Below are 57,356 nucleotides of genomic sequence, written 5' to 3' on the forward strand. Positions count from 1 at the left end.
TCCAGCGTCTCGGCGGCCGCTACTCCAAGGTCGCTGACTGGCAGGTTCACGTGGTGACCGATGGTCAACTGGTGACGGGTCAAAACCCGGCCAGCTCGGCAGCCGTCGCCGAAAAACTGCTGAAGCTGTTGGCCTGAGCCCTCCAGCGTCCAGACACCGTGCGCATCCCGCACGGTGTTTTTTTACCGCATTACTAGTCGACTGGTCTAATAAGGCCAAAACAGGAATCACATGAACAACAGCCCTTACTTCACCCCCGTCAAACTGGGCCTGCACACCCTGAAGAACCGCATCGTCCTGCCGCCCCTCACCCGCCAGCGCAGCACACAACCGGGCAATGTCGCCAACGCATTGATGGCCGAGTATTACCAGCAACGCGCCGGCGCCGGTCTGCTGGTCACCGAAGGCACGCAGATCGAGCCTCGCGGTCAGGGCTACGCCTGGACTCCCGGCATTCACACCCCTGAGCAAATTGCCGGATGGCGCACAGTCACCGAAGCGGTGCATGCACAGGACGGCGTGATATTCGCCCAGCTTTGGCACGTCGGCCGTGTGTCCCACACCGCGCTGCAGCCTGATGGGGCGGCACCGGTTTCAGCGTCCGCCATCGCCACCGAGCGAGTCAGCGTGTTCATCGAAACTGCGCCGGGCGCCGGCGAACTGGTTACGCCATCCGCGCCGCGAGCACTGAGCACCGATGAAGTCCAGGAACTGGTTCAGCTCTATATACAGGCGGCGCGCAATGCGATGGACGCCGGCTTCGACGGGATCGAACTGCACTGCGCCAATGGCTATCTGGTGAACCAGTTCATTTCTGCCCACAGCAATGTGCGCACCGATCAATACGGTGGCTCGCTGCACAATCGCCTGCGCTTTCTGCGCGAAGTGGTGTCGGGTGTCGCCGAGTGCATCGGTAAAGATAAAGTCGGCGTGCGTTTCGCGCCGCTGTTCACCACCACCGATGAAGCGCGCACCTATCTGGGCATGGTCGAAGAGGACCCGCACACCACTTACATCGAAGCGATCAAAGTGCTTGAGGATGTGGGCATCGCCTACCTGTCCATCGCCGAAGCGGACTGGGACGACGCGCCCGCGATGCCGCAAACCTTCCGCCGTGCAGTGCGCGATACCTTCAATGGCGCGATCATCTACGCCGGGCGTTACAACGCTGAATCCGGTGTGCAATTGCTTGAATCGGGACTGGCGGATCTGGTGGCTTTCGGCCGGCCATTCATGGCCAACCCGGACCTGCCGGCGCGCATCGCCAATGACTGGCCGCTCAATCCACTGAATCCCGCGACGGTCTACGGCGGCAATGCCGAAGGCTATGTGGATTACCCGACCTACAGCGAATAATTCCGCGAATTCGCACAGCGCTCCCACTCACCGGGAGCGCTTCCTCTTCTCCCCCGCTATACCCGCAACCTCGCGCGCTGCGCTGCGAGGTTTTCGCATCTGCACAAAAAAGATTGCCGATTGATTGTCAGGTGGATTTTTTCCGCCTATCTTGAATAAAACCTATACAAAGCACTTCTTTACGTACAACTCTTCCGCTACGGATTGGCCCCCACGCACAGCACTGCCGCGAGCACCCTGAATGAACCCACTACTAGCCAGCCATTACCGCGAAATCCTCGTCGGTGTCGGTGAAAATCCCGAACGCGAAGGTCTGCTCGACACACCCAAACGTGCGGCCAAAGCGATGCAGTATCTGTGCAACGGCTACTCGATGAGCCTGGAAGACGTCACCAACGGTGCCCTGTTCGAATCGCAAAGCGATGAGATGGTCATCGTCAGTGACATCGAGCTCTATTCCTTGTGCGAGCACCATATGCTGCCTTTCATCGGCAAGGCACACGTGGCGTACATCCCCACCGGCAGGGTGCTGGGACTGTCGAAAGTAGCGCGCGTGGTGGACATGTTCGCCCGCCGTCTGCAGATCCAGGAAAACCTCACCCGGCAAATCGCCGAGGCGATTCAGCAGATCACCGATGCCTCTGGCGTGGCCGTGGTCATTGAAGCCAGGCACATGTGCATGATGATGCGCGGCGTCGAAAAGCAGAATTCGATCATGACCTCTTCGGTGATGCTCGGTGCTTTTCGCGACAGCTCCACGACGCGTCAGGAGTTCCTGCAATTGATCGGGCGGCGAAGTTGATTTCCGACCTTCGACAGGCGCGATAAACCTGTACACGATAAATCTACTGTACAAGCACGATATTCCCAACTTCACCCCCATACCTGTGCACTCAGGGAGAACGGCAATGGCCCGACTTGTGCTCTTACTGGCTCTGGTACTCGGCGTTGCAAGCTGCGGCAGCGTGGATGTCAGCCACTATGCCGATCAGCAACCGGCGCTGGATCTGCAACGCTTTTTCAGCAAACCCGTGAAAGCCTGGGGGATGTTTCAGAAGCGCTCCGGGGAAGTGGTCAAGCGCTTTGAGGTCAACATCGTCAGCCATCGTGAAGGCGACAACCTGATTCTCGATGAGCGCTTCCTGTACAGCGACGGCACGCGCCAACGCCGCGTCTGGACCCTGACGCCCGAGGGCCAGGGGCGCTGGAGCGGGCGTGCGGGTGATGTGGTGGGCGTCGCCACAGGTCAGGTCGCCGGTAATGCGCTGCACTGGCGTTATCGCCTGAATCTGCCAGTTGATGGCTCGACCTATGAAATGAGCATGGACGACTGGATGTACCAGATGGACGAGGACACGCTGATCAACCGCACCAGCATGTCCAAGCTCGGTGTTGAAGTCGGCCAGGTGACCTTGTTCTTCCGTCGCCAGGGCTCGGGAGAAAATCAATGAACAGCCCGTTCAGCATGGCCTCCCTGGGCGATGGTTATCGCGCACTGGTGATTGGCGCCAGTGGCGCTATCGGTAGCGCATTTTGCCAGCAGCTCAGTCAGGATCCGCGCTGTGCCGGCGTTCGTGAGCTGGGGCGCAACACCGTTCCGGCGCTGGATCTGGAGCAACCGGAAACCATCGCCAGCGCAGCCACCGAATTGGCCGCAGAAGCGCCCTATCAGTTGATCGTGCACGCTGCGGGTCTGCTGCATCGTGAGCGGATCAAGCCAGAAAAGAGCTACAGCGCGATCGAGGCGGATGCGCTGCAAGCCGTGTTTCAAGTCAACACGCTGGGACCGGCAATGGTGTTGCGGCATTTTCTGCCGCTGCTCGCTCCCCAAGGGGCGATGGCGATGCTCTCGGCCAAGGTCGGAAGCATCGGCGACAACCGTTTGGGCGGCTGGTACGCCTATCGCGCCTCCAAAGCAGCACTGAACATGCTGATCAAGACGGCGGCGATCGAACTGGCGCGCACCCGCCCGCAAAGCCGCTTGCTGAGTTTGCATCCAGGCACAGTCGTGTCGGGCTTGTCGCAACCTTTTCGCGGCGCTTCCAGCGCGCGTCCGGCAGATGTCGCCGCTGACCAGTTACTCAACCTGATTGACCAATTGACCGCGGCCGACAGCGGCCAGTTCTTTGCCTACGATGGACAACGCCTGCCCTGGTAGGCAAGGAGTGAAGCATGAATCTGCAAACCCTGACCGAACGTGCGGCCAACAGCGAAATACGTGAGCTGGAGCTGCTGTCACTCGAAGGTGGTTTTTATCTGGCCCGCATCCGCCTGGATCACGGCCAGTTCACCTTGCTCGACGATGCGGCCAAACCGATGCATCTGCGTTCAATCACCCATCTGCGTGACCTGCTGCAGACTGTGCCGGCATTCCCCTGCGTGCTGGTGCAGCAATGCGTGCACGATGAAATGTGCGGGCGTGATAGCGGGCCCGTCGAAGAGCTGCGGATTCCGTTTTCGCTGACCACACCGTTATGAAACGGATACTGTGAATGAACCAGAACCGTCGGTTGTGCCTGGTACTGGGCGATCAGTTGTCCTTTGATCTGGCTTCAGTGCAGACGCTCGATAGCGAGCGCGACAGCGTGCTGCTGGTCGAGGTCATGGAAGAAGCCAGCCATGTGCCGCACCACCCGCAAAAGATTGCCCTGATCTTCAGTGCCATGCGCCATTTCGCCCAGGCCCTGCGAGATCAGGGCGTTCGTGTCGAATACGTGACCCTGGATGATCCGCACAACAGCGGCTCTGTACCGGGGGAATTACGCCGCTGGCAACAGCGGTTGCAGGTCGAGGAAGTGCACGTCACCGAGTGCGGGGACTGGCGCCTGGAGCAATCGATCAGGGACTGTGGCTTGCCCATCCATTGGCACGCCGATACGCGTTTTCTGTGCAGTCGCGCCGAGTTCGCCGCCTGGGCCGCCGGCAAAAAGCAGTTGCGAATGGAGTTCTTCTATCGCGAGATGCGCCGCAAGAGTCGCCTGCTGCTCAATGGCGACGGCACGCCGGTGGGCGGCGCGTGGAATTTCGATGCAGAGAACCGCAAGTCCCTGCCCAAAGGCGTGAAAGCCCCCTACCCGATCCGTTTCGGTAATGACGCGATCACCCGCGAAGTGCTGGACCTGGTGAAGGCCCGTTTCAGTCAGCATTACGGTGCACTCGACGACTTCAACTACCCGGTCACCCATGCCGACGCGCAGGCGCTGTGGGAGTATTTTCTGGATTATGGTCTGGCGGGTTTCGGCGATTATCAGGACGCCATGGCCAGTGACGAACCGTTTCTGTTTCACGCGCGCATCAGCGCTGCGCTCAATATTGGCCTGCTGGATTTGCGGCAGTTGTGCAGCGACGTCGAGTCGGCCTATTGGGCCGGCAGGATTGCCCTGAATGCCGCCGAAGGCTTCATTCGGCAACTGATCGGCTGGCGGGAATATGTGCGCGGCGTGTACTGGCTGAAAATGCCGGACTACGCACTGGGCAATGTATTCGGCAACGACCGGCCACTGCCCGAGTTCTACTGGACCGGTGCGACGCAGATGAACTGCATGCGCCAGGCCATCGGCCAGAGTCTGCAGCACGCCTACGCGCATCACATCCAGCGGCTGATGGTCACCGGTAATTTTGCCCTGCTCGCCGGCATCGCGCCGAGCCAGATCTGTGAGTGGTATCTGGCGATCTATATGGACGCCTTTGACTGGGTCGAGCTGCCCAACACCTTGGGCATGGTCATGCATGCCGATGGCGGTTACCTCGGTTCCAAACCCTATTGCGCCAGTGGCCAATACATCAATCGCATGTCCGACTACTGCCGAAGCTGCGCCTACAAGGTCAGCGAAAGTACCGCGGACAATGCCTGCCCGTTTAATGCGTTGTATTGGCATTTTCTGATGCGCCACGGTGAACAACTGCGCGGCAATCAGCGCATGGCGATGATGTACAAGAACCTCGACCGCATGCCGCCAGCCAGACAGGAGGCGCTGTGGCAACGCGGGCAGAACCTGTTGGCGCGCCTGGATAACGGCGAATCGATCTGAAATGAGCGCTCGCTTGCGCGGATGGTGAAACTTAAGCACAGCGCGCCCGGTCAACGGATGATCGGCGCTCAAGTCCCCTGCGAGCGCGACGTTCACTGCTCGCGTTGTGCCTACGCGCTCTATGAAGCCAGCCCCTGAACATTCAATAAAGCAGGTCACATGGATACCCTTGAACACCTTAGTCGCGAAGCGCTTGAGTCAGAGGTAAGGCGATTGCGCGCGGCGCTTCAGAGCACCCTGGTCGACACGCAGGACGTTGACCTCGATCGCGACATGGCGGCGCAACTGCAAGCCAGTCGGGATGCGCTCGCCCGCAGCGAGGCTCGCTTCATCACCATTCTGGAAACCATCGAATCGGCGTTCGCCATCGTCAAGGTCAAATTCGACGCTGACGATAAACCCGTCGATTACTACTTCGTCGAAGCCAACCCGGCGTTCGAACACCAATGCGGGGTCAACCTGCGCGGCAAATGGGTGACCGAGTTCGCGCCCAATCTGGAAAGCTTCTGGTTCGAAACCTACGGCCACGTGGCCAAGACCGGAGAGCCGGCGAATTTCGAAAATTATGCCAACACCTTCGAACGCTGGTTCGACGTGCGCGCGGTGCGTGTTGGCGATCCTGCCGACCGGCAGATCGCGATCCTGTTCAACGACGTCACCCAGCGGCGCGACGCCGAAGAGCGTTTGCGTGCCAGTGAAGCGCTGGCGCGGGAGAACGTCGAGCGTGTGCAACTGGCGCTCGCCGCCGGTGCGATCATTGGCACCTGGCACTGGGACCTGCTCACCGACCGCTTTGCCGTGGACGAAGCGTTCGCCCGGGTGTTTGATCTCGACCCGGCGCTGGGCCGCGAAGGGCTCAGCCTCGAACAAGTCATGGTGACCGTGCATCCCGAAGACCAGGATGGACTGACCACCGCGATCAACGAAGCCATCGGCCGTGGTGGCGCCTACTCCCACCAGTACCGTGTGCGCCGCACAGACGGCAAATATCAGTGGATCGAGGCCAACGGCCGTGTTGAGTGTGCCGATGATGGAACGCCGCTGCGCTTTCCCGGCGTGCTGATCGATGTCGAGGAACGGCGCAATGTCGAAGCGGAGCGCGACCGCGCCATCGCCGCGTTGCGCGCGCTCAACGATACGCTGGAGCAGCGCGTGTCATCGCGCACCGCAGAGTTGATGCAGGCCGAAGAGAAACTGCGTCAGTCACAGAAAATGGAAGCCGTCGGCCAACTGACCGGGGGCCTGGCGCATGACTTCAACAATTTGCTGGCCGGCATTTCCGGCGCGCTGGAGTTGATGGGCGCGCGCATCAGCCAGGGCCGGCTGAATGAGGTCGACAAATACATGGTGACCGCCCAGGGCGCGGTCAAGCGCGCCGCCGCCCTGACCCACCGTCTGCTGGCGTTTTCCAGACGCCAGACCCTCGATCCGCGGCCGACCGATGTCAACACGCTGATGACCGGCATGACCGAGCTGATCCAGCGTACGGTCGGCCCCAGCATCGTTCTGGAAACCCGCGCCGCGCCGGGGCTCTGGCCAACGCTGGTGGATGCCAGCCAGTTGGAGAACGCCCTGCTCAACCTGTGCATCAACGCGCGCGATGCGATGCCCGATGGCGGGCGCATCACCATCGAAACGGCCAACCGTGCGCTGGACTGCGAGACGGCGCGCACCCTGGACATGCCCGAGGGCGAATACCTGTGCCTGTGCGTGACCGATACCGGCACCGGCATGACCGCCGATGTCATCGCCAAGGCCTTCGACCCGTTCTTCACCACCAAACCGCTGGGCCAGGGCACCGGGTTGGGACTGTCGATGATCTACGGTTTCGCCAAGCAGTCCGGTGGCCAGGTGCGCGTGCATTCGCAGGTCGGCCAGGGCACCGAGATGTGCATTTATCTGCCGCGCTACCATGGCGAGCCTCTGCCGAATCAGGATCACAAGGACAACGCGCCGGCAGCCTTGCCCAAGTCTGGCGAGACAATTCTGGTGGTGGACGACGAGCCTACGGTGCGTGCGCTGCTGACAGACGTGCTCGGCGATCTCGGCTACACCTTGATAGAGGCCGCTGACAGTGTGGTCGGGCTGAAGATGTTGCGCTCGGACATACACATCGACTTGCTGATCACCGACGTCGGCTTGCCGGGTGGCATGAACGGTCGGCAACTGGCCGATGCCGGCCGGGAAATCCGCCAGAATCTGAAGACCCTGTTCATTACCGGGTACGCAGAAAACGCGGTGATTGGTGCCGGTCAATTGGGCCCGGACATGCAGGTGCTGACCAAGCCGTTTGCCGTCGACACGCTGGTGGCGCGGGTCAGCGACCTGATGGCGATGAAATCCGAATGAGCGACCGTTGCGGCGCTGTAATCCCAGAGAGAGTGGCTGCGGCCAAGGAGTGAAAAATGGTGACGTTTCTGATTTTTCTGATCGCGTGCGGCGCTGCGGCGACTACCGGGGTGATTTTCAAGCCCGGGCCATGGTACGAAGGGCTCAATAAACCCGGATTTACTCCACCCAATTGGGCGTTTCCGGTGGCCTGGACAATAATCTATCTATTGCTGGCCTGGGCCGGTTATCGCTTGAGCCTGATTCCTGGCAGTCAGACAGTACTGGCGCTATGGGCCGCGCAGATTGCCTTGAACACGTTGTGGACGCCGGTGTTCTTCGGCGCGCATCAGGTGGCCGCCGCCATGGTGATTCTGCTGCTGTTGTGGCTGGTGGTCGCGGTGATGGTGTTTATGGCGTTGCGCCTGGATTTGATCACCGGGTTGATCCTGTTTCCTTATCTGGCCTGGTTGTGTGTGGCGGCGGCGTTGAATTTCTCGATTCTGCGCAATAACCGTGGTTGATGACGGCAGCTGTCATAACTCCCATTTTTTCTGACAAAAAGGTGGTTTTTCAGGCATTCAAAATATCTTTCCAGGCCCTTGAAAGCGCAGGTCCCCGCTCAGGACGGGGATTTCGCAATGAACAACAGTTCATTACTGAATTAGTGATTTAACTAGGTAGTTACCTATCTATATAATGCACGCCTCATTTCAACGGGACATTCAACGTGAAGCAGAGTCAACGCCTCTCGGGCATATCAAAATTCATTCTGGTCGGGCTGGGGGTGATCATCGCCCTGCTCGGCCTGGCACTTGCGGCTGGCGGAGTGAAGCTGGTCAGCCTGGGAGGGTCGTGGTACTTCCTCGTGGGCGGTCTGGTGATGGCCGTTTCCGGTCTGCTGATCGCTCGCTACAAGACGGCCGGCGCCTGGCTGTTTGCAGCGTTTCTGGTCGGGACAGCGATCTGGGCGGTGAGCGATGCCGGGCTGGTGTTCTGGCCGGTGTTCTCGCGTCTGTTCATGTTCAGCGCCGTGGGTCTTGCGGTGACGCTGGTCTACCCGCTGCTCAAGCGTACCAACGGTGGTGTTCCGGGTCGTGGCGCTTACGGCGTTGCCGCTGTCCTGGCCGTGGGACTGGCGGTGGCTGCCGGCAACATGTTCGTTGCGCACCCGACTGTCGCCGCGACCGGCACTGGCCCGGGCCTGACCCCGGTTGAGCCAGACAAGGCGCAAAAAGACTGGGCGCACTACGGTAATACCGAGGGCGGCAGCCGCTTTGCTGCGCTGGACCAGATCAACCGCAACAACGTCGACAAGCTCAAAGTAGCGTGGACCTACCACACCGGTGACGTCGCCGAGAGCGATGGCAACGGTGCCGAAGACCAGCTCACTCCGCTGCAGATCGGCAACAAGGTGTTCATCTGCACCCCGCACAACAACCTGATCGCGCTGGATGCCGACACCGGCAAAGAGCTGTGGAAGAACGCGATCAACGCCAAATCCAAAGTCTGGCAGCGTTGCCGTGGCATGGCCTATTTCGATGCGACCAAAAGCATCGCTCAGCCAAGCAATTCGAGCATCATCGAAGCCAAACCGGCGCCGGCCGCCAATTGCCAGCGCCGTCTGCTGACCAACACCATCGACGCCCGCCTGATCGCGGTCGATGCCGACACCGGCGAGTTCTGCCAGGGCTTCGGCAACAACGGCCAGGTTGATCTGAAGGCCGGTCTCGGTGACGTACCGGACAGCTACTACCAGCTCTCCTCCGCTCCGCTGATGGCCGGCACCACTGTGGTGGTCGGCGGTCGCGTAGCCGATAACGTGCAAACCGACATGCCGGGCGGCGTGATCCGTGGTTTCGACGTAATCACCGGCGCCATGCGCTGGGCCTTCGACCCGGGCAACCCGCAGGACAAAAAGGCCCCGGCCGACGGCAGCACGTATGTGCGCAGCACGCCGAACAGCTGGGCGCCGATGTCCTACGATCCGGCAACCAACACCGTGTTCCTGCCAATGGGCAGCTCGTCCACCGACATCTATGGTGTCGAGCGCAGCAAACTCGATCACACCTACGGCGCCTCGATCCTCGCGCTGGACGCCACCACCGGTGATGAACGCTGGGTGTTCCAGACCGTGCACAACGATCTCTGGGACTTCGACCTGCCGATGCAGCCGAGCCTGATCGACTTCACCAAGGACGGCAAAAGCGTTCCGGCGCTGGTCATCGGCACCAAGGCCGGGCAGATCTACGTGCTCGATCGTGCCACCGGCAAACCGTTGACCGAGGTTAAAGAAGTCCCGGTCAAAGCCGCGAACATCCCGAACGAACCGTACTCGCCAACCCAGCCAAAATCGGTGGGCATGCCGCAGATCGGTGCCCAGCATCTGACTGAGTCGGACATGTGGGGCGCCACCCCGTACGACCAGTTGCTGTGCCGGATTGATTTCAAATCGATGCGTTACGACGGCCTGTACACCGCGCCGGGTACCGATAAATCCCTGAGCTTCCCGGGTTCGCTGGGCGGCATGAACTGGGGCAGCATCTCCACTGACCCGGTGCACGGCTTCATCTTCGTCAACGACATGCGCCTGGGCCTGTGGATTCAGATGATCCCGTCGCAGAACAAGGCGCAGGCCTCGTCCGGTGGTGAAGCGCTGAACACCGGCATGGGCGCGGTACCGCTCAAAGGCACGCCGTATGCGGTGAACAAAAACCGCTTCCTGTCGGTGGCCGGCATTCCGTGCCAGGCTCCGCCGTTCGGCACTCTGACCGCCATTGACATGAAGACCCAGAAAGTCGCGTGGCAGGTTCCGGTCGGCACCGTTGAAGACACAGGTCCCTTGGGCATCCGCATGCACCTGCCGATCAAGATCGGTCTGCCGACCCTCGGCGGCACCCTGTCGACCCAAGGTGGCCTGATCTTTATCGCCGGTACTCAAGACTTCTACCTGCGCGCCTTCAACAGCGGCAACGGTGAAGAGGTGTGGAAAGCGCGCCTGCCGGTTGGCAGTCAGGGCGGCCCGATGACCTTCGTTTCGCCGAAAACCGGCAAGCAGTACATCGTCGTCACCGCCGGTGGTGCACGTCAGTCGACCGATCGCGGCGACTACGTGATGGCTTACGCCTTGCCGTAAACCGCAGCGCCCGTGCTGAACACGGGCGCTTTCTTTTTGCGCGCGGCAACTGAGGGTGCCGCGCCGCTTTCCGATATCGCTACAGCTTTGAGCAGGAAGATCTCCATGTTTGGTTTTACTCGTAACGGCTGGGTCAACGGCGTGCTGTTGGGCCTGACCTGCACCACCCTGCCCGCCTTCGCCGATACCGATTCAAACCTGTTGACCCGCAACACCCTGACCGGTGACTGGGGTGGCCTGCGCCACCAGATGGACGAAGACGGCATGAAGTTCACCGGCGATTACACCGGCGAAATGGCTTACAACGCCGACGGCGGCCTGCATCGCTCCGGCCGTTACTCGCAGAACATCAAGCTCGGCGCGCAGTTCGACCTGAGCAAGCTGTATGGCGTAGAGAACGCCGGCAAGGTTCAGCTGACCATCAACGACCGCCGCGGCAACAGCGCGTCCGAAGATCTGGTTGGCAACCGTCTGCCGATCCAGGAAAACTACGGCGGCCTCTACACCCGCCTGACCGAACTGAGCTATGAGCGCAGTCTGTTCACCCCGGCGCTCAACGTGAAGCTGGGTTACATGGCCATGGGCAACGACCTCGGCGGCCTCGACAGCGGCATTCTGTGCAACTTCATGAACGCCGGTTTCTGCGGCCATCCGCTGAACATGTCCGGCGGCAGTGGCTGGACCAACTACCCCAACGCGCACCTGGGCGTGCGGGTGAAATACGACTTGTCGCCATCGTGGCAACTGCGCGTGGCCGCGTTCAACGTCGATCCGGAAAGCAACGGCAACTCCAGCCGCGCCTGGCATCTGGGCCCGAAACACACCACCGGCACCGTGGTGCCGATCGAACTGGTGTACAAGCACGCGGGCCAATTGCCTGGCGAATACAAGCTCGGTTACTACTACGACAGCTCCGACGTGAAACGCATTGGCAGCGACAAGGAAGTCTCCGGCCGTGGCGGTCATTATTTGCTGATCGATCAGGCGGTTTGGAGTTCACAATCGTCCGAGGGCCGCAGCCTGCATGCGTTCGGCCAATACTCGGCGGCCAGCGTAGCGGCTTCGCCATTCAGCAAGTGGTACGGCACCGGTCTGGTGCTGTACAAACCGTTCGAAGGTCGCCCGCGTGACACCGTCGCTCTGGGCTACGGCCGCGCCGTGCTTAACCCGCGCAGCCGCGACGTGCAACAGGACGCTGCCATGGCCAATGGCACGCAGTTCCCGAACCTGGACAGTGGCGAGCAGTTGATCGAACTCGGCTACGGCTATCAGGCCACGCCGTGGCTGACGCTGCGCCCGAACATGCAATACATCATCGAACCGGGCGCGTTTTCCGGGCAGCACATCGACAATGCATTGGTGTTTGGTTTGCAGGTGAAAGCCTCACTTTGATTCTTCTGGCAGAACTGCAGGCAATAAAAAAACCGGCGTAATGACCGGGTTTTTTATTGCCTGAAAATTGTCGTAACCAAGAAGTTCACTCGACAGCGAACCTTTACCTCCGAACCAGCGTCGGAGCTAGGGCGTTAACGCTTACCGCTCGCCACGAGGTTTCCGTTTGAAAGCAGCCATCGTCAAAAAATACCGTTTGATCATCAAGACCATGGGCTACGTGGGCTGGTCGCTGTTCTGGTTGTTGCTCTGGGACATTGCCGTCACCGTCGACTTCATGTTGTTCCTCAACGCCAAGATCAACCTGCCGCTGATGCCGCTGACGCTGCTCGGTTCGGCGCTGGTGGTGCTGATCAGTTTCCGCAACAGCAGCGCCTACAACCGTTGGTGGGAGGCGCGCACCCTGTGGGGCATGATGATCAACAGCTCGCGCAGCTTTGCCCGGCAGGTGCTGACGCTGCTGGATGATCCCGATAACGAAGTGAACCCGGTGAAGGCGACGCTGTTGCGCCGCCATGTGGCGTACGTCAATTGCCTCGCCGCGCATCTGCAGGGTCAGCCTTGCCCGGAGGAAGTCCGCGCGTTCATCCCGGCGGATGAATTCGCCCGCAGCGGCACCACCAACAACTTTGCCAACGACATCCTCACCGGTTCCGCGGCGTTGCTCGCTCGGGAATACAAGGCCGGGCGCCTGGACAGCATTCGGCTGGCAAGGCTGGAATCGACGATGGTCGATCTGTCCAACAGCCAGGGCGGGATGGAACGCATTGCCAACACACCGCTGCCCTACCCCTACGTGTATTTCCCGCGCCTGTTTATCTCGCTGTTCTGCCTGATTGTGCCGGTGGGCCTGGTGGAGTCGCTGGGTTGGTTCACCCCGCTGGCCTCGACGGTGGTGGGCTTCATGCTGCTGGCCATTGAACGCATCGGTACTGACCTGCAAAGCCCGTTTCGCCACAGCGAGCACCAGATCCAGATGGAAGCCCTGTGCGAAACCATCGAGAAAAACCTGCAGTCGATGCAGCGTGATTCGTTGGGGGATGTGCACAGGGTTGAAGAAACGGCTTGAACAACGATCTGAGGGACGCCAGGGCGTAAAGCCCTGGCGAGTCGCAGGTATTACTTCTTCTTTTTCGCCGGCTTGTCAGCCTTCTTAGCATCCTTGGCCTTTTCCGGCTTGCTATCGGCTTTTTTCGCAGACTTTTTCGGTTCGGCGTCTTTCTTCTTGTCTTTCTTGTCGGAGGATTTGGAAAGCGCCGAAGCTGCCGCTGATTTCTTTTCCGGCGAGGACTTTTTGTCTTTCAAGTCCTTGCTGGCTTTCGAAGCGTCGTCTTTTTTGCTTTTCTTCTCGTCTTTAGCCACGTTGACCACCTCTCGGAATGTGCCGGTATTGGCACCGGGCCTGTGCGAATGAACACAAGCTGATCGTTAGGCGTGAGCGTTCGGGCGGGGTTCAGATTATTTGACTCGATCCAGCGCCCATGGCGAAGACCGGCCGTTCAACAAGTTGTCAATAGCACAGTTGTGCGACTGTTCTGGAGATAGCGCAGTGATAGGCTTTTCTGGCGTGACATTACGCGAATGCCCGATCTGTTCAGAAGGCAGGTCGGGGCCTATGTATAAGCCCGCTGTCAGCTAACTGAAAGGATTCGAAATGAAAAAGCCTATGACAACTCTGGCCATCTGCGCGACGCTTGCTTTCGCCGCAACCGTCACAAACGCTGCCGTGCATCCAACGACCATCACTGCTCCACAGACGGTCAAGCAGGCGACCGCCTCGATTGACACGCCTTTCGCAACCCAGCGAAAGGCTGGAGAAATCCAGACGGCCAGCTTGGCCAGAAGCTGCTCTGATGAGCGCTATTCCTGGTGGGAATTCAGTGGCTGGGAAATAATCGCCTGCCTCGGAAGCGGTCAGTGGTAATTTTTCAGAGGAGGCTGGTGCGTGACTTATGTGCTGAGCACGCACCACAGCCTGTTCTAACCAATGGCTTTGCACACCTGCTTACAGGGTTCTACCACTGGCTTGCTCATAGCTCGAAAGGAAATGCCGCCACTGCGACTCATCCCAGAAAGAATGCCGTCTGAGTTGAGGAATGTCGTGACGCGCCGCACCCATTGCCGTAGCGCGACCACGAGATTTCTCCAGATCAAGCAGCGCCAGTTCGAAATCGAAGTCTGCGTCAGTAATCGACGCCTTGATAAAGATGTGTTTGGAGCGCATGCAACCGTGCTGCCATTTGCCCGAGTGCATCCGCGCCAGCATTTGCGCCAAACGTTCAAGCAGTCGCAGATGTTGCTCTGTGGTCAACAGGCTTGCAGCGCCCTGGCTATACCAGGTATCCAGATCGATGAAGCCGCCCAGGTCTTTGGTAACCAAGACACCCTGCCATACGCCGTCGACTTTTCTCGCGCCATAAAATACCGGCCTTGGCGCATTCACGCCCAGCTCTTCGAGTCTTGAAAGGGCAACGCCTTCACGCAATGCGGTGGGCCTGCCAGTGGGGTAACGGAGACTGCGGAACAAATGGCCGGTCTGGCGCTTTACAAAAAACGTCTTGTCACCTTGAACAATCAGCTGGACACCGCTGGTGCCGCTGCGGCGCACATTCGGCGGTTCCACCCACGACCCGGAAGTACCCCACCAGAAATCAAATTCATCGCGTGCCCTGCCCATTGTGCGCTCCATTTATTGTAGAAATCGTTTCGTGCGACGTTTGCATGACGGTCGCAACAGCAGCTCAGTCTGTTGGTGGACGTTAATAGTTCCCTCGGTTTTCGAGGATTTTAGGGCCAGCTTGGGGCTTTTACGCAACCACGTGACGAAAATTGGCTATTGAGGGGTGTTTATCCCTTCAGGTGTGTCCTTTTCGCCGATAGCCGACGACATCAAACACAGATGCCAACCGCGTCGCGAGGGTCCGCCCGACTGTTTTTTCGATTAACTTGAAAGCCGTTAAATTGACCCAGGTCATGATTCAATTCGATTGAGGCAAATAACGAGCAACGTCCTTGATCCGCATTTTCTTTGTGCTAAAAGTATTGCCGCCAGTGGCTCCTTACAGGGATGAGTAAGGGTTTGCTCATCCGCAGCCATTGCCCACGGATGCATACTTTCAACAAGGAAGTCATATGAAAATAGTTGGGTTGTCCGGGATTCTCCCGTCACGCATTGTCAGCAATCAGGACGTTATAAACCTGGTTGAGGAACACTCTAAAGATACCTTCCAGGAAGACTTGCCAAAAACATTGAAGACCATCAGCAAGTTGCTTGAAAAAAGCGGCAGCGGCACGCGCCACTGGCTGGGCGCCGACGAAACGCCAATGCAATTGATGGAGACTGCATTCAACTCGGCGCTCGCTCAGGCCAACATCGACAAGGCCGACCTGGATCTGTTGATCTATCCGAACGTCACCCGCGGGTTCATCGAGCCGGCCAACAGTACGTTCATTGCCAAGGCGCTGGGCCTGAGCTGCAGAAACTTTGATGTGGTGGACGCCTGCAACGGCTGGGTGACCGCCATGGATGTCATCAACAGCAAAATGCAGGCCGGCGAGATTCGCTACGCGGCGATCGTCAATATGGAATTTGGCATGTCTGCTGGCGGGCCGGTCATGCCCAAGAACTTCTCTTTGCAGTCGTCGGCGGAACTGGCTTACAAGTTTCCGAGTTTTACCATTGGCGAAGCAGTCACCGTCACCATCCTCAGTCATGAGGCCCCGGGCAACTTCAAGTTCTCGTACATCAACCGGCCGGACTTGAGTGACTTGTCGACCATCTCCCTACCGGACTGGAAACTGTTCTGCAATGAGGAGGATATTCCCCGTATTGCACCGACCGGCGGGCAATATCAATTCAACTCCTACGCGGCAGCCTTGCATGAAGATGGTCGCAATGAAGCGATCAAAGTCTTCAATCTGCAAAACATCTCTGCAGCAGATGTTCATAAAGTGTTTATTCATACCGGTTCGCCAAAGATGTGGGAGCACATTGGGCAACTGATCGGTATTGATCACAAGCTGCACCACGTCGGGCATAAGACCGGCAACATCATTACCGCGTCCATCCCCTACGGGATCTTCGATGCGATCAGTCGGGGCGAAGCCGAGAACGGGCAGTTTTGCATGGGCTGGGCGGGCAGTGGCGGGATGGTCTTCTCTGCGTTGTCATTTACTCTGTAAGGCCTGAAGCAACTTGCCGTCCTGAGGCGGCAAGTTGCTCGTCCATGATCAAACTGTTGGTCGGTACCAAAACGAAAATCGCGCTTCGATCTCTAGGCCAGCGGCGGGTAGTCGGTGTAGCCCTCTTCCGAACCACTGTAAAAAGTGGAGGCATCCGCAGTAGCCAGCGGCGCATCAAGGAAGAAGCGTTCCGGCAGATCAGGGTTGCTGATGAACAGTGTGCCAAATGTGACTGCATCGGCCAGGCCGGTTTGCAGGGCCTGTTCCGCGGACTTCCGATCATAACCAACATTCAACACGAAAATTCCTGAGAACCGCTGGCGAGCCCCGGGCGCCAAGGGTTTCGCGCCTTCCGGTAGAGTCCCGGGTTCCATGAAATGCAGAATTCCAACGTTTCTACTTTCCAGCGCTTCTACCGCGTACATGTAGGTCTGCTCGAGATTGGAGTCGCCCATGTCATTGTACGGAATGCGCGGCGACAGCCTGACCGAGATACGGGCCGGTCCGAAGACTCTGATCGCGGCGTCCGTGGCTTCAAGCAAGAACCTCGCCCGCTTCTCAATGCTACCGCCATATTCGTCGGTGCGTTTGTTTGAGCCGTCCTCCAGAAACTGCGCGGGCAGATAACCATTGGCACCGTGTATCTCTACACCATCAAAGCCCGCATCTTTCGCGGCCTGTGCAGCTTTTTCGTAGTCCGCAATGGTGGACTTGATTTCATCAATGGTCAGTTCGCGTGGGGTCACCGAGGGTTTGATGCCTTCTGGCGTGAACGCCTGGCTATTGAAGGGGACTGACGATGGCGCGACCGGGAGTTCTCCACCATGAAAATCAGGATGAGATGCTCTACCGGTGTGCCAAAGCTGGGCGAAAATGAGGCCGCCGGCTTCATGAACTGCCTGAGTTACCTTCTTCCAGCCCGCAATCTGTTCAGGCGTATAGATCCCTGGGGTATTCGTCCAGCCGACGGCCTGGGCGCTGATCTGGCTGCCTTCGGTAAAAATAAGGCCCGCCGAGGCACGCTGTGCGTAATAGGTCGCAGTCAATTCGTTGGCCACCTGATCCTTGGATCGACCTCTTGTCATCGGCGCCATGAACACCCGATTTCTGAAAGTGAGCTCTTCGTTGTTCAAGGGGGTTAGAAGCTTAAAATTTCCCATACTTTCCTCAGAATAAATTTATTGAATGTCTGCCCGTGCCTAACGATTTCTCAAGTGCGGCTCGACCAAAGAAATGCTTCTGTTGGATGCTCGATTGGCTGGCTGCAAGCCGCCGGCAAGAGTGGCGAACGAAGGGTCCGGTTCGGACCGCTTCCCTCAAATGAGGACAGTCGACAAGGTATCAATAATAAACCTGGCGTCAATTAGGCACCGTTCGTACACCTGGTAGGTCTGAGGATACCTACCGTCAGGAAATGGTCGGCGGCGTAGGGGCTGGCGAGCCGTATACAGGGGCCTCGCGCGCAAGAGCAGGACGCTCTGCGTTCATGATCGAACGGCCTGAGCAATCGATGTGAAGGTTCGTTTGAAGCAGGTATCGAGATTGATTGCCCGCGGTTGAAAGGCAAAAACCAGCGCACTGCCAACAACAAAAGTGTTGGCAGAGTTTCATGCTTACATGATCGCGCTGGTTCGATTGAGATCTTCGGTGTTTTTCAAGCCATCGGATGACAAGTTCCGAAGCGCAGCATGGGCGGCCGACAACGCGTTCACGTAATCCAGTGAAGCAACCTTCCCTACGTACTTGTTGGTCCGATTGCAGCGGCGTCGAACTTCTGCCGGGCAGCATCAACCTCCGGCAACTTGGCGAGCGTCCATTCATGCAGTGCTCGAAAAGGTTGTTGCAGCGTGCGGCCCAGCGGCGTGATTTGGTACTGCACCGCGACTGGCGAAAGCGAAATCACCTCGCGCGATACCAGGCCGTTGCGCTCCAGCCGGCGCAGACATTGCGTGAGCGCTTTTTGGGTGACGCCTTGCAGGCGACGACGGATCGCGTTGAAGCGTTGCGGACCGTCATCAAGCACGGCTAATACCATCATCGACCATTTATCAGCGATCTGCTCGAATAAAGCCCGGCTAGGGCAGTCGGACGAGAAGCACAGCGGTTCGAGTTCAAGCATGGCGGTTTCCTTCTGTATACCCAGGCGCTCTAAGGCGCGAGATTGACGCCAAGTTTACTGGATATACCGAGCCTGAGAACGCTTTCTACCGTTGTTTCGCCGGAACACTCTGACGCACATAATAATTGTCGAATTCACTGCTTTCGGTGAATTGGAAGCCATGGCGGGTATAAAGCGATTCGAAGCACTTTCTTTGAGAGCGCCAACTTTAACAGGGAGCGCAGCCGCATCCGCCTCTTTGAAAATCTGAGTGAGAACAGCAGCCCCTACACCTGATCCTTGCGCGCTCGGTCTCACATACAAGTGGTCGAGCAAGAGTTCATTGTGGTGATGCTTGACCACTACAAAACCAACCCTCTCTCCAGATACCTCGATATAGCGTGTGTTGCGAGCGTCAAAACCGCCAAGAAACCGCTCTCGCGCACGCACCGGATCAAATCGCCCGACACGCTCCAGACTTTCGCGCATGGCCTCAATTCGAATGGCTACAAGATTTTCCACGTCGCTTGGTTGAGCCGGGACCAAAATGACCGGGGAATTTTGATTAGGTGCGACGGGCATAGGGTGTGCTCTATTTACCATCCTGGAAGGCCAGTATAGAGAGCCTGACTTGTGGGGCCCAGTTTGGCTTCACCGTCGAATTCAGGCCCCCCTCTCAAAAACGAACATGACTTGGTCAATCTGGGTCTTGATTGCCAGAGCCTTGCGTGACCGACAGGTCTCCAATACGACCTCATGGTATTCACATGTCGATATCAGACACGATCATGGCGCAATTAGGCTATTGAATCGGCAGCAAGGCCGGCTAAGGTGCCGTGTCTTCCTATCAAAACAATCCCGGTCAGATCATGGGGTTGATAAGAACTGCGGCGGTTGGACGGGCTTCTTTCGGGAGTTTCAGCAGGCAACGATGGTGTTCGGTCGTGTGCCCGGTCAATTGCTTAAATGTCGATCAGCAGAGAATAAAAATACCGATGATCAGCCCGAACTCCATGGATTCGAGTAGCCAATTGGCGCAGGGCTTCAAGCCTCGTCACGTCACAATGTTGTCCATCGCCGGGATTATCGGCGCCGGTTTGTTCGTCGGTTCAGGACACGCGATTGCCGCAGCAGGGCCGGCGGTGCTGCTCGCCTATCTGTTTTCAGGTCTGCTTGTCGTGCTGGTCATGCGCATGCTCGGCGAGATGGCGGTGGCCAATCCGGACACCGGTTCGTTCTCCACCTACGCCGACCAGGCCATCGGCCGCTGGGCCGGTTTTACCATCGGTTGGCTGTACTGGTGGTTCTGGGTGTTGGTGATTCCCATCGAAGCACTGGCGGCCGGGCATGTGCTGCACCAATGGTTTCCGCAGGTCGATGCCTGGCTGTTCGCGTTGGGATCGATCATTGCGTTGGTGGTGACCAACCTGTTCAGCGTGTCCAAGTATGGTGAGTTCGAATTCTGGTTCGCCATGGCCAAGGTTGTGGCGATCATCGGCTTCATCGGGGTCGGTTTTGCCGTGTTGATGGGCTGGGTGCCCGACCGCGAAGTCAGCGGGTTGAGCGGCCTGATGGCCGAGCACGGCGGGTTTGCGCCCAACGGCTTGTCGGCGGTGGTCGGCGCTTTCATCACGATCATGTTCAGCTTCATCGGCACTGAAGCGGTGACCATCGCGGCCGCCGAATCGAATAACCCGGCGCAGAACATCGCCAAGGCCACCCGCTCGGTGATCTGGCGCATCGGCGTGTTCTACCTGCTGTCGATCTTCGTGGTCATCTCCGTGGTGCCCTGGAATGATCCGTTGCTGGCCTCGGTGGGCTCGTATCAGCGCGCCCTGGAAATCATGAACATTCCAAACGCCAAGTTCATGGTCGACGTTGTCGTGCTGATCGCCGTGGCCAGTTGCATGAACTCCTCGATCTACATTGCCTCGCGCATGCTGTACTCGCTGGGCCGTCGCGGCGATGCACCGAAACCGCTGAAGGCGACTTCCGCGGCCGGTGTGCCACGCGCGGCCGTGATCGCCAGCACCGTGCTGGGTGCGTCGATCACCGTGTGGAGCTACTTCATGCCCGCCGGGCTGTTCGAGTTCCTGCTGGCCAGTTCCGGGGCGATTGCCTTGCTGGTGTACCTGGCGATTGCGGTGTCGCAGCTGCGCATGCGGCGGATATTGCAACAGCGCAAGGTCGAGCTGACCTTCCGCATGTGGCTGTTTCCATGGCTGACGTGGCTGGTGATTGGCTTCATCTGCGCGGCGCTGGCGGTCATGATGATCACCCCGCAGCACCGCACCGAAGTCACCACCACCATTGGCCTGGCGCTGGCAATCTCCTTTATCGGCCTGATCACGTCGCGTCATCCTGCCCCGGCGGCACGCGCAACCTCGGTGGGCTAGGCGTTCACGCCGAACTGATATTCCCTTGGCGAAGACCAAGGGAATGACCGACGCCTGCATCTCAGACCGATTCCTGTGAGGACACGATGTCATCGACCCCCTCCGTGGCCGACGGTACGACCCAATCCGTCGGGTTTCTGCTGTTGGATAAATTCACCCTCATGTCGCTGGCATCCGCCGTCGAACCACTGCGCATGGCCAATCAATTGTCGGGGCGAACGCTGTATCGCTGGCATACCTTCAGCGCCAATGGTGCGGCTGTTTGGGCCAGCGACGGGGTCCCGATCACGCCGGATGCCTCGTGGAGCAACCCCAGCGTGGCGGACACGGTGATTGTTTGTGGCGGGGTCGGCATCCAGAGCGTGATCACCCGTGAGCACACATCCTGGTTGCAAGCCCTGGCCCGGCAATCCAGACGTTTGGGCGGTGTGTGCACCGGTAGCTGGGCACTCGCCAAAGCCGGATTGCTCGATGGCTATGAGTGCAGCGTGCATTGGGAATTTCTGGCGGCCATGCAGGAAGCTTTCCCACGCGTCAACGTCAGCACCAGCCTCTTCACCCTCGACCGCAACCGCTTTACCAGTTCCGGAGGAACAGCACCGCTGGACATGATGCTGCACCTGATCGCCCGCGATCATGGTCGTGAATTGTCCGCCGCCATCTCGGAGATGTTTGTTTACGAGCGCATCCGCAACGAGCAGGACCATCAACGCGTACCGCTCAAGCATGTGGTCGGTACGCATCAGCCCAAGCTGCAAGAAGTCGTTGCGTTGATGGAGGCCAATCTTGAGGAACCGATCGAGCTGGACAACCTTGCCGAATACGTCGATCTGTCACGCCGACAGCTGGAGCGGTTGTTTCAGAAATACCTGCAATGCACGCCGTCACGCTACTACTTGAGGTTGCGGCTGATTCGCGCGCGACAACTGCTCAAGCAAACCTCCCTGTCGATCGTGGAACTGGCGTATGTCTGCGGATTTGCCTCCACACCGCATTTCTCAAAATGCTATCGCGAGCACTTTGGGGTGCCGCCGAGCGACGAGCGCTCAGGTTCTGCAATGAGTCGTAAACGGGCAACGCCGCCGTCATCGATCAACACACTGACAACGCTCGATCAGGCGAGAAACGAATCGACGTTTGCCAGTGTTCGGATGATGGCGAGTGTCGATCTGGCTTGAATGAACCGAGGCAAATCGGCCGGGAACACCCAAGATGCCCCGGCCATGTGCCCTGCCCGTTTACGCCTGATCCAAGGCCTCCACCACGCCTTTGTCTTCTCCAAGAAACCCGCCGCTCTGATGCGCCCACAGCCGCGCATACACGCCGTTCTTCTCCAGCAACTCCGAATGGGTGCCCTGCTCGATGATGCGCCCGTCATCCATGACAATCAGCCGATCCATCGCCGCGATCGTCGACAGTCGATGCGCGATCGCGATCACGGTCTTGCCCTGCATCATGTCATCGAGGCTTTCCTGAATCGCCACTTCGACTTCCGAGTCCAGCGCGCTGGTGGCTTCGTCCAGCAGCAGGATCGGCGCGTTCTTCAGCATCACCCGGGCGATCGCCACCCGTTGCCGCTGGCCGCCGGACAGCTTGATCCCGCGTTCACCTACCAGAGTGTCGTAGCCGGTATGGCCCTGACGGTCGCTGAGTTGGCTGATGAACTCATCAGCTTGCGCATTGGCAGCGGCGCGGCGGATCTGTGCGTCGGTGGCATCGGGCCGGCCGTAGGCAATGTTGTCGCGAATCGAACGGTGCAGCAGCGAGGTGTCCTGGGTGACCATGCCAATGGCACTGCGCAGGCTGTCCTGAGTCACGTGCGCAATGTTCTGGCCGTCGATACGAATCTCGCCGCTGTCGACGTCATAGAAGCGCAGCAGCAAGTTGATCAGCGTCGATTTGCCCGCACCGGAGCGCCCTACGAGACCGATTTTCTCACCCGGCCGAATGCTCAGGCTCAGGCCATCGAGCACCTGACGCTCGCCACCGTAGTTGAACTTGACCTTGTCGAACGTCACCGCGCCGCCAGAGGTCACCAGCACGCCGGCATCCGGTGCGTCTTGCACCTTGGTGCCTTGGGTCAGCGTCGCCATGCCGTCCTGGACGGTACCGATGCTTTCGAACAGCGAGGTCATCTGCCACATGATCCAGTTCGACATGCCATTGATCCGCAACGCCATGGCGGTGATCGCTGCTACCGCACCGGCGCCGACATCGCCTTGGTGCCACAGCCACAGGGCATAGCCGCCCGCTGACATGATCAACCCCACCACCAAGGCCTGATTGACGATCTCGAACAGGCTGACCAGACGCATCTGGCGAAAACCGGTCTGCTTGAAATCTTCCATCGCCGCCCGCGCAAAATGTGCTTCGCGGTTGGAGTGGGAGAACAGCTTCACCGTGGTGATATTGGTGTACGCGTCGGCGATACGCCCGGTCATCATCGACCGCGCGTTGGCCTGTTCCTGGCCGACCTTGCCCAGGCGCGGCACGAAGTACCACATGGCCAGACCGAACAGCACGACCCAGGCGAGAAACGGCAGCATCAGCTTCAGCGCAAAACCGCCGGCCAGGGCAATGATCGCGATGAAGTACACGCCAATCCCCGGCAGGATCTCGATCATGGTGAACAGCACGTCGCGTACAGCGAGCGCCGTCTGCATGACTTTGGTCGTGACCCGGCCGGAGAACTCGTCGGAGAAAAACGAAAGGCTCTGCCGCAGCATCAACCGATGGAAATCCCAGCGCAGGCGCAGCGGCAGGTTAATCGCCAGAATCTGGTGCTGGACCATGGTGCGCAACGCCACCAGCCCGACACTCAAGACCATGACGATGCCCATGCCCCACAACACGCGGCTCTCCTGCACCGCAGCTTCGCCGCCGGCCTGCCACGTCGAGAGCAGATCGACGACCTGGCCGAGGAAGGAAAACAGCCAGGCTTCATAGATCGACACAGCAGCGCTGAGCAACGCCAATGCCAGAATGTAGCCGCGAGCGCCGCGAGTGCAGGCCCAGAGAAATTTAGCCAGACCGTTGGGTGGCGGTGGCACCTCGTCAGGCGGGAAAGGGTCGAGTCTTCGTTCAAACACACGAAGCATGATGTTCTCCTGAACGTTCAAGTCAGGGAGATTCTGCCACCGATTGGATCCTGGGAGGTCTTTGTGAAAAAGTGTGTGCTCGTCAGTAAAGGTGCTGGCTGAGAACGAACAATTGGATTCGTTTACAACCTGAGCACTTCCTGAAGTGGCGATCAGGCTGTCCGGGCACTTGCCCTTATCAGTTGTATCGATATGCTCTGTTCGCTCCGCAGCTCACTTCAATTCGGATAAAGACAATGCTTCAGTTGATTGGCCAGACTACCGATATCAAATCAGCAATCAATGCGTTCAACGCCTCTTACCATGCTGATTTTGCTCACGTACGCAAAATTTCCAGTCGGTACCTTGCCGCTGATGTTTCAATAGAGCGTGCTGGCGAGCTCGCTGAGGCCTTATACGCCGCATTGGCCAACTGGGGAGCGTGTACGCGCAAGGCTCCGATACTCCGTCCAACTCAGCACATCGCTGCAGCGCTGAGCAGCAAGGCGCTGCATTCCAGGCTTGTGTGCCTCGACCGCATCGGACTGGATGCTTTGGATCTAGACCCTGCGGGCGGTCGAAACTTCATCCGAGAGACACCCTTCAGCTCGCTCAACCAATTTGATACTGAATTGCTAAGTATCCTCGAGGCGTTGGCGCATGCGCTCTTCATCAACAATACCAACGTCACTTATCCAATGAAGGCTTTACTACTGATCACTGGATTCATGCCCGCGTTTGACAGTCAGGTCAGAAAGGGTTTGCAACGTGCAGGAATATCCGGGTTCAGCGGCACACAGTACCTTCTACCAAAAAACGCCTATAGAGCCGCTGGCCAGCGCATTTGCCATCTACCATTTTCCTTGGGCCAATGCTGGCGCGACAATAAAGCGCTGCTGACCGAGGCAATTCTCCAGAGCAACTATCCTGAACTCAGTACAGAGCCAGGTCGAATCTTCGACGTCATCCTGTTTATGCAAAGATCCCCTGAGCGGCGTTTGATTTTGTCGGCTGGATAAAGAGCGTCTACTGCGTCACCACCACCTTCCCAATCATCTGCGGATGCAACACGCAAAAATATTCAAACTCCCCCGGCGTATCGAACACCCAGGAAAAGCTGTCATTGGTATCCAGCGCCCCTGAGCGAAATACCTTGTGGGTTTCCGCCACCGTGTGCGGAATCTGATCGTCATTGACCCACGTCACCTTGGTGCCGACGGCCACGGTCAGGTCTTTGGGGGCGAACATGAATTCCTTGATGTCGATCTTCACTTCCGCGGCCCACAGCGGCATCGCCAGCAACAGGCCCATCAGCGCCAACAGTCGCGTTTTCATCGGTCCGCCCTCGGTTACACCAGTGTCGAATCAATCAGTGCCAGCGGGTGATCACCCTGAGTCGCGCGCACGTCGGTGATCCCCAGGTAATTGCGCAATTGATCGGCCGCCACCGTCATCGGCCCCGGTGACGGTGCAGCACCCGGTGCCGGCTGCGGATACGCGGTGCCACGGGCGGTGTGGAAGGTGATATTGCCTTCGACTTTCTGGATCACCTGATGGATGTGCCCGTTCAGCACCGTCACCGAACCGTACTTGCGCAGCATCGCAATCGCCTGATCGCCGTCCTCGGTGCCCCAGCCCCACGGCTGATAAATGGTCCACAGCGGGATGTGCGTGAACACGACGATGGGCGTGCTGCTGCTGACCGCGCGCAAGTCATCCGCCAGCCAGGCCAGTTGATCGGCGCCGAGGGTGGCTTCGTGGCCGGCCTGGAAATTGAACACATTGATCAGCCCAATGAAGTGCACGCCATGGTCATCGAAACTGTACCAACCGTTGCCTTTGGTGCCCTTGCCGTAGCGCTCCAGATAAAGCTTGCCGCCGCCCTCGTCGAGGGTGTCGTGTTCACCGGGTATGTAATGCACGGTGGATGGCAGGCCTTTGAGCAGCTGTGCGGCGGTGTCGAATTCATCAGGTTTGGACAGGTGGGTGATGTCACCGGTGTGCAGGATCAGTGACGGCCGTTTGGGCAGTGCGATGACCTTGTCGATCGCCACTTGCAAGGTCTTGACCGGCTCCGGATTGGCTTCCTTGTTGAAGCCGATGTGCGAGTCGCTGATCTGTACGAAGTGAAAGGTGCTAGCCAGCGCTTTTGGATCATTGACGTTGCCCGCCTCGTCCAGCGCAAAGGCTTTGGGAATCCCGCCGCTCAAGGCCCAGAGGACTCCTGCCCCGGCCCACGCCGAGCATTTGAGCAGGGTGCGCCGGTCCGGGTTGAGCGGGCCGTCGGTACGCAGCGGATGTTTTGCTTGAATGTCCATCGGTATGTCCTCGCGGGCGAACTACAGTGAGGTAGCTGACACGAGGTAAACCTGGCTGCGCGAGGCTTTATTCCACGGTAAAAAATAAATCTTTTGGCGCGAATAAAACCCGCCGCAGCATGGTTATAGGGGTGTGACGGTGCGGAACCGACCATGAAGCGATTTGAGGAACTGATTGCGCCCCATCTGGACGCGGCCTACAACCTTGCGCGCTGGCTCACCGGCAACGACAGCGCCGCGCGCGACGTCGTGCAGGAAAGCGCCCTGCGCGCCTTCCGGTTTTTGCAGCGTTTCGCCGATGGCAACGCCAAGGCGTGGTTTCTGACCATTGTGCGCAACGAAAGCTACACCTGGCTCAAGGCCTCGGCCGGACGCCATTGGGTCGCCATCGATGACGACATGGCGACTGACGACGGCCACCTGAGCCATAGCCAGACCCCGGAATTGCTGGCCATTCACACGGAAAACGCCGCGCTGCTGCAGCAAGCGCTGTGCGCCCTGCCGCCGGCGTTTCGCGAGGTGATTGTGCTCAAGGAACTCGAAGACCTGCCCTACAAGGACATCGCTCTGGTGGTCGATATTCCCATCGGCACCGTGATGTCCAGGTTGGCCCGGGCGCGGGCCCTGCTCAAGCTCGAACTACTGAAGTTGCACGATCATGAATGAACTCGACTGCACGGTTTGCCAGACACAGCTGCACGGCTATCTGGATCAGGAACTTGATCCGGCGACAGCTACGCAGGTGGCAGCGCACTTGAGCGCCTGCGCCGAGTGCGCGCGGCTGCACGAGCAAGCGAAGTTGCTCAAGGTCAGCGTGAAGCGCCATGCCCCCTACTACCGCGCCCCCGCCTCACTGACGGCCAGCGTGTTCGCCGCCGACAAACCTGCGCCGGGGTTCATCCGGCGCTGGCAAAAATGGCTGGCTCCGGGCTTTTCCGCCGCAGCGCTGGCCCTGGCGATGGTGCTGTATGTCGCCACTCCGGGCAGCGAGCAACCCTTGATCGACGAGGCCGTGTCCAGCCATGTGCGCTCGTTGATGGGCGAACACCTCAACGACGTGGTGTCATCCGACCGCCACACCGTCAAGCCCTGGTTCACCGGCAAACTCGACTTCTCGCCCCCGGTTTCCGACTACTCGGCGCAGGGCTTTCCCTTGCTCGGCGGGCGCCTGGATTACCTGCAACACCAGACCACCGCTGCCCTGAGCTATGGGCATGGCAAACACATCATCAACGTGTTCATCCTGCCTACGAGCGAGGCTGATAAAGCCGTGCAAAGCCAAAGCTTGCGCGGCTTCAATGTGGTGTCGTGGCAGGCCAGTTATATGCGTTTCGTGCTGGTGTCGGATGCGGAGAAAGCTGAGCTGCAGGCGTTGGGGCAGTTGCTCAGAGCGCAATAGCGTGGCCTCAAAGGCAAAATCCTCGCGCATTCACTACGCTTGAGAAATCCGCCGCAGCGCAATCGTCAGCAACAGATTGAACATTGCGCTCGGGCCGCTGTTCCAGATGAGCAAACCCAAGCTACCAAGGACGAGCATATGGACAGTTTCGCTCCTGCCACGCCGGTTCCGCCTCAGCAAAGCGCAATCACCCGCCGCCTGGCGTTTGCGGTCGGCACGCTGTTTATCGTCGGGGTGATTGCCGCTATCGGCACCCTGCTCGGCATTGCCGCTCGCCTGGATCGCGAGGATGTCGAGCAGAACCGTTTCTACACGGCCCGCGCCCTGGAAAACCGCATCAGCAGCTCAAAGAGCTACATCACCAGTTACGCTGACTGGACCACCGCCTATGAGCACCTGCACACCCAGGTCGATACCGACTGGGCGTACACCCAACAGAACATTGGCAAGACGCTGTTCACCACTGACGGTTATGACGGCGTGTTCGTGCTGGATCGGCAGCGCACCAAATACGCCGTGGTGCAGGGGCAGCAGGAAGACGCGGACATCGCGCACTGGCTCGCAGTGCCTGCCGCGTCGTTGATTGATCAGGTGCAAAACCAGTCTGATCTGACTGTGCCTGTCAGCACTTACTCGCTGTTCGACGGCTGGCCGGCGCTGGTCACGGCGGCGGCCATTCTGCCCAACGATGAGCGTCCGGTGGGCGATCCGCAACAGACCTCGGTGCTGGTATTCGTCGACAAGCTGACGCCGGCCAAACTGCAAGCGCTTGGCGTGGCCTATGGCCTGAACAACCTGACGCTGATTCCGGATGAACAGCTCAGCGGGGAGCAACCACGCGTGCCGCTGGACAGTACCGGTTTCAGCTTGACGGCAGATCTGAAGCGCCCCGGGCAGCAATTGTTGTGGTCATTGCTGCCAACACTCGGCAGCGTGCTGGCCGTGCTGATGCTGTTGACCGCCTATTTCCTGCGTCACGCCGTGCGATCGTCGACCTACGTCGATCAGAGTTTCAGCACGTTGAAGACCTCGAATCAGGCGCTGGAAGCGGCCAACCACGCGCTGGAAGCCAGTGAAGAACGCTTTCGCGCCGTGGCCGAGGCCGCATCGGACTGGATCTGGGAAGTCGACAATCAGCTGCGCCTGACCTATCTCTCGGCGCGCTTCAGCGAGGTGACCGGTTACCCGCAAACCGAGTGGCTGGGGCAAGGCATCGGGCAACTGGTGTCCTGCGATACTACGCCGCTGGAGCTGTGGCTGAAAAAACTCACCGAAGACAGCAATGCCAGCGACCTGCGCTGCACCTACCGCGATCACGCCGGGCAGCAACGTCACTGTCGGCTATCAGCGCGGCCGATCATCGAGAAACAAAGCGTGGTCGGCTATCGCGGCACCGCCAGTGACATCACCGACGAAGTCGCTGCCCATGCGCAGATCCAGCACCTGTCGATGCACGACGCCTTGACCGGCCTGCCCAATCGCAATCAGTTGTCACGTTATCTGGATGACGCGCTGCTGCTCAAAGAGCATGCCCCGCCACTGTCGTTGCTGGTGATCGATCTGGACAACTTCAAGCCGATCAACGACTCGCTCGGCCATCCGGCCGGTGATGCGGTGTTGCAGGAAGTCGCCAGTCGCCTGCGCGAATGCACCCGTGAGCACGACATCGTCGCGCGCCTGGGCGGTGACGAATTTGTCGTGGTGCTCAATGGCATGGACACTCGGCAAGAGGTCGACCGCTTTTGTACCCGGCTGGTCGAGAGCCTGCATCAGCCGATGGTCTTCGAGCATCACCCGTTGCACGTCGGCGCCAGTATCGGCATCGCCCTGAGCCGCCGTCAGGGCTTCGTGCCCAGCGAGTTGATCCGTTGCGCCGACATCGCGCTGTATCAGGCCAAGTCCGAGGGCAAGAACACCTGGTGTTATTTCGAAGCGCACATGAACGACCAGATCCAGACCCGCCGGCAAATGGAAAGCGATTTGCGTGGCGCGTTGAAGAACGACGAATTCATCCTGCATTACCAGCCGCGCTACACCGTCGACGGCAAGCACATCGTCTCGGTCGAAGCGCTGGTGCGCTGGCAACACCCGACCAAGGGCCTGCTGGGGCCGGACGTGTTCATCGGCCTGGCGGAACAGACCGACCTGATCGTGGCGCTGGGGCGCTGGGTATTGCGTGAAGCCTGTGAAACCGCACTGAGCTGGCCGTCAGACATTCTGCTTTCGGTCAATCTGTCGCCGGCGCAATTTGCCCTCAGCGATGTCGTTGAAGACGTGCGCGAAGCGCTGATCCAGACCCGTTTCCCGGCCAGTCGCCTGGAACTGGAAATCACCGAAAACGTGATGCTCGTCGACACCGACGGCGCGCTGGCCACGATGAATGCGCTGAAGCAACTCGGGGTGCGCCTGAACATGGACGACTTCGGCACCGGCTATTCGTCCCTCGGCTACCTGCGCGCCTACCCGTTCGACGGGATCAAGATCGACAAGCGCTTCATCGCCTCGATCAGCAACGGCGCCAACGATCGCGCCGTGGTTCAGGCGATCATCGGCCTGGGCAAAGCCATGGGCCTGACCGTGACCGCCGAAGGCGTGGAAACCGAGGAGCAACTGGAGATTCTCGGCAAGGATCAATGCAACGAGGTGCAGGGTTACTTCATGAGTCGACCAATAGACAAAACGGCGTTCGCAAGGTTGCTGCAAACCGCCAGAACCGGGCCGGCCGATCATTCGCCGTCGAAGAAAGGTCGCGTCATCTAGCTGGCCTTGCATCGCTGGCAATAATCCATCGTAGAAATGCACAAAGCCCGGCTCGACACTCTTCGTTAATACGGTGTTCCTGTTGACTTCAATTGGTTTTGTTCAGGGTGTGTTTAGGGCCGTCATGGTTGAATAGTCCTCGCCGCGGGCCAGGCTCAACGTCAATCTCGCACCCCACACAAGTTCAATGCAGGCATCACCGGACTGTCAGGATTGCGGTCAAAAGAACATCTTCACTAAAGGGTTACCGATGGATCGATATGAGGCCCCGCTTGTTGTAGAGCGCACTTGGCGGGCAGTGTTGTTCAAAGGATTGATTACGAGAAATCCATGCCTGAGCATTTTTTTCATGACACTGGCCGTGTTCATGGCGTTGCAGTACAAACCCGCTGTCCTCAACTACACAACACGTTTTGTCGACTTTGCCGAGTACATGTTGCTGCACGGCATCACACTGTTCCCGATTGCCGACGACCTCAAGCCTTATCCCGACTATACGGTTCTCAATACCCTGTTGGTCTATCTGGTTTCCTTGCCGTTCGGCCGGGTGTCCATTCTTTCCATGGGTTTTCCGTCCTGCGTGGCCGCTTCGCTGATGCTGGTATTCATTTATCGGCTGGGCGCGTTGCACAGCAAGAAATGGGGCGCGTATGGCGTTCTTTTCAGCCTGCTCACCTGGGCTTTTCTTGACGGCGTCAACTCACTGGCACTGGATATCTATCCGGCGCTGTTAACGGTGATGTGCTTCTACTTTGCCTATGCGGCCGATGTAAAAAAGGACCCGCGTCGCCTTGCATTTCTGTACCTCGGGTTGGCACTGGGTTTCGCCTTTCGGGGGCCTATTGGCTTGATCGGACCCGCGACTGTCATTGGCGCCTATTACTTGCTGAGCCGGCAGTGGCGCATGTTGCTGCTGTATTCATTGCTCTCGGGCGTGATTCTGACTCTTGGCGTTGCGCTGCTGGCATGGGCCGCCTACTTGCAAGGGGGGCAAGCGTTCCTCGAGGAAGTGCTGAACATGCAGGGCATCGGACGCTTCGGTTCCGACCACGCGCCACGCTATTACTTCTACTTCTCCGCAGGCCTGTTTACCTACGGCATCACGGTGTTTTACGCCATTAATGTAATTATCAAGAAGTACAAACTGTTCTTTCGCTCGACCCGCGATAAAGACATCGACCTGCTGCTGTATCTGACCGGGTGGCTGTTGGTGCTGCTGGTGCTGTTTACAATCCCCAGCTCGAAGAAAGCGCGCTACATCCTCGCAATCACCCCGGCCATTTCGCTGCTGGCCGCTTATCTCTTCGTCAGCAAGGAAGCCGCCTTGGTCCGCGCCAAAAACGGCCTGCTGAACTTCTGCCTGAAGTTGCCCATGCTGGGGTTGGGGATGCTGGTGGCGGTGCTGGTCTACAACAACTTCGCCGATGTCCCGCTACAGCCCAACTATCTGGGCGTAGCCTTGGGATTGTCTGCGCTGCTGAGCTTCTACCATGGCAAACACCAGTACTTCGCCGAGCATCCCTATCGGGAGTTCATGACGCTGTCGTTTGGCGTAGCGGCTTTTCTGATACTGGATATGTTTTTCTTCAACCCGATCACCTACCACTTGGAACTCATGATCGAACCCACACCGAAGTTTCTGCCGTATTGGTTTTGGTGAAGCCTCTTCCTGAGACATGAGTTAGCGACACGACTGTCCAGCATCCACATATTGGTATCTGACAGGTTCATTACGCATTCAGGGTACTGAATCGGCGGCAGGGCCCTGCACAAAAGCAGTCGTTTGCAGCAGGAAAAAAATAAAGGTGGCGCCCGCTTTCGCGAGCGACACCTTCATTCATTGCCCGCTAATCAGGCCTTCTTGTCCGCCTCTTCCAGCGCTTTTTCAGCGTTGAACCCGTCGAAGTTCTCGAATACGCCCAGAAAGCCCGGCACGGTCACTTCTCTCGCCCAGTCGCGCTGTAGTTCGCAGTACATTTGCACCCGGCTGATGAGCTTCGCGCCCGCCTGTTCCATTCTGCGCAACGCCGCCTCGTGCGCGGCGAGCGATGTGCCGCCGACCGCATCGACTGGCACATAAACGTCATAACCTTCCTGGATCGCGTCGAGCACCGGGAATGTCAGGCACGCTTCGGTCCAGAGTGCAGTCATGATCAGCTTCTTGCGCCCGAGCGCCTTGACTGCCTGCTTGAATTGCGTGTCCTCCCAACTGTTGATCGATGTGCGGTCATAGGTCGGCAGATGGCCGAGCACCTGTTGCAGCTCCTGGATCGGCGGCTTGTTGCGGCCGGTCGCGACATTGACTGTCGAGTGGATGATCGGAAGGTTGTAGTTGACCGCCGCCATCGCGACGCTGGTTATGTTGAAGACGAGTTCATCACGCGGCATCGAGCGGATCGAAGAAACCTGAACAGGTTGATAATCGATGATGATCAACGCCGAGTTTTCCGGGGTCAGTAGCTGATCGGTATGGGGGTTGCGGAGAGTCTCGCTTGCCATTGGCAAATCCTTTTCATGGGTGACGCACGTTTGTGAATCAGGCCGGAGCCTGTGCGGGTGATGGGTTCCGAGACACGTGCGAATGACGCCATGCCCGGAAAATCCATTGTGCTGTTCCCATGTTTGACGCAGTAGTAGCATTGCGCGACGTGCTGTGTCGCGAAATGAGGAACGCAAGCGTGGATATCGAAGAACTGCAGACCTTCGTGGAAGTGGCTGATGCCGGGGGCATTTCGCAGGCTGCACTGCGTCTTGGCGTGTCGAAATCGATCGTCAGCCGCCGCCTGGCTCGGCTTGAAACCGAATTGGGTGTGCAATTGCTGGCACGCTCCACGCGCGGGGCGGCGCTTACCGAGGCCGGTGCGACGTTCCGGGACTACGCCGCCAGGGTTTGCACCGAGATCGACATCGCCAAGGAAACGATCCTGCCCGCCGGCGCCCTCCGCGGCCGCTTGCGCGTGGCCGTGCCGCTGTCGTTCGGCCAGAGTCACTTCGCCCCGATGCTGGCAGAAATGGCGCGTCGGCATCCGCAGCTGCACATCCAGACCTGTTACAGCGATCGCTTCGTTGACCTCATTGCCGAGGGGTACGATTGCGCCATCCGGGTGGGCTATATGCAGGACTCCAATCTGATCGCCAGACGGATTGGCCCGGTCTACACCAAGCTCGTCGCGAGCCCCGCCTACATCAACGCGCATGGAGAACCCCAGACGCCGGATGAACTGATTGCCCATCAGGCGCTCATGCAGGGCACCGAAGCCTGGCAATTCATGGATGGCGACAAAGTCATCACGGTTCGTCCACAAGGCCGCTTCAAGGCCGACAACGGCATCGCCCTGGTCGCCGCCGCGACCGCAGGCCTCGGTGTCGCCTACCTGCCCGACTGCCTCACCCATGAACACGTGGCATCCGGCGCACTCGTGCCGATCATGACAAACCATCCTCCCCCTCCGGCCGGTGCCTACATCATCCGCCCGCCGGGTCCGCACCCTGCGCGCAAAATTCGTGTGCTCACTGAACTGCTGATCGAGTTCTTCGGCGAAACGCCACACCTGGCGGTGCAGCCGCTGTCACATCAGGATGATGCGCTGGTGTGAGGTTGGGCTAAGCGAGAGCGACAGACTTCCTCTTTATCCGCCGTTCGCGCAGGGCCGCTATGGGAAAGCGGTCACTCGCGAGTGTCGCCTTCTGACCGGAAGTTGCCCGTAGGCACAGACAGCAATCGGCCAAAAGCGGACATCGTCTAAAGGAAGCCTTCGGACTAAAAGAAAGGACTTTGCCTTAAAAAGCCGATAGTCTGATGCACTTGTTATCAGTAAAAATCCAGGCGAAGGGACATGGCACTGTCTAAAGGCGATCTCATAAAACTAATCAGCGCTGAGCACGCAAAAATAGTTTCAACTGATTGGATTAACTCTCGCGAGGCAGCGCCAGGAGATATCGCTTCGGTGGAAGAAGTCTATATCGGAGAAGATGGGCAGATCGTTCGTCTTCTGTGCGAATACCGTCCGGGCTTTCTAGAGTGGCGAACGGTGTTTTATGAGGCAGGGTTGACTTATGAGTTTCTTCCTGCCGCCGCTGACGTCACCACTTAAACTTTTGCCTCCGACAATTACTGCCCCCCAAGAGCTGCTTATGGAACCTAGTTCACCAGAAAGCAAATCAAAAAGAATAATTCTAACAGTGGTAGTATTTTTGCTTTTTGGCGCATGGCTTTATTATGTAGGCTGGGCTTCTAAAATTTCAGCAAGAACAGTTTTGATGCCTGAAATCCCCGAGTGGAGTACATACCTGCTGATCGGCTCCATTACTGGGCTTACCGCTGCAATTCGAACACTCTACAAGCGGCCTGAACGCAAGACAGCAATACAGGCTCTAAACTATTTTACTGGATGGTTCTGCTTAGGATTTATTCTATCTCTGAATGGTTACGACACCGCGACCTATCTTTTACCTGGCAAAATTATTAGTTATAAATCTTCATATGAGCTGAGATATCCCGGCCCTTCCAGGGGAAAGTTTGGTCGTTGCGAGGCAGGTCTATGGATCGAAGATAAAAGTACAAGCCGCTGGATTGAGCTTTGCACGAACAAAATGGATTTGGATAAAAATATACAACAGGGAATGCAGCTCGTATGGGTGAGTGCCCGCACGAATAGAATAGGTAGCTACATTATGAGCTATACTTTTATTTATAATTAAACCTACCACAATAAAATCTTGCTTTCGTCTCTTCCCACCTATATGAGGTGCACGATGTCTAGCCGACACTCGCCATCCCCTACAAGAGCAGTCTTAGATCTGCAAAACGCACGTTCGCTTTTGGGAAAGCGGCTGAGCATGCTGCTGCACGACCAGTACTATTTCAACGACGAGAAAGATCTGGGACACATAGGTTCTCTAGAGTGGCGTTTTGGCGAGGGAGAAGTTCTATCCATGTATCTCTTGAGTGATGGTGAGAGAGTAGGCGCGGATTTGTTGCCTTCTGATACACCGGTTTCATTCGAGATAGAGCCGAACGTGACCTGCTCCTGGAGGAGGGAAAACTTGCTTGCAGATCTATCAGCCACCCACCTTGAGAATACAAAAATTTGCGCCGTTGAGGGAATGCTTGACTCTTTCAACGGCCAAGAGCCTTGGCTGGTGGGATTCAGAGTTACATTCGAGACCGGTGACTCGTTGATCTACCTTAACCAGGGCGACGATGCCGTCGTATTGATTAATGCACTATACCCTGCAAGTGTAGGCCTCGAAACCCGCTTAGTTACCTCGATTTAATGACAACTACGGTCGTTTTGAACCTGTCGCGACAGGCAACAATCGGCCAAAAGCGGACATTCTCCGAACCTATTCGCTTGAAATCGCGATATTCGACTCGATCTTTTCCCCCATACTGATGCGAGGCTCAGTCGAGTAGCCCAGTGAAAAAAGGGATGGATTAAAGTCCGTCTCAGTGAGCGAGGCGAACGATTTGAGCGGACTGTTATGTAACAATACGCCTAGCCTTGCTGTTGCTCATATATGGCGACCAACTGCTCTTGGCTGTGACTAGTGCCAGGCCAGGGTGCATGTATCTCAACCAAATCAAATTCGGCATCGCCGTTTTTGGCGAGCTCTATAATTTCTTCATCTGTCAGTGCTGCATATTCTGGCCACTGATCGATTAAGCCTCTGGCATTTGATACTGCAGCATCTTCGGTTTCACCAATATAAAGCTCTTCAATCTGTGCGTGCCCATAGGTAATCATGTAAAAGGACATTTCTTCTCCTGGCTCTACAAAATTTTTAAATTGGTACATAAAGTTTGGTTAAGACTCAAAAGGGGGCACTAACATCTGCAAAAAGGCCGCGACCCTTCAGGACCGTCGCGCCTGCAGCAAATTGTCACCCACTACGAGGCCAACCACAAAGAGCTTCAAATTCAATATACGTTTTCGTAGACTTCTTGATTGCCTGACCTAGGGGCATGAGCAAGCGGTCAAGCTCAGACTTGCTTACTCCCCCGCTAGCCAAAACTAGGTAATTAACGTATTTCACGAAAATTGAGTAGCAATCAACTGCACTCTTTCCTGTACCAGACTGCTTCCATTTGTTTTTCGTATCGAAAAGTAGCGACTTACACTTCTGCCTCTCGTCGGCAGTTAATTTTCCGAAGATCGCCCAAAGCGACCTGATTGCGTGCTGGTCATAAATCGGATTTATCTTATCTTTCAGATGCATTGCAAAGGCATAGAACACCACATCGGTATTTGTTGATACTGGCTGCTCTGTGGCATAGTTCGCACAGAACTTCTTGTATGCCTTCCATTTCCCTAGCTTCCACAAAAGAGCCTCTGCAAGGTCTTGTGGAGAATCCGAACTATTGTTCGAGAAATTTTCCGTACCTACGAGTCGGGGGAAAACATCTTCGTCGTATTGATACCCAAGCTTCGCTAGTTCTTTCGTTGCTTTCTCAATTGCGGCTTTGTCCAAGCGCCCCTCAGAAATATTCTCCTGAAGACTAGTAATTAGTTTTCCCAGAGGGCTTTCTTTGATCATCTGCGAAGTCTCGACTGCAGTGGCTAACTTTTGATTAAAGGGCAATAACGGGGAAGGAACAATAATGGGCCAATAATTTGGACAAATCTATTCCCCTCTTGGGAATAGGTCAGATCTATGGCCCATCCATAGCTAACTTTCCTCAGCCTCTGCTTGAAACACCTCAATGAGCTTCTGGTTGTAATCATCAAGGTAATTCTGCAAGCCCTCACGATCGACTAATCGCACTCCAGCAGTACCGGCCAACTCTTTCGCGGACTTTGTGTAGTAGGAATTGGTAACCACCATAGCCTCGTCACACGCATAGAACGCTTTGGCAGAGATTGCTTGCTGCACTGCGGCATTCCCAACAGAGCCCGTGTAATTTTTGGCCTGGATTACCATGTTTTTGCCGAACCGACTGACAAAAAGATCGGCGCCCTGATCAGCAGTCTTTTTTGTTTCCTTCACGTCAAACCCGATAGTTTGGAAAATCTCGACCAGGAATGCCTCAAACTGAAAGCCGTCCATAGCATCCACGAGATACATCGTGATGAATCGATTCGGATTGAAGTGCTCGAGCTGACTCCCAAGGCGCTCCACCAGAATGTGGAAGTAGATGCTTTCACACCAACCGAGACCCTTACGGAATTCGGCTAGTGGTAGTAGTGGAACACTGGCCGTCGTTCCTGCCTGAGGGGTAAATTGAATGCTTGGGTACGAAACGTCGTTTTCCCAGAGATAGTAGTAAAATAGAGCGAGGTCGGATCGAAAGGTTGTCCCTGCCTCCTCGATCCAGGAGCGGAGAGTCTCTGTCAGATCCGTTTTGATGTGCCGGCTGAGTTCTCTGGAAAAGCCGAGATAGACAGAGTTGAACGCAGTGGTCAGAAGCAATTTGTCCAAAAGCGAAGGTTGCCCCTCAAGCTCATCAAACCCCTTGCGAATAAGAACCTCACGAAACAGCTCGCGTTCGGTGTACACCCCATCGAACCTGGGGCCGGGCACGCCAACATCAGAGCTACCAGAAGCAGTCTCACGAGTGGTATGTATAAAGTTCGTAAAGTACGGCTGCTTGAGTTGCGCGTACTTTCTCAAAACGTTGTTGAGCAGATCGTTCAACTGCGCCTGTTCTTTCTTTTTCCCCAGAAAATCCTTGATGAGTCCTTTGGATTGGTACTGAAAATCGGGATAGAACGAAGGATCAAGGGGAGTAAGATGCTGAACGCGCAATTCAGCCGAGGGAGAGACCTGTGAGCTGTTGCACCATGGGCACGCGGTTTCAAATGTCGTCTTATTGCATCCGTTGCATTGGTAAATCATCGATGTCGGTTCCTAGATAGATTTTTCCGGTGCCCTTCGAGCGTCGCTGCAATCATTAGCTCGCACTGGCTCGTGGAAGACACTACGCAGAAGAAATACCGCAATAGGCGAACCGACGATAGCCCAGTGCCATCCTCCCGTCTATGTGACTATTTGACGAGCCCGCGTTCCTGAGCAGAAATGGGGACGAGTTTATTTCCAGAAAATACACCGCTCCACGTGCCCCCTTTCGAAACCCGATCACGCCCTCCCCATCTCTTCATACGAAACATCAACAAACGCGAGCGTCTTTAAACAGGTTTTTTTGAAGCGGTTAAACGGGTGGATCAAGAGTGGTCTCACTCTTTTTTTTTGAGCGGCCGCTTTCGGCCAGAAGCGGACATCGGCAAGCGACCCCTGCCAGTCCTCGCGACGGGCAGCAGTCAACCCATACCAGCCGAATGACAACGCCGTTCGCCACGGAACAAGAAGCTTGAGACAGGCGCGCGTCATGTACATTGATAACACGCCGTACCAGCTTGGCCCTGAGCATCGTCCTGCGTCATCGGCTTTTCGCATTGTGGAAGCTGTTTCTCCATTGCCGAAATTAAATCTAGGCTATGCGTGTTCGAATCAATATTGAGATTGGCTCATGACCCGGAAAATAGCTCTTCTAGTTAAAGTGTTTGATAAGGAGGAATACGCTGATGCATTCATTCAAACAGGAGAGATGTTCTGTAAGACGATTGGGCAGTTCAAACGGATAGAGGGTGATGTCGCACGAGGTGACCAATTTGAGGCACCTTCGGATTGGCATCAACCTGACCGCATATCTCTGACGATTTCATTTAAAACGCCGGACGGGGAGGAGAAATCCTTTCCAATAGAAGGGCTGGCCGGCCCGCTAGTGATGCAGAGCACAGCGCACGATCGTCTGAATGCTTTCTGTATGTACGCTGTTACCGTACCGGACTTCGAGGAATCGTATGAAACAGAAGAGGAGCGACTGCGCGTGGTCGAGAAAATCAATTCAATGTTGAAGATACACGCAACGCTAGGCGAGGAAATGCTTTCGCTTGGAGAGCATGCCGTTCTAATCATAAAGGTCGCGGATTTCATCGATAAAGTAAGCAAGGCCGCCAAGTCGGAGGGCTATGCGTCTTGGCGAGGCCTTATCGATTATTTTGATCCCGAGACCTTTCACGGCAGTTTCGGAGTGGTTGAGTCCGTTTTTAAAAAGCGAAACATCTACTCCTATCAAAAAGAGTTCAGATTTTTTTTCGACTCAAGCAAACCCGAGGGAGAGAAAACTCTTCATGTCGGTCCTTTGGATGGAATTGCTTTCAAGCTCAAAACCAGCGAAATCAACAGCAAGTTCGATATGAAGCTCGCCGAGGATCAACACGCAAACGGGGACTCAATTGGGTAGTAGTTTGCTCCGTTGCAGCGGATGCTGAGACATGCCTAAAACAAGGCCAGCGCGTTGCATGGAAGAAGTCGTTTCTTCGGCGACAGCTTCTGGCCGTCTTCAGCACTTTACGGCAGGCAACAATCGGCCAGAAGTAGTCATTCGATGTATCTATGAAAACTCAGGGCAATTCATCAAGCGAGTCAGGTGCGTATCAACTCTGCGTCAAACCAAACGTCTTCAAAATTATTGCCGTCGATGTAAAAACGATAGCCTGGCGGCAAATCGAGATATCCGACAACTTCCGGTAGATAGTCCGTGATGTGCGCTACATGAAGGGGTGAAAAAAAATCGTCAGCCTCAGACCACTCCATACCGCACCACAGGTACCAACCATTCGTACCGTTTTCCGGATTAACCCTTAACCCATTTATGGGCTGAAGCCCCAGGGTCCCCAACGCTATTCCGATTTTTGACCCCGATTGTGGTCGATCTGGGGTAACTCCCTGCCATTCACAAATGCTTTGCTCCTTCCTTACTCGCATGGCGATTTTCTCCAAAGATTGAGGTGCCATACAGTTCGCACTCTCATGGCTGGGGTGTTGGGTATGGGCCGATTACTAACTGTAACGACTGGCCCGAAGGAGTCGATGTCGGTCAATCATAACAGGCAGAAATCCACCATTTTCAGTCTTTAGCGAACGGCTGCAATGGGTCGGAAGCGGTCACTCATGAGCGTCCGCTTCTGGCCGAAAGCCGACGGTCGCGAACGGCAGCAATCGGCCAAAAGCGGTCGTTCGCAAGTGCCGTTTTCGACCAATTGCGAACCTTCCTCGCAATGATGGCATCCTGAATCCTTATTCCACTTGCTTTCTACCCAAAATACCCGCACCTATACAGAACTAGGCCAACAAGAAGGGGGTAGCCATGAGGCTAGAGTCATTCAGAGTTCGTAACTATCGCTCTATCAATGACAGCGGTGAAATCGCGGTCTCTCGTATTACCGCCCTTCTGGGACGAAACGAGAGCGGCAAGTCGAACCTGCTTCGTGCATTGCACAGCCTAAACCCGATTACAGGATTCGAGGCTTTGAGGCCCATTAAGGACTTTCCCCGTCACAGGCGCCTAGAGGAGTGCACAGACGACACGCCCGTGTTGTCAACGACATGGGTTTTAGACGATGACGACAAAGAAGCTCTGCTTGAAGTACTTCCGCGGGCCACGGAGGTGTCCCTGGTCATCGTCGCGCGTAGCTATGGCTCGTTAAGAACTGTTAGATTCCCCGAGCTCAAGGCAATAGTCTTCGACGAAACCGACATAAAAAACAAGGTTAAGAGGGTAGCTGCGGCGGTGCGCGCTGCAGCGCTGAAGCAGGAGACCCCTAGCGCGTTGGATGCGGCAGCCGATGCCTTCGAGAAAGTTGCGACCGCCACAAGGTTACGTGACACGTGGGCTAGTCAGATGGTGGCTGCGGCAAAGGCTCTGCGGACAGCGCTGGCCGGCGCTGATGCTGAGTTGACTGACAAACAAGAGGAGACGCTCTCTGAGCTCGAAGAGCTGGCCGATAGCATCGTGTTTGACAAGGATGCCCAACAGCAGGCTCGTAGCTGGGCTGCTGGCGCAATTCCGAAGTTCATCTATATCGATGAATACCCGGAACTTGATGGCCACCAAGACATAGCCGCCTACATCCAACGGAAGTCTCAGGGGCAGCTTGAGGATGCGGACCGAAACTTCGAGAAACTGTGCAAGGTCGCAGGCCTCAATCCCGATGAGCTGCAGAAGCTCCATGGGCAAAATGATCATGAAACGCGGAATCAGCTCGCGAACCGTGCCAGCGCTGTTGTCACAGGTGAGATTAAGCGGCTGTGGAAAGATCGCGCGCTAAAGATTCGTTTTAACCTCGACGGCCCCCACATCGATACCATCATCTCTGATCCAACGAGTACCTATGACGTTGAAGTTAATCTCAACGACAGGAGCCGAGGTTTTCAGTGGTTCTTCGCCTTCTACATCACGTTTTCGGCTGACACAGACGGAGGCCATGCGGAGAATGCTGTGCTCCTGCTGGATGAGCCCGGCCTGTATTTGCATGCCAAGTCCCAATCAGATCTCCTCCATCATCTAGAGGTGGACTTCTCCAATCAAATCCTCTACTCCACGCACTCACCCTTTATGGTGCCGACGCATGCGCTCGATTTAGTCCGTACCGTCAACATCTCGGAGGAAGTTGGAACCACAGTCACGAACGATCCGACGGGAGATGCTAGGACGCTGTTCCCGCTGCAGGCAGCGCTCGGCTATGACCTTGCCCAAAGCCTCTTTGTCGGCCCCAACAATCTTGTTGTCGAGGGGGTTACGGACTTCTGGATCATGAGCGCTGTTAGCGCCTATATGTCCGAAAAGGGAAGAACGGCACTGAGTACCGCTCTCACAATGACTCCAGCGGGAGGTGCGCAGAAGGTCTCTTACATGGTTGCGTTACTGACGTCGGAGGCTCTCAACGTGTTGGTTCTTCTAGACACTGAGCGGGACTCAAGGGTCACCAAGGACGAGCTTCTCAAGGCGAAGCTCATTCGCGATCAGAACGTCGTATTTGTTTCGGAAGCGTTCTCGTCCCAGCCGAACGAAGCAGATATTGAGGACTTGCTAGATCCGGTAGTGTATGAGGCGCTTGTGCGAGAGGCCTACAGCAAAGAGTTGAAGGGGAAGGCGTTGAAGTTAAATGTCAATATCCCGCGGATCGCCAAGCGTATTGAGGAGGGCCTTGCGAATCTTGAAATCCCCTTCCATAAAACTCGACCGACACGGCTATTCCTCAAAAAGATGGCGTCGGAACCCGAAAAGGTATTGCCAGAGCAAAGTCTTGAGCAATTCGAGGCGCTGTTTGCATTGATCAATGAACGGCTCAAAAAGCACGTTGCTCGGGATGCTAAGCCCTTCGAGAGTTAAAAGTGAAAAGGCCGCGTCAAGGGGCGGCCTATTTATATCAAATGTTACACCATGCTCCCATTCGAGCGATGGGTGTGCTTCACCTGATCTAGCTGTCCACTTTGGTCCGTGGCGGATGATGCTGCACGATACACCGTGCCCTCACAAGCTGGGGTCCGTAGGAAAGCATCGTTGGCTTGTGGCAAAATGCTTTCATGACCACATACCATGGAGCAGGATCGAGTGTCAGACAATGATTTCCCAACGCCTAGTGAGTTTTTCTTATCTGTGGCTATGTATAAGCCTTACAAGTGGAACGATGCTAGCTTGGATAAGGTGTTAGATCTAACTAAATTTACAGGTTCAATTGATACTTATTGTGTGGAGTGCAAGGATAGAAGTTTGTTCGTCGTTCAATATCCTCATATTTCGGCAGTCCGCGAAGATTTCCATACCAAAATTCAAAAGCCTTTTATTTGCGTAATTGAAGCCAAGTGCTCTCGGGTAAAGCAGCACATTGCATGTTATGTTTTCAGGATTCACCAAAAGGATGGAGTGACAAAGATAGGTCAGTACCCATCCGCCGCTGACGCTGCAAAACAAGAACTAAAGAATTATCGTAAGGTTTTAACTGATGAGCATCAAAAAGGCTACACTAAAGCTTTAGGTCTTTTCTCTTATGGCGTAGGTGCTGGCTCTATAGTTTATCTTCGGAAGATTTTCGAGCACTTGGTAGAAGAAACTTATCAAGAAGCCAGAAAAGATGAAGCGTGGATGTCTATTCATGGGGAAGCGTATCCAACACATAAAATGGCAAATAAGCTAGCGGCTCTAGAAAACTTCCTTCCATCTGATTTGGTGCAGCATCCAAGATTGTACGGGTTTCTTTCTCAAGGGCTCCACGGACTTTCAGAAGAAGAGTGCCTAAAGTTGTTTCCGATGTTAAGGCTGGCCATTGAGTTTATACTGAGTCAGAAGCTGGAAAGGCTTAACGCAAAGCAGAGGCGTGAAGAGCTAGAGAAATTACTTAACAGCACTCAGACATAAGCTGATTATTGCGAATCGGAAAATCAATTTCAGGTTTTTTGGGAGGGTTTTTAGTGTTAACCAACTAAAAGACCTTCCCCATATAGTGTCTGTTTTTTAATTGCTAGATACCTCAAACGTTAGGCGTTGAAGCATGAGCCCAATTTTTCATCCCTTAGAGAAATAATCTATTCATCAGAACCCCTAAAGTTTCAAGGCCATTTATTGCCCACGTCAGCTCTTACATCGTCCGACTGCTTATGGCAGCTTTTGGCCGGTTTCTGCCTGTCATGACGTGTAGAAATCGGCCAATAGCTGCCTCTCGTGACCGTCCGATATCGACCCATAGCTGCCGATCACGATAGACAGAAGTTATCCAATAAACAATCACATATGATTGACGCATTAAAGGCAATTCATTTCATTTTAGAGAAAAATAGTACGGATTATTTTCTCGGAAAAACCTATACCATTTTCGCTTTTCATCTCGTTATTTTTCCTGCCCGCTTTTCGATCTCTTCCAACTCGGCAATGGGTAAAATACCACCTTTGTGAGCGAGATAGCTGGGCAGATCTGTGTGAACTCCTTTCTGAAGTGCTCGCACCAGTAAAACGATCTGACCCTCTCCTATTTTGGCAACATCCTCAGCAGTCAAAATTTCTCTTGGAGCGCACATTACGGTCCAGTTCAGTTGCTCATTGATATTCAGATTGATTGCCACACCTTCGGGGCTCATGAGAATAAGAAATACAACAGCATTCGGAAAACCAACGATACTGTTGAAGGTCTTGTTGCCTACAGCTGAAAATAATGATTGGCCCCGGACCATCGCAACTTCGCCACCTTTTTGGTGCCAAAGCCCTTTGTGCAGTTCCTTACCATAATCCGTATCCAATACTTTCGCCCCAAACAAGCAGTAAGCAATACCTATTGCAAGCTTCGGAAGAAACCGGCGATCAAATTGTACATCGACGGAAAGCCCTATATTCCGTTTCTGCACACCTTCACATTCGGTCTGAAAATACTCGATGCGTTGGCGATCTAGGTCATCAGGAGTCGAAAAACCGAAGTCAGCAAGATTGGCACCGCCTAACTCTCCACAAAGGATTTTTTTGACCTTTCGACCTTGGAAAGCCTGCTCAAAGCACAGCAAAGTAGAACGCGGATCTTTGTGCGTACGCTCCGAGAACATGAAGTACGCCCTGGTTTTTACTTGCTTGACGGTACGGGGGTTGCCTCCCACGTACGCATACATTCTCTCATCGTGTGGACGAATCCAATATACCTGCTCACCATGTGGTCCAAGCCATGCTTCACATACATATCCGTCGGGTGTTTGAGGGGGAGATAGATCACAGTTCCCCATGCATATTAGCGAAACTCCGACTGGTTTGTCTGGGTCGTAAAACGTCAGTGAAGACTGTCTCAACCAGTTAGACACCATCCAGTTTTTCTCGAATGATGCATCGACGAACAACCCTAGATTGCTATTGCATCTCCCGCAAACGTCCCTGGTCTTCAAAAAATCTGGCGCATATGCGCCGCCAAGAAATTGAGGGATTACATGCTCGATTGTGAACTCCGAGTCATCTTTATCAGTTCGGCAATAAATACAATGTCTCATCAACCTTTCAACCGTTCCGAATAGCTGGCCCCAAAGACTAGCACACTGCCATTACATCATTACGCATGCTAAACAATAGACGCTCTGAGCCGCCCTCGTTGTTTGCATGAAGCAAAAATCTCAAATCAAACCAACAGAGTGACAGCTTCTGACCGATAGCAGCCCTGTCATCAGTGGTAGCTATCGGGCAATGCTAGAGAGCCAAAGCCATTGCGTTGGTCTCGCAAAGCTTTAGCAGGCGCTGATCGAAGGCGTTCATATTTCAACCATTTGCCCGCTACTAGTACGTTCTGTCTTAGCCATACACGTACAAAAGGTCGTCGATCAGCTCTAGCTCCTGCTGCGTGTACTGAACCTTGTTGTACTGTCTAATGTCCTCAAGCACACCCCTGATCGGAACTTGCCGCGAAGGATCCTGAACAATTTCGATCAGACGGTCGTAATCGGGATGTCTTCCCTTGAGGTATTTTTCAATCAGTTCTTTGAGCGCTACGCGCGCCTCTAGATCGGTTAGCGCTGTTACTTCTCCGGCATAATCGTGACTTCATCTGCTTTGATGATAGTGGTGGTACCAGGTTTAGGGATGCGTTGCTGCGCACCACCCTTACCGTACTCAGGATTCGATTTGGTGAACGGCTCCAGTTTCGGACCTTTACCACCGAGTTCGCGCTATCTTCCTGTGACGGTGTTTGTCCACTGTCCACTGTCCACTGTCCGCTTCTGGCCGAAAGCGGTCAGTCGCGACCGTCCGCTTTTGGCCGATAGCTGCCAGCCAAAGTCAACTATTTCCAACTCAGCGCAGACATTACACGGGATGGCGTTGGATTTTCTCCAGACGTCATTCAAGCCGTTCTTTCGCCATCCTCACGCCCGGTGTTCAAAATACCTCGTGGCTCAATCATCAATTTTGATGAGCAATGGAATTCACCGGTACTGAATTCCATCCGGTCATCGCGGCCGCTGCACCTGACTCAAGTGTGGCGCTGAACCAGTGATCACAAATACCAGCGATACTCCCGCGCGCTGATCTCTTGCATGAATGCCAGGTAATCCTGACGTTTGTTCTCGCAATACACGTCGACAAACTCGGCGCCCAGTCCCGCACGCAGTTGCGGCTGATGCTGCAAGGCGCGCAGCGCTTCGAGGATTTCCGTCGGAAAATCGATGCCGCTGTTGCGGTCATCGTTGAGGGGCGGGATCGGTTCCTTGCCTGATGCCAGACCATGTTCCAGGCCCACCAGAATTGCCGCCAGCACCAGATACGGGTTGGCGTCGGCGCCGGCCAGACGGTATTCGATGCGCAGGTTTTTCGTGTCGGATTCAGGAATGCGCAGGCAGGCGTCACGATCCTCGTAACCCCAGCTCGCCTTGGTCGCGGTGTTCACCGTGCCGCTCAGGCGGCGCATGGCGTTCTGGTTCGGGGCGAAGATCGGCATGCTGTGCGGCAGCAGATCCAGGCAGCCGGCCACCGCGTGGCGCAGTGCTTGCTGGTGATTGGCGGCCAGCAGGTTGTTGCCAGCCGCGTCATACAGGCTGACATGCACATGCATGCCGCTGCCCGGATGCTCCACGTACGGTTTGGCCATGAAGCTGGCGCGATAGCCATGCTTGAGCGCGACTCCACGGGTACTGCGACAGAACAGCGCCGCCCAGTCGGCAGCGCGCAAACCGTCGTCCAGATGACCGAAATTGATTTCGAACTGCCCCGGCCCCAGCTCGGCGGTGATCACCGTGGCGTCGATGCCCTGAGCTCGCGTTGCTTCTACCATTTCGTCGAGCACCGGGGCGAAACGTGACAGGCGTTCGATGTGCATGTTTGGCTGATCATCGGCGTCGTCGGTCAGCTCGTCGCGAGGGAATTGTGGCAGGCCGTCGCGCAGTTTTTTGTCGAACAGATAGAACTCCAGTTCGAAGGCCACCACCGGGTGAATGCCTTTGCCCGCCAATCGATCCAGCACTTTCGCCAATACCTCGCGGGGTTCGAACTCGATCGGTTTGGCGGTGCCATCGGAGGTAATCAGCATCTGCCCCAGCGGCTGCGCTTCCCAGGTCACAGGCTTGAGCGTGCCCGGCACCAAGCGGCGCACAGCATCCGGGTCGCCGTCGTTGAAGCAGTAATCGCCAATCTTGAACAGACCGCCTTGCACGCCCAGCAGCACGCAGTTTTGCGGCAGTTTCAGCGCACTGCCCGCCGCGACTTTTTCGAGCATGTCCACCGGATAGCGCTTGCCGTAAAAATGCCCCGGAATGTCCAGGGAAATCAGGTCGACATAACGCACCTCGGGGTAGCGTTGGCGAAACGCGCGCACTTCGGCGAGCAGGTCAGAGCAGACAGCGTCCATCGTGTTCATCCTTTGTTGTTGTCAGGTGTAGACCCAGAGCACGCGGGTGAGCTGCCCGGTGCGGTTGCCGTAGCGGCAATGGGTGTGACTGTCGAATTGAAAGCTGTCACCGGCCTTTAAGGTCACCGGCTCGTCGTCGTTGCCCAGCCACAAGGTCAGTTCGCCTTCGAGCACGTAACCGCCCTGCTCCGAGCTGTCGCTCATGTGGCGGTCGCCGCTGCTCGCGCCCGGCTCCAGATGACTTTCAAGCATGGAGAACGAGGCACGCATCTGCGGCGACACCAGAATGTCGGTGATGCCGTTGGCGTAATACAGCGTGCATCGTTCGTCCGGACGGGTGACCCACGGCACTTGTTTGGCTTTGGGCAGGCTGTAGAAATAGGTGGTCGGCACGCCGAGGGTTTCGCTGATCGCGGTGAGGTCGGCCACGGTCGGGCGCGACAAGCCGCGTTCGACTTGCGAGAGAAAGCCCACCGAACGTCCGATCTTGTCGGCCAGCTCTTTAAGGGTGTACTTCTTGTGCTTGCGCAGGTCGTGGATCAGGATCGCCAGCGCAGCGATTTCTTCTTGCTTGTTCATGGTCAAAATCTCATCAAATGCTGTCGCGCAGCCGATACCAGGCCTTGCCGATAGCCTCCAGCGGTGCTGCGAAGTGCTTGCCGCCGGGGAAACGGCCATTGCTCAGGCCCTGGTACAACGCCAATTCATCCGCCTCGCCGAGAATCGCGTCGGACATCGCGCGGGCGGCGGCCAGTGTCGGCAGCACGCCGTGGCCCGAGTAGCCTTGCAGCCAATAGCGATCGCCCTCACGGCCAATGTCAGGCGTGCGTTTGATCGTCAGGTCGATATGCCCGCCCCAAGCGAATTGCAGCTCGACGCCCTTGAGCTGCGGAAACACGCGTTCGAGAAACGGCCGAGTTGCCGCCGCAATGTCCTTGGGCATACCGCCCAGATAAGTGCAGCCACCGCCGAACAACAAGCGGTTGTCCGGCGTGCGACGGAAGTAATCGAGAACGAACTGGTTGTCGGTCACACAGACGTTGCTCGGCAGCAGCGCAGTGGCTTGCTCCGGCATCAGCGGCGCGGTGGCGACTTGATAGGTGCCGACCGGCAGGATGCAGCTGGAGAGTTGCGGGTCGAGTTGATCGAGATAGGCGTTGCAGGCCAGCACCAGCACGTCGGCGTTCACCGAACCGCGCTCGGTATTGACCCGGAAACCGTTGCCCTCCTGCCGATAACTCAACGCTTTGCTTTGCTCATGAATACGCCCGCCGGCATGCTCGATGGCGGCAGCCAGGCCAAGGGCGAGTTTCAGCGGATTGAGATGTGCGCCTTCGGCGTCAAAGAGGCCGGCCTGATAGCGTTCACTGGCGACCCATTGCGGCAGGTCTTCGCGGGGAATGAACTGCAGACCGTCGTGGCCCCACTTATGACTGGCTTCGTGTTGCCACTCAGTCAGCAGGCTGACTCGACGCGGCATCACCGACGTCCACAAATGGCCGGGGCGATAGTCGCAATCGAAACCATGCCGCCCGGGCAATTCACGCAGCTCCTGCGCGGCCCAACGCATGCCGTCCCACAGACGCCTGGCGCGCTCATATCCAAGCGCAGCCTCCAGCGGCGGCATGTCGCACGACCAGCCCAAAATCGCCTGCCCGCCATTACGCCCGGACGCGGCCCACGCCACGCGACTGGCTTCGAGTACGGTGACGCGCTTGCCGGCCAAGGCCAGACGCAACGCGGTGTGCAGCCCACTGAAACCGGCACCGATGATCACCACGTCGGTGTCGTGCGCACCTTCCAGCGCCGGCCGTGTGCTGAGAATATCGGCGCAACTGTGGGCGTAATAGCTGGCGACATGCTGCTGGGACTGCTGAAACATTCGGCGCCTCATGAAATTTATTTCTTATAATTTCATGAAAATCTACAGAACAAATTTCATATCGGCAACCGACAACTGTTTCACTCACACAGATCAATGCTCCAACGCATAACGCCGGCAATGCTCCAGATAACCTTTCTCATGTTTGCCAACCAACTGCACGACACTGGTCCACAACCACGACGGCGCATCCAGGGTCTTCGAGCGACACGCTTGCAGCTCGCGCATCCACGAAGCCCGTGTGCTCATGTCCATCTGCCGGGCATGGGCCAGCCCCACGACGCGGGCCAGATACCCGGCGGCGAGCATCGCGTCGGTCTGGCTCAATTGATCCAGTTCCAGTTTCATGTCTTGCGGCAGCAGTTCGCGGATGAAGAAGCCATGGTCGAGCACCCGGGTGGCGATCATCCGGTTGCCCAGGCCTGGCGAGAGAAAACGCGCACCTTCGACCACACGTTTGCCGTTATCGCGAGGCATCGCGGCGCGGGCCACCCGAGGTGCGGCGGCGGCAATCGCTTCCTTGATATCCAGCAGGCAATATTCCTGATCGTCGCCCTCGCCCACCCCCAGCAACACGGCATAACGCTTGAGCCCCAGCGAACTGCAGCCTTTGACCCAATAGGCCGAGTCGAGCATTTTCACCCGGTCGTCCTTGTTGCGGCCCTTCAATGAGGTCACCAGCGTGTGCAGGTCTGGCGTAGCGCAAAGGGTCTTCAGCGCACTGCGTTCTTCCCGTGACAGCGACCAGAAATGCTTGCCCAGCGGAATAGTTGGTTTGGTGCTCTCGATGCGCTCCTGGGCCAGATGCTTCCAGGTGCGCTGCACCGCGCTGCGCATGCCGGCCTTGACTTGCGCGGGTCTTGGCGGCTCTTTGTCGACATCGTCTTCGAATGCTTGTTCATAGCCGCGCATCATCTCTTCAAGCATGCGCGCGGTGGCGACGCCGGGCAGGTCCGAACCTCGGGCGGCGGTGGCCAAGGACAGCGCCAGGCGTACCAGATCATGCGCGGGGTTGCCGATAACGGTTTGGTCAAGGTCGCGGATGTGGATGTCGATGCGCCCTTTCAGGTCGCCGGTCGGTCCGAGATTGCCGGCGTGACAATCGCCGCAGATCCACACCGCCGGCCCCTTCGGTAAGTTGCGGCCCGGTTGGCTGTGCAGCCACTCATAAAACTGCACCGTACTGCCACGGACATAGGCGTGGGCGGAGCGAGCCATTTTCAGATTGCGCAGTTGTGACAGCGGTTCAAGACGTGCGGAGGGCCGTGGGGTTTTCATGGACGCTTCTTGCAGTGAATGTGTCCTGTTGACCGCCGGCCGCTCGCAAATGTTTCAAAGTATTACAAAGGCAACTCAACCCGCGCCCGCAAGCCACCGCTGCTGCGATTGCTCAAACTCAGTTCGCCGCCCTGCTCGCGCACAATCGCCCGCGCCGCCGACAGCCCGAGCCCGACACCACCGGTTTCCCGGTTGCGCGAGGTTTCCAGGCGGAAAAACGGGTCGAACACCCGCTGCAACGACGCTTCGGGAATTCCCGGCCCGTTGTCACTGACGTCGATGCACACGCTGTAACCGTCGCTGCTCAGCGCGATTGCCGGCTGCTGCGCGTACTTTTCGGCGTTTTCCAGCAGATTGACGATCACCCGTTTGATCCCCAGCGGCCGGCCCTCGTAGACCAGATGCGCCGGGCCGTTGAAATCGATCGCAATGTTCTGGTCGCGGTAGTCGTCAATGATCGTCTGCAACAGTTCCGACAGGTCGAACGCGGTGCTTTGCTCCGGCTGAGTGTCCTCACGAAAGAACGCCAGTGCCGCGTTGATCATCGACTGCATTTCTTCGATGTCGCGGATCAGTTTGCCCTGATGATCAAAGTCCTCCATGAACTCGCTGCGCAGGCGCATACGGGTCAGCGGTGCGCGCAAGTCGTGGGAAATCGACGCGAGCATGTGCGTGCGTTCGCTGATGTAGTGCTGAATCTGCGCCTGCATGGTGTTGAAGGCGATGATCGCCTGGCGGATCTCGTCGGGGCCTTCGACTTTGATCGGCGGCGCACGCAGATCACCGCCAAAACGGCGGGCGGCGCTGGCAAAACGTTGCAGCGGTTTGGCCAGTTGCCTTGTGGCCAGCCAGGCCACCAGCACGGTGGCAATCAGGCCCAGAGCGATGATGATTGCGATGCGCGTGCCGATGTCCAGGCCCCAGGAGCGTTCGGGCGAAGAGAACAACAGCCAACTGGCATCCGGCAGTTGAATCAACGCCGCATAGCGCGCCAGCGGACTGCCGCTCGGCCAGTCAGCGGGATTGAACACTCGAATGTCTCGCTCATCGCCCAACAACTGATGCAACCCTGACGTCTTGTTGGCGATGAGCTGCGTGCCACCCGCTGGCAATCCAAGTTCGTCGCGTTGCGCACTCCACGTCACCTCCTGCGTCGGGCCGGTTGCCGCGTGCGCCAGTTTCGGGCGTAAAGGCGCTGGTGCAGCCTCGATCACTTTGACGGTCGCGGCAATCTGCTCCAGCAACCCGGTACGTTCAATCGGTGGTCGCGCCCAGGTCCCGGCAACCTCCACGAACAGGAAGTTGAGTGCCAGCGACGCGAGCATGGCCGCGACGATGGTCAGGGCGATCCGCCGACTCAGCGGATCACGGCGCAGGAATCGACGGATCATGAACGCGTGACCTTGGCGGTAAACATGTAACCACCGTTGCGCACGGTGCGGATCAGGTCCGGGCGTTTGCTGTCCGGCTCGATCTTGCGCCGCAGGCGGCTGACCTGCACGTCGATGCTGCGATCAAAGGCGTCGTGGCCCTGACCGCGAGACAAGTCGATCAGTTGCTCGCGGGCGAGGATGCGCTGCGGGTGTTCGAGGAATACCACCAGCAGATCGAACTCGCCACCGGACAGCGGAATCATCACGTTTTCCGGGGAGCGCAGCTCGCGACAGGTGATGTCCAGATGCCAACCGGCGAAGGCGATCACCGGCCGTGACGGCTCGCTCGCGGGGCTGACCTGCTCACCGGCGCGGCGCTGCACGGCGCGCAGGCGGGCCAGCAGTTCACGTGGGGCGAACGGTTTGGTGACGTAGTCATCGGCGCCCAGTTCGAGGCCGACAATCCGGTCGCTCAACTCGCCCATGGCGGTCAGCATGATGATCGGAATGCCCATCTGCGCGCGCACTTTCTGGCACAGGCTCAGGCCACCTTCGCCGGGCAGCATCAGGTCGAGAATGATCGTGTCCGGGCGCTGCTGCGCAATTGCCGCCCACATCGCTGCGCCGTCGGCGGCGACATCGACCTCGTAGGCGTGCTGGACGAAGAACTTCTTCAGCAGGGCAAGAATTTCCACGTCATCGTCGACGATCAGCAGTCTGCTCACGGGCACAGGATCCTCAGGCCAAAAAAGAACGCATCTAAAACTATTCTGGCCGGCGGGTCATATATTTCAATCGAGCAACATTCCGTCGTCCCGGACATCAAGCGGACATTCTGCGGCAAAACCCCTCAGGCACCCTGCACGCCATCGACAACCGGGGGGCTTTCAATGAGCGCATTGCACAACCGTTATACCGCCGAGGGCCACGACGCCCGCTATCCGTTGATTCTCAGCCAGCGCACCAGCGCGCCTGAGCAGGATACGCCGCTGTTATTTCAGGAGTTCTGCCTGGGCCTGTCAGATGACCAAAGCCGTATCGTCCTGCGCCGCTATTTCGAGCAGTACGGCCCCGGCGATTCGCAATGGGTCGAGTACGTGCATTCGATACCGACCGCCGACCTGATCCAATGGATCATGAGCCACGGCCAACTGCACATCGAATGCTCGGACAACACCCCGCCGCTCTCCTCCCCAATCACTGCCCGCGCTTGAACGACGCGGGGCAAAAGCGCAAAACAAGGATTCGCATGATCAGAAGCCATTGCTTGATGTCGGTGCTATGTACGGCGTCCCTGAGCCTTTCGGCCTGCAGCAGCAAAACCGTCGAACCGCAGAAGTACACCGGATTTCTGCACGATTACAGCGTGCTCAGCGAACGCCAGACGCCATCGGGGCAGACGGTGCTGGGTTGGGTCAGCCCGGCGCTGGCGCGGGGGCGTTACACCCAGGCCTATCTGGCGCCCAGCCAGTTCTACCCGAGCGCCGCGCCGACCGAGCGGATCCCGCTGAGCACGCTGTCCGGCGTCACCGACTACTACGACGCCGCGCTCAGGCTGGAACTGGGCAAGGTCATGCGCCTGATGCCGCAACCCGGCCCGAACACCCTGACCATCAGACCGGCGATCACCCGCGTCGCCGCCAGCACCCAAGGCTTGCGCTTCTATGAATGGCTACCGGTGACGCTGGTTGCCGCCGGCGTGAGCACCGCCACCGGCATCCGCGATCAGGACAGCGAAATCACCACCGAAGTCTCGTTCGAGGACGGCTCCACCGGCGAAGTGGTCGCCGAAGTCGTGCGCAAGGGCATCGGACTACCGCTGGAAAACGACAAACAGGTGCTGACCGCCGATGACGTCAAGGCTGTTCTCGATGGTTGGGCCGGCGACCTGGGCCAGTCATACCTGGCGATCCGCCGCTAGACATTTTGTGGCGAGGGAGCTTGCTCCCGCTGGACTGCACAGCAGTCCTCCCCAACAGCGGGGCCGCTTCGCGCCCCAGCGGGAGCAAGCTCCCTCGCCACAGTTCATTCGTTGGGTCGGGAGTATTTTTCAGGTGTTTGCAATCGCTGAATCCACTCATGCTCGGGATGCAACCGAACCAGATGTTGCATCAGCCATCGCCGCTCTTCGCGAGATAAATCCGGCAATGCCTGACTGAAATCGGTTTGATCCTTGGGACGCGTGTATTTGGCCTTGAACAGCAGAATCGCCGCAGGCCTGAGATAGGGAATCCCCGTATCACTCAGTGCCACCATCGCGGCGCGTGGATGGACAATCGACGGGTCTCTTTTATAGACCCACGTATCCGTCGTGCCGGATTCAAGCATCAGATCGACTCGCCAGGCATGGGCAACGGCATCAAATCCCCACACCTGGAAAATATTCTCGCCTGGCGTTTGCCCCACCGGCAAAAACGTCAGTTCACCGTCCCGCACGGTATAGAAGTCCAGCTCGGCCAGCGCTTGCCGGAAGCGCTGAAAGTCGTCCCGCAGGAGGGTGAACTCCAGATCGCTGTGCGCATGGGTTGGCCGGCCCAGCCATAAATCCAGCGCCCATCCGCCCACCACGCACCACGGGCGCGAGATGTGTTTCAGCCGTTGCGCCAGTTCTTCCGGCGTCCACGGTTGCCATTCTTGCTGATCAGGAACGGTCATGCGCTCTGCTTCTCGTCACTTGGCTTTCGATTCCGCGCCGTTGCTCAAAATGCCGTGGCAGATCAAACCCAACACACTGCGCATATGCCGGGCATGCGCTTGCCGATTGGGTGCCGTCTCGGTCGCCAGCCGAATAAACGCCATATTCGCGTACTGGTTGAACAACGTCGCCGCCACATCGAGATCGACTGACGCCCGCACCTTGCCCTGCGCCTGAAAATGCCCGAGCAGGGCCTTGGTCTCTTCGATCACCGCCGCATTCCACGGGCTCAACGCCAGCGCCAACTCACCGGTCAGCAGAAACGGCGCCAGTTCACGCCACAACGAGGCCGGCATCGCTTGCAGTTGATAGTCGGTCATCAAGCCTTCGAACTCGCACAACGCCTCCAGCGGATCACTGTCGTCGTCCAGATTGGCCCGGGCATCGCGCATCGCCTGCTCGTCCGGCTGTTTGAGCAAGGCCAGCAGAATCTCCTGTTTGCCACCGAAATAATTGACCACCGTCGGCGCGGAAACCCCAGCCTGGACCGCGATCTGGTCTAGCGTGGTGGCCGCAAAACCATTGGTCTTGAACAGCTCCAGCGCTGCCTGCGCGATGACTTCCCTGCGCTGTTCCTTTTGCCGTTCTCTGAGCCCGCTCATGGTGCTGATGTCCTGTCTTGCTGATCGGCGTCAGCCTACGGATTTCTTTTTTCACCGACAAATATTTTCTTTACAAAAATTTTTTTAAGTGACAAATATTAACCGTGCACCGCTGGAATGAACGCGCACCCACTTGCCCCGTTTCTCTGGAGAACCGCCATGTCCGCCGAATTCGATCCGACCCGCAGCACCCGCGATTACCAGGCCGCCGACGCCGCCCACCACATTCACGCGTTCGTCGATCAGAAGGCCCTCAACGAGGAAGGCCCGCGGGTGATGGTCAGCGGTGATCGCCTCGCGCTGTGGGACAACGACGGCAATCGCTACCTGGACGGCATGTCCGGCCTGTGGTGCACCAACCTCGGTTACGGACGTAAGGATTTGGCCGCCGCTGCGACCGCGCAGCTGCAACAACTGCCCTACTACAACATGTTCTTCCACACCACTCACCCTCAGGTGATCGAGCTCTCCGAGCTGCTGTTCAGCCTGCTGCCCCAGCACTACAGCCACGCGATCTACACCAACTCCGGCTCGGAAGCCAACGAAGTGCTGATCCGCACCGTGCGCAAGTTCTGGCAGGTGATGGGCCAGCCCGAGAAGAAGATCATGATCGGCCGATGGAACGGCTACCACGGCTCGACCCTGGCTGCGACGGCGCTGGGCGGCATGAAATTCATGCACGAAATGGGCGGCACCATCCCTGATGTCGCACACATCGACGAACCGTACTGGTTCGCCCACGAAGGCAACCTCAGCCCGGAAGAATTCGGCCTGCGCGCCGCACGGCAACTGGAAGACAAGATCCTCGAACTGGGCGCCGACAAGGTCGCCGCGTTCGTCGCCGAACCGTTCCAGGGCGCTGGCGGCATGATCATTCCGCCCGCCACCTATTGGCCGGAAATCCAGCGTATCTGCCGCAAATATGATGTGCTGCTGTGCGCCGACGAAGTCATCGGCGGTTTCGGTCGCACCGGCGAATGGTTCGCGCACCAGGCCTTCGGTTTTGAACCGGACACCCTGTCGATCGCCAAAGGCCTGACCTCCGGCTACATCCCCATGGGTGGGTTGATCCTGTCGCGACGCATGGCCGAGGCGTTGGTGGAAAAAGGCGGCGTGTTCGCTCACGGCCTGACCTACTCCGGGCACCCGGTGGCGGCTGCGGTGGCGATTGCCAACCTCAAGGCGCTGCGCGATGAAGGCGTGGTCACTCAGGTGAAAAACGACACCGGTCCTTATCTGCAGAACTGCCTGCGTGAGGTGTTCGGCAACCATCCGCTGGTGGGTGAGGTTCAGGGTGTCGGGCTGGTGGCGGCATTGCAGTTCGCCGAAGACAAAGCCACCCGCAAGCGCTTTGCCAACGAGAACGACATCGCCTGGCGCTGCCGCACCATTGGTTTTGAGGAAGGCCTGATCATTCGTTCGACGCTGGGCCGGATGATCATGGCCCCCGCATTGATCGCCACGCGGGCGGAGCTGGATGAATTGGTCGACAAAACACGAATCGCCGTGGATCGCACGGCTCGCGAGTATGGTGTGCTGTAACACATACCCCTTGTAGGAGTGAGCCTGCTCGCGATAGCGGTGTGTCATTAACATCGATCTAAACTGATCGACCGCTATCGCGAGCAGGCTCACTCCTACAACGGAATCAGGTATGCCTTGAACTCAGCACATCGGCTCAATCAAGCCCAATTGATCCTGCCCATTATCAGCAGACCTTCCCTGATTGTCGGTCTCTCTCGATGGCTTCCTCAACATCACACTTTGCATTGTTGGCACTGCTTTGCGCAGCGAGCGACAGTGCTTTGGCCAATGACTTCTTCGACGACGCCAAAACCGAAGTGCTCAGCCGCAACTTCTTCCTGAGCAACGACTACCGCTCGCCCTCTCCCTCCGGCAAAAACTA

The 57,356-nt window shown here is 57.2% G+C and carries 54 protein-coding genes and 3 pseudogenes (2 of these 57 only partly in view); 32 read left to right on the forward strand and 25 right to left on the reverse strand.

Going from position 1 to position 57,356, the window contains the following annotated elements; translation table 11 throughout:
- The 12 genes from E4T63_RS14070 to E4T63_RS14125 all read left to right on the forward strand — a co-directional run.
- Nucleotides 1-137, forward strand: partial view of a type 1 glutamine amidotransferase domain-containing protein gene (locus E4T63_RS14070; protein ID WP_135295803.1) — the final stretch only. Its footprint begins 541 nt before the window's first position; 137 of the gene's 678 nt are visible here — the last part of the coding sequence; the start codon falls outside the window, past its left edge; its stop codon occupies nt 135-137.
- Between the two features lie 94 nt (nt 138-231).
- Nucleotides 232-1,356, forward strand: coding sequence for an alkene reductase (locus E4T63_RS14075; protein WP_135295804.1), 1,125 nt, complete (start codon nt 232-234; stop codon nt 1,354-1,356).
- A gap of 241 nt (nt 1,357-1,597) precedes the next feature.
- Complete coding sequence (gene folE, locus E4T63_RS14080) at nt 1,598-2,158, forward strand: GTP cyclohydrolase I FolE (protein ID WP_135295805.1); 561 nt, start codon at nt 1,598-1,600, stop codon at nt 2,156-2,158.
- Nucleotides 2,159-2,264: 106 nt separating this feature from the next.
- A complete protein-coding gene (locus tag E4T63_RS14085; RefSeq protein WP_135295806.1) occupies nt 2,265-2,807 on the forward strand; it encodes a DUF3833 domain-containing protein in 543 nt (180 codons plus the stop codon).
- Nucleotides 2,804-3,514, forward strand: a complete 711-nt coding sequence (locus E4T63_RS14090) for an SDR family NAD(P)-dependent oxidoreductase (protein WP_135295807.1) — start codon at nt 2,804-2,806, stop codon at nt 3,512-3,514. The genes E4T63_RS14085 and E4T63_RS14090 overlap by 4 nt, the downstream gene beginning before the upstream one ends.
- Nucleotides 3,515-3,528: 14 nt before the next feature.
- Nucleotides 3,529-3,834 (forward strand): DUF6482 family protein, encoded by a 306-nt coding sequence (locus tag E4T63_RS14095; RefSeq protein ID WP_047597295.1) that lies wholly within the window; start codon nt 3,529-3,531, stop codon nt 3,832-3,834.
- A 14-nt stretch (nt 3,835-3,848) separates the two neighbouring features.
- Complete coding sequence (locus E4T63_RS14100) at nt 3,849-5,387, forward strand: cryptochrome/photolyase family protein (RefSeq protein ID WP_135295808.1); 1,539 nt, start codon at nt 3,849-3,851, stop codon at nt 5,385-5,387.
- A 159-nt stretch (nt 5,388-5,546) separates the two neighbouring features.
- Complete coding sequence (locus tag E4T63_RS14105; RefSeq protein ID WP_135295809.1) at nt 5,547-7,736, forward strand: ATP-binding protein; 2,190 nt, start codon at nt 5,547-5,549, stop codon at nt 7,734-7,736.
- 59 nt (nt 7,737-7,795) lie between these two features.
- On the forward strand, nt 7,796-8,239 hold the full coding sequence (gene tspO / locus E4T63_RS14110; RefSeq protein ID WP_027611782.1) for a tryptophan-rich sensory protein TspO: 444 nt from the start codon (nt 7,796-7,798) through the stop codon (nt 8,237-8,239).
- A 206-nt stretch (nt 8,240-8,445) separates the two neighbouring features.
- Nucleotides 8,446-10,851 carry a glucose/quinate/shikimate family membrane-bound PQQ-dependent dehydrogenase gene (locus tag E4T63_RS14115; RefSeq protein WP_135295810.1) on the forward strand — a complete coding sequence of 802 codons (2,406 nt, stop codon included), beginning with the start codon at nt 8,446-8,448 and terminating at the stop codon, nt 10,849-10,851.
- 105 nt (nt 10,852-10,956) lie between these two features.
- Entirely contained in the window at nt 10,957-12,243 is a 1,287-nt protein-coding gene (locus tag E4T63_RS14120; RefSeq protein WP_135295811.1) for a carbohydrate porin, read from the forward strand.
- Nucleotides 12,244-12,409: 166 nt separating this feature from the next.
- On the forward strand, nt 12,410-13,312 hold the full coding sequence (locus tag E4T63_RS14125; RefSeq protein WP_135295812.1) for a bestrophin family protein: 903 nt from the start codon (nt 12,410-12,412) through the stop codon (nt 13,310-13,312).
- A gap of 50 nt (nt 13,313-13,362) precedes the next feature.
- Here the strand turns inward: E4T63_RS14125 and E4T63_RS14130 are convergent, their stop codons facing one another.
- On the reverse strand, nt 13,363-13,605 hold the full coding sequence (locus E4T63_RS14130; protein ID WP_103367089.1) for a hypothetical protein: 243 nt from the start codon (nt 13,603-13,605) through the stop codon (nt 13,363-13,365).
- Between the two features lie 292 nt (nt 13,606-13,897).
- On the opposite strand from E4T63_RS14130, the gene E4T63_RS14135 reads away from it, so the two are divergent.
- Nucleotides 13,898-14,167, forward strand: coding sequence for a hypothetical protein (locus tag E4T63_RS14135; RefSeq protein ID WP_041063976.1), 270 nt, complete (start codon nt 13,898-13,900; stop codon nt 14,165-14,167).
- 81 nt (nt 14,168-14,248) lie between these two features.
- Here the strand turns inward: E4T63_RS14135 and E4T63_RS14140 are convergent, their stop codons facing one another.
- A complete protein-coding gene (locus E4T63_RS14140; RefSeq protein ID WP_135295813.1) occupies nt 14,249-14,920 on the reverse strand; it encodes a lipopolysaccharide kinase InaA family protein in 672 nt (223 codons plus the stop codon).
- A 455-nt stretch (nt 14,921-15,375) separates the two neighbouring features.
- On the opposite strand from E4T63_RS14140, the gene E4T63_RS14145 reads away from it, so the two are divergent.
- The gene (locus tag E4T63_RS14145; RefSeq protein ID WP_135295814.1) at nt 15,376-16,425 is read left to right on the forward strand and encodes a 3-oxoacyl-[acyl-carrier-protein] synthase III C-terminal domain-containing protein; all 1,050 of its coding nucleotides are present in this window, start codon (nt 15,376-15,378) and stop codon (nt 16,423-16,425) included.
- Between the two features lie 92 nt (nt 16,426-16,517).
- On the opposite strand, the gene E4T63_RS14150 is transcribed toward E4T63_RS14145, so the two are convergent.
- The 3 genes and pseudogenes from E4T63_RS14150 to E4T63_RS14160 form a co-directional block, all read right to left on the reverse strand.
- The gene (locus tag E4T63_RS14150; RefSeq protein WP_135295815.1) at nt 16,518-17,585 is read right to left on the reverse strand and encodes an alkene reductase; all 1,068 of its coding nucleotides are present in this window, start codon (nt 17,583-17,585) and stop codon (nt 16,518-16,520) included.
- Between the two features lie 575 nt (nt 17,586-18,160).
- Nucleotides 18,161-18,544 carry a winged helix-turn-helix transcriptional regulator gene (locus E4T63_RS14155; protein ID WP_027611764.1) on the reverse strand — a complete coding sequence of 128 codons (384 nt, stop codon included), beginning with the start codon at nt 18,542-18,544 and terminating at the stop codon, nt 18,161-18,163.
- An 85-nt stretch (nt 18,545-18,629) separates the two neighbouring features.
- Nucleotides 18,630-19,105 (reverse strand): annotated as a pseudogene (locus tag E4T63_RS14160) (GNAT family N-acetyltransferase).
- Nucleotides 19,106-19,518: 413 nt separating this feature from the next.
- Between E4T63_RS14160 and gabP the strand changes: the two are divergent.
- Nucleotides 19,519-20,919 (forward strand): GABA permease, encoded by a 1,401-nt coding sequence (gabP, locus tag E4T63_RS14165; protein WP_135295816.1) that lies wholly within the window; start codon nt 19,519-19,521, stop codon nt 20,917-20,919.
- A gap of 86 nt (nt 20,920-21,005) precedes the next feature.
- Entirely contained in the window at nt 21,006-22,097 is a 1,092-nt protein-coding gene (locus E4T63_RS14170; protein ID WP_135295817.1) for a GlxA family transcriptional regulator, read from the forward strand.
- Between the two features lie 60 nt (nt 22,098-22,157).
- On the opposite strand, the gene E4T63_RS14175 is transcribed toward E4T63_RS14170, so the two are convergent.
- Nucleotides 22,158-24,017, reverse strand: coding sequence for an ABC transporter ATP-binding protein (locus E4T63_RS14175; protein ID WP_103367073.1), 1,860 nt, complete (start codon nt 24,015-24,017; stop codon nt 22,158-22,160).
- Nucleotides 24,018-24,253: 236 nt separating this feature from the next.
- Between E4T63_RS14175 and E4T63_RS14180 the strand changes: the two genes are divergently transcribed.
- A complete protein-coding gene (locus E4T63_RS14180; protein ID WP_134786410.1) occupies nt 24,254-25,015 on the forward strand; it encodes a hypothetical protein in 762 nt (253 codons plus the stop codon).
- A 7-nt stretch (nt 25,016-25,022) separates the two neighbouring features.
- On the opposite strand, the gene E4T63_RS14185 is transcribed toward E4T63_RS14180, so the two are convergent.
- Both E4T63_RS14185 and E4T63_RS14190 read right to left on the reverse strand, forming a co-directional pair.
- Entirely contained in the window at nt 25,023-25,331 is a 309-nt protein-coding gene (locus E4T63_RS14185; RefSeq protein ID WP_098964039.1) for a plastocyanin/azurin family copper-binding protein, read from the reverse strand.
- 14 nt (nt 25,332-25,345) lie between these two features.
- Nucleotides 25,346-26,314, reverse strand: coding sequence for a metallophosphoesterase family protein (locus tag E4T63_RS14190; protein WP_135295818.1), 969 nt, complete (start codon nt 26,312-26,314; stop codon nt 25,346-25,348).
- A 153-nt stretch (nt 26,315-26,467) separates the two neighbouring features.
- Here E4T63_RS14190 and E4T63_RS14195 point away from each other — a divergent pair, with 153 nt between their 5' ends.
- The 4 genes from E4T63_RS14195 to E4T63_RS14210 all read left to right on the forward strand — a co-directional run bounded on the left by E4T63_RS14195 (nt 26,468) and on the right by E4T63_RS14210 (nt 32,133).
- On the forward strand, nt 26,468-26,980 hold the full coding sequence (locus tag E4T63_RS14195; protein WP_134786412.1) for a sigma-70 family RNA polymerase sigma factor: 513 nt from the start codon (nt 26,468-26,470) through the stop codon (nt 26,978-26,980).
- The gene (locus tag E4T63_RS14200) at nt 26,973-27,713 is read left to right on the forward strand and encodes an anti-sigma factor family protein (RefSeq protein ID WP_135295819.1); all 741 of its coding nucleotides are present in this window, start codon (nt 26,973-26,975) and stop codon (nt 27,711-27,713) included. Before E4T63_RS14195 ends, E4T63_RS14200 begins: the two co-directional genes overlap by 8 nt.
- A 138-nt stretch (nt 27,714-27,851) precedes the next feature.
- A complete protein-coding gene (locus tag E4T63_RS14205; protein ID WP_135295820.1) occupies nt 27,852-30,473 on the forward strand; it encodes a bifunctional diguanylate cyclase/phosphodiesterase in 2,622 nt (873 codons plus the stop codon).
- A 349-nt stretch (nt 30,474-30,822) separates the two neighbouring features.
- On the forward strand, nt 30,823-32,133 hold the full coding sequence (locus E4T63_RS14210) for an ArnT family glycosyltransferase (protein ID WP_135295821.1): 1,311 nt from the start codon (nt 30,823-30,825) through the stop codon (nt 32,131-32,133).
- A gap of 191 nt (nt 32,134-32,324) precedes the next feature.
- Here the strand turns inward: E4T63_RS14210 and E4T63_RS14215 are convergent, their stop codons facing one another.
- Nucleotides 32,325-32,972, reverse strand: a complete 648-nt coding sequence (locus E4T63_RS14215) for a hydrolase (protein ID WP_135295822.1) — start codon at nt 32,970-32,972, stop codon at nt 32,325-32,327.
- 179 nt (nt 32,973-33,151) lie between these two features.
- Here E4T63_RS14215 and E4T63_RS14220 point away from each other — a divergent pair, with 179 nt between their 5' ends.
- From E4T63_RS14220 to E4T63_RS14235, 4 genes are all read left to right on the forward strand, one after another.
- A complete protein-coding gene (locus E4T63_RS14220) occupies nt 33,152-34,069 on the forward strand; it encodes a LysR family transcriptional regulator (protein ID WP_135295823.1) in 918 nt (305 codons plus the stop codon).
- Between the two features lie 240 nt (nt 34,070-34,309).
- Nucleotides 34,310-34,567, forward strand: coding sequence for a hypothetical protein (locus E4T63_RS14225; protein WP_135295824.1), 258 nt, complete (start codon nt 34,310-34,312; stop codon nt 34,565-34,567).
- Complete coding sequence (locus E4T63_RS14230; RefSeq protein ID WP_240795640.1) at nt 34,530-35,174, forward strand: hypothetical protein; 645 nt, start codon at nt 34,530-34,532, stop codon at nt 35,172-35,174. The genes E4T63_RS14225 and E4T63_RS14230 overlap by 38 nt, the downstream gene beginning before the upstream one ends.
- Before the next feature lie 138 nt (nt 35,175-35,312).
- Complete coding sequence (locus E4T63_RS14235; RefSeq protein WP_240795639.1) at nt 35,313-35,750, forward strand: hypothetical protein; 438 nt, start codon at nt 35,313-35,315, stop codon at nt 35,748-35,750.
- A gap of 221 nt (nt 35,751-35,971) precedes the next feature.
- On the opposite strand, the gene E4T63_RS14240 is transcribed toward E4T63_RS14235, so the two are convergent.
- The 4 genes from E4T63_RS14240 to E4T63_RS14255 all read right to left on the reverse strand — a co-directional run bounded on the left by E4T63_RS14240 (nt 35,972) and on the right by E4T63_RS14255 (nt 38,807).
- Entirely contained in the window at nt 35,972-36,232 is a 261-nt protein-coding gene (locus E4T63_RS14240; protein ID WP_092305925.1) for a hypothetical protein, read from the reverse strand.
- Between the two features lie 124 nt (nt 36,233-36,356).
- The gene (locus E4T63_RS14245) at nt 36,357-37,010 is read right to left on the reverse strand and encodes a hypothetical protein (protein ID WP_135295826.1); all 654 of its coding nucleotides are present in this window, start codon (nt 37,008-37,010) and stop codon (nt 36,357-36,359) included.
- Between the two features lie 132 nt (nt 37,011-37,142).
- Nucleotides 37,143-38,309: a restriction endonuclease gene (locus tag E4T63_RS14250; protein WP_092305927.1), complete on the reverse strand. Its 1,167-nt coding sequence runs from the start codon at nt 38,307-38,309 to the stop codon at nt 37,143-37,145.
- Between the two features lie 240 nt (nt 38,310-38,549).
- The gene (locus E4T63_RS14255; RefSeq protein ID WP_135295827.1) at nt 38,550-38,807 is read right to left on the reverse strand and encodes a hypothetical protein; all 258 of its coding nucleotides are present in this window, start codon (nt 38,805-38,807) and stop codon (nt 38,550-38,552) included.
- Nucleotides 38,808-38,940: 133 nt separating this feature from the next.
- Between E4T63_RS14255 and E4T63_RS14260 the strand changes: the two genes are divergently transcribed.
- On the forward strand, nt 38,941-39,717 hold the full coding sequence (locus E4T63_RS14260; protein ID WP_135295828.1) for a hypothetical protein: 777 nt from the start codon (nt 38,941-38,943) through the stop codon (nt 39,715-39,717).
- A 182-nt stretch (nt 39,718-39,899) separates the two neighbouring features.
- Here E4T63_RS14260 and E4T63_RS14265 read toward each other — a convergent pair whose 3' ends face one another.
- Entirely contained in the window at nt 39,900-40,271 is a 372-nt protein-coding gene (locus E4T63_RS14265) for an immunity protein Imm33 domain-containing protein (protein WP_237403186.1), read from the reverse strand.
- Nucleotides 40,272-40,623: 352 nt separating this feature from the next.
- Here E4T63_RS14265 and E4T63_RS14270 point away from each other — a divergent pair, with 352 nt between their 5' ends.
- A complete protein-coding gene (locus E4T63_RS14270; protein ID WP_135295829.1) occupies nt 40,624-42,648 on the forward strand; it encodes an AAA family ATPase in 2,025 nt (674 codons plus the stop codon).
- Nucleotides 42,649-42,870: 222 nt separating this feature from the next.
- A complete protein-coding gene (locus tag E4T63_RS14275; RefSeq protein ID WP_135295830.1) occupies nt 42,871-43,674 on the forward strand; it encodes a hypothetical protein in 804 nt (267 codons plus the stop codon).
- A 461-nt stretch (nt 43,675-44,135) separates the two neighbouring features.
- On the opposite strand, the gene E4T63_RS14280 is transcribed toward E4T63_RS14275, so the two are convergent.
- From E4T63_RS14280 to E4T63_RS14320, 9 genes and pseudogenes are all read right to left on the reverse strand, one after another.
- Complete coding sequence (locus E4T63_RS14280) at nt 44,136-44,909, reverse strand: hypothetical protein (protein ID WP_240795638.1); 774 nt, start codon at nt 44,907-44,909, stop codon at nt 44,136-44,138.
- Nucleotides 44,910-45,158: 249 nt separating this feature from the next.
- Nucleotides 45,159-45,278: pseudogene (locus E4T63_RS28955) on the reverse strand (HNH endonuclease); the annotation flags it as partial.
- An 831-nt stretch (nt 45,279-46,109) separates the two neighbouring features.
- A pseudogene (locus tag E4T63_RS28865) lies at nt 46,110-46,183 on the reverse strand (cupin domain-containing protein); the annotation flags it as partial.
- Nucleotides 46,184-46,273: 90 nt separating this feature from the next.
- Nucleotides 46,274-47,620 carry a glutamine synthetase family protein gene (locus tag E4T63_RS14295; protein ID WP_135295832.1) on the reverse strand — a complete coding sequence of 449 codons (1,347 nt, stop codon included), beginning with the start codon at nt 47,618-47,620 and terminating at the stop codon, nt 46,274-46,276.
- A gap of 21 nt (nt 47,621-47,641) precedes the next feature.
- On the reverse strand, nt 47,642-48,199 hold the full coding sequence (locus tag E4T63_RS14300; RefSeq protein ID WP_135295833.1) for a helix-turn-helix domain-containing protein: 558 nt from the start codon (nt 48,197-48,199) through the stop codon (nt 47,642-47,644).
- A gap of 13 nt (nt 48,200-48,212) precedes the next feature.
- Nucleotides 48,213-49,502, reverse strand: coding sequence for an NAD(P)/FAD-dependent oxidoreductase (locus E4T63_RS14305; protein ID WP_135295834.1), 1,290 nt, complete (start codon nt 49,500-49,502; stop codon nt 48,213-48,215).
- 93 nt (nt 49,503-49,595) lie between these two features.
- Nucleotides 49,596-50,780: a DUF2252 family protein gene (locus E4T63_RS14310; protein ID WP_098964055.1), complete on the reverse strand. Its 1,185-nt coding sequence runs from the start codon at nt 50,778-50,780 to the stop codon at nt 49,596-49,598.
- A 62-nt stretch (nt 50,781-50,842) separates the two neighbouring features.
- Nucleotides 50,843-52,171, reverse strand: coding sequence for an ATP-binding protein (locus tag E4T63_RS14315; protein ID WP_135295835.1), 1,329 nt, complete (start codon nt 52,169-52,171; stop codon nt 50,843-50,845).
- On the reverse strand, nt 52,168-52,878 hold the full coding sequence (locus tag E4T63_RS14320) for a response regulator (protein WP_135295836.1): 711 nt from the start codon (nt 52,876-52,878) through the stop codon (nt 52,168-52,170). The genes E4T63_RS14315 and E4T63_RS14320 overlap by 4 nt, the downstream gene beginning before the upstream one ends.
- 165 nt (nt 52,879-53,043) lie before the next feature.
- On the opposite strand from E4T63_RS14320, the gene E4T63_RS14325 reads away from it, so the two are divergent.
- Together E4T63_RS14325 and E4T63_RS14330 are read left to right on the forward strand one after the other, a co-directional pair.
- The gene (locus tag E4T63_RS14325) at nt 53,044-53,367 is read left to right on the forward strand and encodes a hypothetical protein (RefSeq protein WP_097089845.1); all 324 of its coding nucleotides are present in this window, start codon (nt 53,044-53,046) and stop codon (nt 53,365-53,367) included.
- 56 nt (nt 53,368-53,423) lie between these two features.
- Entirely contained in the window at nt 53,424-54,074 is a 651-nt protein-coding gene (locus tag E4T63_RS14330; RefSeq protein ID WP_432431694.1) for a DUF3313 domain-containing protein, read from the forward strand.
- Between the two features lie 104 nt (nt 54,075-54,178).
- Here E4T63_RS14330 and E4T63_RS14340 read toward each other — a convergent pair whose 3' ends face one another.
- Nucleotides 54,179-54,808: a nucleotidyltransferase domain-containing protein gene (locus tag E4T63_RS14340; protein WP_135295838.1), complete on the reverse strand. Its 630-nt coding sequence runs from the start codon at nt 54,806-54,808 to the stop codon at nt 54,179-54,181.
- A gap of 15 nt (nt 54,809-54,823) precedes the next feature.
- On the reverse strand, nt 54,824-55,450 hold the full coding sequence (locus E4T63_RS14345) for a TetR/AcrR family transcriptional regulator (protein ID WP_135295839.1): 627 nt from the start codon (nt 55,448-55,450) through the stop codon (nt 54,824-54,826).
- Nucleotides 55,451-55,609: 159 nt separating this feature from the next.
- Between E4T63_RS14345 and E4T63_RS14350 the strand changes: the two genes are divergently transcribed.
- Together E4T63_RS14350 and E4T63_RS14355 are read left to right on the forward strand one after the other, a co-directional pair.
- The gene (locus E4T63_RS14350) at nt 55,610-56,992 is read left to right on the forward strand and encodes an aspartate aminotransferase family protein (protein ID WP_135295840.1); all 1,383 of its coding nucleotides are present in this window, start codon (nt 55,610-55,612) and stop codon (nt 56,990-56,992) included.
- Between the two features lie 200 nt (nt 56,993-57,192).
- Nucleotides 57,193-57,356, forward strand: partial view of an OprD family porin gene (locus tag E4T63_RS14355; protein WP_135295841.1) — the start only. Its footprint extends 1,129 nt past the window's final position; 164 of the gene's 1,293 nt are visible here — the first part of the coding sequence; it begins with the start codon at nt 57,193-57,195; its stop codon lies off the right edge, out of view.

This window comes from Pseudomonas fluorescens, from assembly GCF_004683905.1.
Taxonomy (GTDB): Bacteria; Pseudomonadota; Gammaproteobacteria; order Pseudomonadales; family Pseudomonadaceae; genus Aquipseudomonas; species Aquipseudomonas putida_A.

Bases quoted from the DNA above. Each gene is read 5' to 3' on its own strand.
- E4T63_RS14075 (WP_135295804.1), top strand. From the start codon at position 232: ATGAACAACAGCCCTTACTTCACCCCCGTCAAACTGGGCCTGCACACC.
- folE (WP_135295805.1), top strand. From the start codon at position 1,598: ATGAACCCACTACTAGCCAGCCATTACCGCGAAATCCTCGTCGGTGTC.
- E4T63_RS14085 (WP_135295806.1), top strand. From the start codon at position 2,265: ATGGCCCGACTTGTGCTCTTACTGGCTCTGGTACTCGGCGTTGCAAGC.
- E4T63_RS14090 (WP_135295807.1), top strand. From the start codon at position 2,804: ATGAACAGCCCGTTCAGCATGGCCTCCCTGGGCGATGGTTATCGCGCA.
- E4T63_RS14095 (WP_047597295.1), top strand. From the start codon at position 3,529: ATGAATCTGCAAACCCTGACCGAACGTGCGGCCAACAGCGAAATACGT.
- E4T63_RS14100 (WP_135295808.1), top strand. From the start codon at position 3,849: ATGAACCAGAACCGTCGGTTGTGCCTGGTACTGGGCGATCAGTTGTCC.
- E4T63_RS14105 (WP_135295809.1), top strand. From the start codon at position 5,547: ATGGATACCCTTGAACACCTTAGTCGCGAAGCGCTTGAGTCAGAGGTA.
- E4T63_RS14120 (WP_135295811.1), top strand. From the start codon at position 10,957: ATGTTTGGTTTTACTCGTAACGGCTGGGTCAACGGCGTGCTGTTGGGC.
- E4T63_RS14135 (WP_041063976.1), top strand. From the start codon at position 13,898: ATGAAAAAGCCTATGACAACTCTGGCCATCTGCGCGACGCTTGCTTTC.
- E4T63_RS14140 (WP_135295813.1), bottom strand. From the start codon at position 14,920: ATGGGCAGGGCACGCGATGAATTTGATTTCTGGTGGGGTACTTCCGGG.
- E4T63_RS14145 (WP_135295814.1), top strand. From the start codon at position 15,376: ATGAAAATAGTTGGGTTGTCCGGGATTCTCCCGTCACGCATTGTCAGC.
- E4T63_RS14150 (WP_135295815.1), bottom strand. From the start codon at position 17,585: ATGGGAAATTTTAAGCTTCTAACCCCCTTGAACAACGAAGAGCTCACT.
- E4T63_RS14155 (WP_027611764.1), bottom strand. From the start codon at position 18,544: ATGCTTGAACTCGAACCGCTGTGCTTCTCGTCCGACTGCCCTAGCCGG.
- gabP (WP_135295816.1), top strand. From the start codon at position 19,519: ATGATCAGCCCGAACTCCATGGATTCGAGTAGCCAATTGGCGCAGGGC.
- E4T63_RS14170 (WP_135295817.1), top strand. From the start codon at position 21,006: ATGTCATCGACCCCCTCCGTGGCCGACGGTACGACCCAATCCGTCGGG.
- E4T63_RS14175 (WP_103367073.1), bottom strand. From the start codon at position 24,017: ATGCTTCGTGTGTTTGAACGAAGACTCGACCCTTTCCCGCCTGACGAG.
- E4T63_RS14180 (WP_134786410.1), top strand. From the start codon at position 24,254: ATGCTTCAGTTGATTGGCCAGACTACCGATATCAAATCAGCAATCAAT.
- E4T63_RS14185 (WP_098964039.1), bottom strand. From the start codon at position 25,331: ATGAAAACGCGACTGTTGGCGCTGATGGGCCTGTTGCTGGCGATGCCG.
- E4T63_RS14190 (WP_135295818.1), bottom strand. From the start codon at position 26,314: ATGGACATTCAAGCAAAACATCCGCTGCGTACCGACGGCCCGCTCAAC.
- E4T63_RS14195 (WP_134786412.1), top strand. From the start codon at position 26,468: ATGAAGCGATTTGAGGAACTGATTGCGCCCCATCTGGACGCGGCCTAC.
- E4T63_RS14200 (WP_135295819.1), top strand. From the start codon at position 26,973: ATGAATGAACTCGACTGCACGGTTTGCCAGACACAGCTGCACGGCTAT.
- E4T63_RS14205 (WP_135295820.1), top strand. From the start codon at position 27,852: ATGGACAGTTTCGCTCCTGCCACGCCGGTTCCGCCTCAGCAAAGCGCA.
- E4T63_RS14210 (WP_135295821.1), top strand. From the start codon at position 30,823: ATGACACTGGCCGTGTTCATGGCGTTGCAGTACAAACCCGCTGTCCTC.
- E4T63_RS14215 (WP_135295822.1), bottom strand. From the start codon at position 32,972: ATGGCAAGCGAGACTCTCCGCAACCCCCATACCGATCAGCTACTGACC.
- E4T63_RS14225 (WP_135295824.1), top strand. From the start codon at position 34,310: ATGGCACTGTCTAAAGGCGATCTCATAAAACTAATCAGCGCTGAGCAC.
- E4T63_RS14230 (WP_240795640.1), top strand. From the start codon at position 34,530: ATGAGTTTCTTCCTGCCGCCGCTGACGTCACCACTTAAACTTTTGCCT.
- E4T63_RS14235 (WP_240795639.1), top strand. From the start codon at position 35,313: ATGCTGCTGCACGACCAGTACTATTTCAACGACGAGAAAGATCTGGGA.
- E4T63_RS14240 (WP_092305925.1), bottom strand. From the start codon at position 36,232: ATGTCCTTTTACATGATTACCTATGGGCACGCACAGATTGAAGAGCTT.
- E4T63_RS14245 (WP_135295826.1), bottom strand. From the start codon at position 37,010: ATGATCAAAGAAAGCCCTCTGGGAAAACTAATTACTAGTCTTCAGGAG.
- E4T63_RS14250 (WP_092305927.1), bottom strand. From the start codon at position 38,309: ATGATTTACCAATGCAACGGATGCAATAAGACGACATTTGAAACCGCG.
- E4T63_RS14255 (WP_135295827.1), bottom strand. From the start codon at position 38,807: ATGTACATGACGCGCGCCTGTCTCAAGCTTCTTGTTCCGTGGCGAACG.
- E4T63_RS14260 (WP_135295828.1), top strand. From the start codon at position 38,941: ATGACCCGGAAAATAGCTCTTCTAGTTAAAGTGTTTGATAAGGAGGAA.
- E4T63_RS14265 (WP_237403186.1), bottom strand. From the start codon at position 40,271: ATGGCACCTCAATCTTTGGAGAAAATCGCCATGCGAGTAAGGAAGGAG.
- E4T63_RS14270 (WP_135295829.1), top strand. From the start codon at position 40,624: ATGAGGCTAGAGTCATTCAGAGTTCGTAACTATCGCTCTATCAATGAC.
- E4T63_RS14280 (WP_240795638.1), bottom strand. From the start codon at position 44,909: ATGTATGCGTACGTGGGAGGCAACCCCCGTACCGTCAAGCAAGTAAAA.
- E4T63_RS14295 (WP_135295832.1), bottom strand. From the start codon at position 47,620: ATGGACGCTGTCTGCTCTGACCTGCTCGCCGAAGTGCGCGCGTTTCGC.
- E4T63_RS14300 (WP_135295833.1), bottom strand. From the start codon at position 48,199: ATGAACAAGCAAGAAGAAATCGCTGCGCTGGCGATCCTGATCCACGAC.
- E4T63_RS14305 (WP_135295834.1), bottom strand. From the start codon at position 49,502: ATGTTTCAGCAGTCCCAGCAGCATGTCGCCAGCTATTACGCCCACAGT.
- E4T63_RS14310 (WP_098964055.1), bottom strand. From the start codon at position 50,780: ATGAAAACCCCACGGCCCTCCGCACGTCTTGAACCGCTGTCACAACTG.
- E4T63_RS14315 (WP_135295835.1), bottom strand. From the start codon at position 52,171: ATGATCCGTCGATTCCTGCGCCGTGATCCGCTGAGTCGGCGGATCGCC.
- E4T63_RS14325 (WP_097089845.1), top strand. From the start codon at position 53,044: ATGAGCGCATTGCACAACCGTTATACCGCCGAGGGCCACGACGCCCGC.
- E4T63_RS14330 (WP_432431694.1), top strand. From the start codon at position 53,424: ATGTCGGTGCTATGTACGGCGTCCCTGAGCCTTTCGGCCTGCAGCAGC.
- E4T63_RS14340 (WP_135295838.1), bottom strand. From the start codon at position 54,808: ATGACCGTTCCTGATCAGCAAGAATGGCAACCGTGGACGCCGGAAGAA.
- E4T63_RS14345 (WP_135295839.1), bottom strand. From the start codon at position 55,450: ATGAGCGGGCTCAGAGAACGGCAAAAGGAACAGCGCAGGGAAGTCATC.
- E4T63_RS14350 (WP_135295840.1), top strand. From the start codon at position 55,610: ATGTCCGCCGAATTCGATCCGACCCGCAGCACCCGCGATTACCAGGCC.